The following is a 57,671-nucleotide window of genomic DNA, read 5'->3' as shown; positions in this document are numbered from 1 at the left end:
CAGCAGAGGCTTCTCGATCAGGTCGACCAGGGCACTGTGATACGGGTAGGCCAGATTGAGCCGGCGCATCGCCCACTTCTTCTTGCGGGCAAATTTGGCAAAGGCGTCCAGACTTTCGCTGTCACCGGAAATGGTCACGCTGCGAGGGCTGTTGTCGGCGGCCAGTTCGAGACGCGGCAATCCGCTTTCCGCGATTGCCGCAACCGCAAGATCCGCGGGCTGCAGAAGGGCCGCCATGGAACCGAGGTCGCGGACGACCTCCTGTTCACTGGAACGGGCCCGGATCACCCGGACGGCCTGCTCAAGATCGAGAGCGCCCGAACACCAGGCCGCGGCGACTTCACCGACCGAGTGGCCGGTGGTTCCGTCGGCGGTTATGCCGCGCGCGCGCAGCGATTCGACAATCCCGACCTGAATCGCAAACAGCAGGGGCTGCGCGATCTCGGAGCGCTCAAGATCCGCTTCCAGATCTTCCGCGAACATGGTCGTAACCAGCGACCAGCCACTAAGGGCCATGAACAGCTTGTCGACATTGTCGAAAGCTTTGCGGAAATCCGCGTCGGCCTGGTAGGCTTCCTGACCCATACCGGCCCATTGCGAGCCGTTGCCGGAGAAAACAAATCCGATCTTGGCTTCGGGCTTGATGATGCTGCCGGACACCAGATCCGGCAGATCTTCGCCTTCCTCGGAAAAGGTCCGCAGAGCCGCGAGCTTTTCTTCCCTGGACTTTCCAAGCACCACCAGGCGTTCCGAAAGCAGGTCCCTGGCATGGGCGCTGGTGGCAATCACGTCACCTGCGAGCTCGTCCGAAGCGCTGTCCAGCTGGTCGGCATAGCGGGCAGCCAGATCCTTCAAGGCACCTGTCGAGCGGGCACTGAGGACCAGCGGCGCTTCGCTGGACGTGGACGAACTTTCCTCGGCCACGGGGTCTGCGTCACCGATCACGGCATGCGCATTCGTGCCGCCGAAGCCGAAGGAGTTGACGCCGGCCAGACGACGGTTGCTGGTACGCTGCAGTTCGATGGCCCTGCCGGCCACCTTCAGGTTCAGGTCTTCGAATGGAATGTCGGGGTTCGGGGTCCGGAAATGCAGAGACTTCGGCAGAAGGTCTTCGCGCAGGGCCATGACCGACTTGATCAGACCGACGAGGCCCGATACCGGCTCCAGATGGCCGATATTCGTTTTCACCGAACCGATCGGCAAGGCGTCGCTGCGTTTCTGGCCAATCACCCGTCCAAGAGCATCCGCTTCGGCCGGGTCGCCGACGCGCGTACCGGTTCCGTGCGCCTCGACAAAAGCGAGCGCGGACGGGTCGATGTCGAGCCCTTCGTAGATTTCGCGCAGCAGATCGGCCTGCGCGTATGGGGACGGCAAGGACAGGCCGACGGTCCGGCCATCCGCGTTGATGCCGGTCGCCAGCAATTTGCCGTGGCTTTTTGCGCCTTTCGGCAATCCGGCCCGCGCGGCACGCAAGACCAGCACCGCGCCGCCTTCGGATCTGACGTAACCGTCGCCATTGGCGTCGAAGGCCTGACACAGGCCCGTCGGAGACAGCATGGTTGCACGGGAGAAACCGACAAAGGCAAACGGGCTCAGCAGCAGGCTGACTCCGCATACGATTGCGGTATCGATCTGGCCGCTTTCAATGGCCGACACGGCTTCATGGAGAGCAACGATGGATGACGAACAGGCGGTGTCGACGGTGAAGCTCGGGCCGCGCAGGTCGTAGATGTAGGAAATTCTATTTGAGACGATTGACAGGGTGTTGCCCGTCATGAACTGCATGTCCGCCATCGCCGGATCGACGAGAAAGCGATGGTGATAGTCCAGCGAAGACGCTCCGACATAAACGCCGGTCGTCGTTCCAGCCAGATCGCTCGGGCGGATATTGGCGTGTTCAAGGGCCTCCCAGACGAGCTGCAGCAAGAGACGCTGCTGAGGGTCCATCTGGACGGCCTCCCGCGGGGAAATGCCGAAAAAGGCCGGATCAAATCCCCAGACATCGTCAAGCTGACCTGCAGCCCATGTGTAGGTTTTGCCTGAGGTGCTTTGGGTGGGGTGACCAAATCTTGCCAGCGGCCAGCGATCTTCGGAAACGGAGGTGACCGCACATTCACCGTTTTTCAGAAGCGACCAAAATTCGGCAGAATCTTTGGCTCCCGGAAGGCGGGTGGAATAACCAAGAATATCGATATCGGAGGTAAGCGACGCCACAGACAAACCTGTTTTTATATGATGGGGACCGTCAAGTTATCGAGTGTTATCTGAGGAAAATCAAAACTTTGGAATGCTCATTGCAATATGCTCCCTCAAAATCCGACTCCACTCGGGATGGCTGGTCCCACTACTGCCAAACCGAGCTTATCTTATGGTCCCGGCTGTTTCCACCTGCGTGGTACACGCCGAGCCCGGCATTCTTTATCCTAAGCTGAATAGATGCGGAAGACGCAATGCGCAAAAACTGCAGATCTTCCTCACTCTATCGCGAATTGCTTAATAGGCGGATCAAATCGGCAATTGCAACGTCAAAAAGAAACGCCCCGCTGAGGGCGGGGCGTTTGGGCAGTGGGTTTTACACGTTGCTGTCGGGGAAGGATGCCTTCCTTTCCGTCATGAAGGCTTGCAGGGCTTCGTCGATCCCCGGATCGAGTTCCGGCCCGGTATAGGCTCTAAGCTGTTCCTTCCAACGGGTGTTTGCCCGCCGTGCGGCATCCAGTTCGCCATCCGCCAGCCATTGTTCATAGGAATTGTTGTCGGCGATCGACGAGCGGAAGAAGGCGCTCTCGAAGTTGCGCTGGGTGTGCGCCGCGCCGAGGAAGTGACCGCCGGGTCCGACTTCCTGGAGCGCGTCCATCGCCAACGACTCCTCAGAGATATCGATCCCCTTGGCAAGCACATGCATCATGCCGAGCTGATCGGCATCCATGACGAATTTCTCGTAGGAAGAACACAGGCCGCCTTCGAGCCAACCGGCGGCGTGCAGGCAGAAGTTCACGCCGGATTGGACCGTAGCAAGGATAGTCTGTGCAGATTCCTGTGCCGACTGGGCGTCCGGCACCTTGGAGGCAGTGAACGAACCGCCTGAACGGAACGGCAGATTGAGCCTGCGGGCAAGCTTGGCTGCGCCGTTGAGGAGCAGCGAGCCTTCCGGGCTGCCGAAGGTCGGTGCACCAGACTGCATGGATATGGAGCTCACGAAGGCACCGAACACGACAGGCGCCCCCGGGCGGATCAGCTGGGTGAGGGCGCAGCCGGCCAGCGCTTCGGCCAGCACCTGGGACAGGGTTCCGGCAACGGTCACCGGGCTCATGGCACCGGCGAGAATGAACGGTGAAACGATACAGGCCTGGTTGTGCCGCGCATAAACCTTGAGCGCTCCGAGCATGGTGGCGTCGAAGACCAGCGGCGAGTTGGCATTGATCAGCTGGATCATGACGCAGTTCTGATCGACGAATTCCTCGCCGAACGTGATCTGGGCCATTTTGACGGAATCTTCCGCTCGTTCCGGCGCGGTCACGGATCCCATGAACGGCTTGTCGGAGTATTTGATATGGGAATAGACCATATCGAAGTGGCGCTTGTTCACCGGCAGGTCGACCGGTTCGCAGACCGTGCCGCCAGAATGATGCAGCCACGGCGACATGTAGGCCAGCTTCACGAAATTGCGGAAATCCTCGATCGTGCCGTAGCGACGGCCCTGATCGAGATCGGTAACGAACGGAGGCCCGTAAACGGGTGCCAGCACGAGGTTGTTGCCGCCGATTTCCACATTGCGCGCCGGATTGCGGGCATGCTGGGTGAATTGGGCAGGGGCGGTCTTGACGAGCTCCTGCAACATGCCCTTTTCAAAACGGACGCGCTCGCCATCGACCTTTGCGCCAGCCTTTTTCCAGATCTCCAGGACTTCGGGGTCTTCTCGGAATTCCAGACCGATTTCGGCAAGAATGCGGTCTGTATTCGCCTCGATCTTCTCCGCGCCTTCGTCGCTGAGAATCTCGAAATTCGGTATATTGCGCGAAATATAGGGAACGGCCTGACCGGCGGGACCGGCTTGCCGGCGCTCGCGGCGGGCGTTTCTTCCTCGACGGCCAGATGGGGCGGCGTCTGACATTGTTTTTAGCTCCCAGAAAGATGCGATTTTGTTGCGCGTAGTCTTGATCAGGTGCCTCGACAACCCGGCTCCAGATCCGTCGCGCAATACCTTAAATGCGTCATGTCGCTTTGTTGCTCCATTTTGTCTCTGAAGTCCATTGACTTCGTTACCGGGACCGCCTTAGAGCCGCGATTGCGCCAGACGGGTTCGGCCGGCAGGAGCAAGCTGCGTGGCGGTCACGCCGGCAACGCCGGATTTCGGGACTGCGAAACAGCACATGGATTTTTTTGTGCGGTCTGATATTGCAATTCGACGCTGAGACTCGCGCTGTTCCGTGCAACACAATGAAAGACGAAAGACATGTCCAAGTTCGAAGACCTGCTGGCACAGAAAGGCGCGCTCCTCGCCGATGGCGCGACCGGCACCAACCTCTTTGACATGGGACTTGTGTCCGGTGACGCTCCCGAACTCTGGAACACCGATGAACCGGAGAAGATCAAGGCACTGCATCAGTCCTTCGTGGATGCCGGTTCCGACATCATCTTGACCAACACCTTCGGCTGCAACCGGCATCGCCTGAAACTTCACAACGCCGAGGGGCGGGTCAGGGAACTCAATATGGCAGGGGTGGCACTTGCCCGGGAAGTGGCTGCCACAGTCGACCGCGAGGTCTTGATCGGCGGTTCCATCGGACCGACCGGCGAGCTCTTCCAGCCGCTTGGCGCCCTCAGCTACGAAGATGGCGTCGCTGCCTTCAAGGAGCAGATGGCGGGGCTCGTCGAGGGCGGCGCGGATATCCTGTGGGTGGAAACCATGTCCGCTGTCGAGGAGATGAAGGCGGCGGCGGAAGCGGCTCAGGACTTTGACCTGCCTTTGGTCATTACAGCCAGCTTCGACACGGCCGGCAAGACCATGATGGGTCTTTCGCCGACAGGTCTTGGGGACCTGCAGTCGCAATTCGCCTGCACGCCTGTTGCCATCGGCTCGAATTGCGGCGTTGGCGCTTCGGACCTTCTGGCCGCAATCATCGACATCACCGAGGCCTATCCGGAGGCCATCGTGGTCGCCAAGGCCAATTGCGGCATCCCGCAGATCCGCGGCGATGAGGTCGTTTATACCGGCACGCCGGAACTGATGGCCAAGTACACCCACAAGGCGCTTGATGCCGGGGCACGTATCATTGGCGGCTGCTGTGGCACATCGCCGGTCCATCTGGCCGCCATGCGGGCCGCCCTGGACAACCACACGGCCGGCCTGCGGCCGACGCTCGACCAGGTGATTGCGGAAATCGGTCCTCTGGTGTCACCACCGAACAAGGCGGCCGATGCCGCACGTGCCGAAGACGGTGAGGGCGGCGGCCGCCGCCGTGGCCGCCGCCGCGGCTGACGCCAATTACTTAAAAGGGCTTGCGGTCATCGCGAGCCCTATTCAGCCAAGGCATCAATCAACAGGGCCCGGGGGCGATGGTGTCAAACGCCTTCTTCGTTTCCTTCAGCGTGGCCGAGACAATGCCCATCGGCTGGTAGGGCGGGTCGGTCTGCATGCCGGGATTGGCCATGTGGATCTTGTAGCAGCCGGTAAACACCTGCGTCGTACCGTCAGTCTTTGCCGCCGAGATTGCGACGGGAAGGGCCCAGAAAATCTGTCCGGCACCTGGATCCGGCGCCGTCGCGCCAAACTTGACCGTAACCGTGCCGGTGTCCGAATAGCCTTTTGCCCAGCTGTCGAAATCCGCGGGCGCGGCGCCATCCTGGAAATAACCATAGGCCTGCGCGTAATAGCGGTGGCTGATGGCAAAATAATAGCTCTCCACCAGTTTTTGCGGTGTGGAGCGGTCGTCCAGATAGGCCCAGTCTTCCGAAAATGCCGGCACCGGGGCCACGAGCACGAAAACCAGAGCCAGTTGGAGCAAGGGCTTTTGGGCGCGCATATTGGTCATGATGGCCTCCTGGTGCCAGGGCGCAGTTAAGCGAAAGACGCGCGTGATGGCTGGAAATCCACACATGCGCTCGAATTCACCTGCAAAGCAACTGGCTTGCATCAGCAAGCCGGAAGAGAGTCTGATGCAAATGCTGTGTGTCTATTTCTTCTCGACGGCATCCGGCGAAATGATTTCTACGGATTGCTCGACAATGAGTGGCCCGGCTACCTCCTTCAAGACAGAAATATGCGGTGACTTGAAATGAGCCTCAAGCGCTTCCCGGTCTCGCCAGCGCTCGACGAATACAAGCGTTTCCGGGGCGTTGATGTTTGCATGCAGATCATAGGACAGGCAGCCGTCTTCCTTCTGCGTTTCAACGATACAGGCTTTGCAAGCCTCAAGCAGGGCGTCTCGGTCTTTCTCGGTGGTTTTCAAAGTCGCAATTACGAAGATCATCCATTGGTTCCTGTGTCTTTGCCGGGAGCAATGTCTTCCGACAGTTTTGTAAGCTTCGCAATCCATTCCGCGAAACTTTCATGACGCAATCGAAAGTTTATTGTTTTTGAGACCGGGCATGTTAGGCAGGCGCGAAATCGGTCCCGGGACGGCGCGGGACCTTGGGCTGCAGGGGAGAGGGTCTTGCGGATTTTCGGTTTGGTTTTGATCGCGTTGGCTTGCCTGGCGCCGATTGTCTGGTTTGCCCCGCTGGCTGCCGCGCGCGACCCGATTGCACTTTTCAGCCAGTATCTCGGGGTCGCGGCGCTGATCGTGATGGGGATCAACCAGTTTCTGGCGACACGCGCACCGGGGCTTGAAACCATCTTCGGTCCACTGGACCGGATTTATGTGCTGCACAAATGGCTGGGCGTCATCGCGATGGTCTGCCTGGGTCTGCATGACATCATCGATGCGGAGATGAACGGATTGCGCGGGGGGGCACTTGCCGGGATCGCGGAAGACATCGGCGAAGTCAGTCTCTACGGCCTGCTGATCCTGGTGCTCGCCTCCGTCATCACCTTCATTCCCTATCACCTTTGGAAATGGAGCCATCGGCTGATCGGTATTTTCTTCTTCATGGGCGCGTTCCATTTCTTCTTCATCGAAAAGCCGTTTTCGAATTCGGATCCGCTTGGACTTTACGTCTCCGCCTTCTGTGTCCTCGGCATCGTCAGCTATCTCTGGATGTCGCTGCTGCGGCCGATGGCACCGCGCGGGCATGGCTACACGGTCGATACGGTCCGCCACCTCGGCGGCCTGACCGAGGTGGTGCTTAAGCCGAAGCGACGCGGCCTGCGCCACAAGCCCGGCCAATTCGCCTTTCTGGCGGTCAAGGGCAGCGGCCTGTCCGAAGAACATCCCTTCTCCCTGAGCGGCGCGCCGCGTGAGGACCGAGCCCTGCGCTTTTCGATCAAGGATCTCGGCGACTACACACACCGTCTGCGTCGTGAGCTGAAGGAAGGCATGGAAGCCACGGTTTCCGGTCCGTTCGGTCATTTTACCATGCCGTCCGGGCGGGACCCACAAGTGTGGATCGGCGCCGGCGTCGGCATCACGCCGTTTCTGGCGTTTGCCGAAAGTCTCAAGACGCGGGAAACCGGTCCGGTCAAACTCTATTATTGCGTGCGCGAGAGGGACGACATTCCCTACGCGGTCGATCTTGAGCGGATTGCCGAGGAAGTCGGCGACCTGGAACTGGTGATCGTCAACTCCAACGAAGGCGTTCGCCTGACACCCGAGCGCATCTCCGAAGATCTCGGCGGCTCCGTGCGCGATGCTCATGTGTTCTTCTGCGGTCCGGTCGCCATGCGCAAGGCTCTCAAAACCGGCCTCGTACTGAAAGGCTTGCGGGCCAGCCGGTTCCATTTCGAGCAGTTTGAAATGCGCACCGGCATCGGGCTCAACGCGCTGGCGGCATGGTTGTGGGATCAGGGCATCTACGCCATCGAAAAACGCCGGGCGGCGAAGACACAGCCGGCGGAGTAGGCGAACCCCGGCAAACACGCACTTGCATTCCTGACGGTTTGACCCTTACGTAAAAGCGAGGCGAAAAAATTGTCTTGTTTGAAGAGTGTAGGGGGAGTGGTCAATGCAGCCGGTGATGAAGGGCGACGAGATCATGGATCTGCTGGACGAGGTGTTCCCGCAGATCCACGCGGGCGGGCGGGTCTATGCGATTGACAGCGTCTTGCCTGGTGAGGCCGCGGTCCGTCTCAGCGCCAACGAGCTGCATCTACGGCCTGGTGGCACCGTCTCGGGTCCGTCGATGATGGCGCTCGCCGACCTGGCGGCCTATGTGGTGATCCTGGCCCATATCGGCCCGGAAGCGCTGGCGGTCACCACCAATCTCAACATCAATTTCCTGCGCAAGCCGGAGCCCGGCGACCTGATCGCCACCTGCCGCCTGCTGAAACTCGGCAAGCGGCTGGCCGTAGTCGATTGCGGGATTGCGGGGGAAGGGCAGGAAGACCTCGTCGCACATGCGACGGCGACCTACTCGGTGCCGCCGCGCTAGGTTCCCACAGGCCTTGGCACCTCAGGCGGTTTGCCGGGCCGCGTCCTGCTTGAACAGGCCTTCCAGGTCTTCCGAATACTCGACCACCTGACCGCGGCCGCGGCGCTTGGCGGCGTAGACGGCAAGGTCGGCCCGGTGCAGCGCAGTCTTTTCCGTGTCGCCGGCCTGGGTGAGATAGGCACCGACACTGAGGCTCGGCACGTAACTCTTGTCGCCATGGGTGCAAGGCGTCTTGGCGCCTTCCATCACCCGGCCATAGAGCTTGCGGAATTCCTCGCGGGTGATCCCAGGTGCGAGCACGACAAACTCATCGCCGCCGAAACGGCCGACAATGTCGGTGTTTCTGCGGGTGCTGTCGCGCAGAATTCCGGCAATGTGTTTCAGCAGAAGATCGCCGCAAGCATGGCCGTATTGGTCATTGACCTGTTTGAAATAGTCGACATCGACGAACAGCACGCCCAGCCCGGTGGCAGTGTCACCTCCCTCGAACAGGCCGTCGAGAATTTCGGACACCGAATTTCGGTTGAGAATGCCGGTCAGTTGATCGTAACGGGTCAGCTCCAGAAGCCTGCGGTCTTGTTTGCGCAATTGCCGGGTCCGGTACACATAGGCTGTGGCCGGAATGGACAGAACGATGGTGGTACCAAGAACAAGCAGCCAGCCGATCTGCTGGAAAGCTTCTTCCAGCGCCGATTCCAGGGGGCTGACATCGACATAAAGCTCGATCGTGCCGATCCGTTCACCCGAGGGCGTCACGGCCGGCACGTAAGCTTCGACAAAGGTGTCCGGCCCGCCGGCCTCTTCGGCTTCGTCGTCATGGATGACGATCAGCTTGGGCGTTCCCGTCTGAAACACATTCAGGGCGTTCAGGTTGACGACTTCGTTGTGATCGACATTCAGATCGCCGACCTTGAATGTCTGGTGGCCGTGGATGTCGAACAGTTCGAAGCGCACGATATCGATCATGGCGAAGGAATCGACGAGATTCAGGACATCGGCGTCCGCGACGGCATCTTCTTCGAACATCTGGGCCGCATTGGGCACATTCCTGAAAAATCGTTCGGACCAGGTCACCGCCTTGACTTCGGCGTTGTGGCGGATCGAATTCATGACCTGCCAGTCGAGAAGCCCATGGACAGCGCCCGCAACGCCGGCCAGCAGAAGTCCGCTCGCGACAACGGCGAGTACCAAAGGCTTATTCAGCCTGGACTTCAACTCGGACACAGCCATGCGTTCCCTTTTGGGCAATCTTCAAGACCCCATCAGTGCATCCTCGATCTTAAACTGACGTAAAGTCCACTGGAGGATTTGTCGCTAGTGCGGCAAAGTGCGCTCCGGCGTGGGTGAAGGATTGTTGAATTTTATGCGGTATCGGGATACCGTTTTTTTAACGCATTGAAAACAAACACTAATTTGGTAGATGGGCGGAAAAAATGTGATTGACGACACTTTGATGTAGGCGTATAAGCTGCCTCGAACGAATTTGAGGTCCGTTCGCTGTCTCCCTTGCTGGAGCCGCGCGGGCCTTTTCTTTAACCGCTCAGTACGGATCAAACTCATGAAGACCTTCTCTGCCAAGCCGGCTGAGGTCGAAAAAAAGTGGATCTTGATCGACGCAGAAGGAATGGTTGTCGGCCGTCTCGCCGCTTTCATCGCCAATCACCTGCGCGGCAAGCATCTGCCGACCTACACGCCTCACATCGACACCGGTGACAACGTCATCGTCGTCAATGCGGACAAAGTCGTGTTCACCGGCCGCAAGTACGACAACAAGAAGTACTACTGGCACACCGGCCATCCGGGCGGCATCAAGGAGCGCACCGCACGTGCCATCCTGGAAGGCCGTTTTCCGGAGCGCGTCCTGGAAAAAGCCGTGCAGCGTATGATGCCGGGCGGTCCGCTGTCCAACAAGCAGCTGAAAAACCTCAAGGTTTACGCTGGTCCGACCCACCCGCATGAAGCTCAGTCGCCGGAACTCGTCGACGTTAAGGGCCTCAATGCAAAGAATGACGGCAAGAGGGCTTAACAATGGCTGAGCTGCAATCCCTGGAAGAACTGGGCGGCGCGGTCGAAACCGCAGCCCCCGAAGCTCCGGTCCACGTCCAGAAGCTGGACGCACAGGGCCGCGCATACGCAACCGGCAAACGTAAAGACGCGATCGCCCGCGTCTGGATCAAGCCGGGCACCGGCAAGATCATCGTCAACAAGAAGGACTTCACCGAGTATTTCGCTCGCCCGGTTCTTCAGATGATCCTTCAGCAGCCGATCATGCTGACCGACCGTGCCGGCCAGTATGACGTTGTTGCCACTGTTACCGGTGGTGGTCTGTCCGGTCAGGCCGGCGCCGTGCGCCACGGCCTTTCCAAGGCCCTGACGCACTACGAGCCGGAATTGCGTGGCGTTCTGAAGAAAAACGGCTTCCTGACCCGCGACAGCCGCGTCGTCGAACGTAAGAAGTTCGGCCGCCGCAAGGCTCGCCGGTCCTTCCAGTTCTCCAAGCGTTAATCGCCGGACCAACTGGTACAAAGCTTATGGAAAACCCGCCGGAGCGATCCGGCGGGTTTTTTCGTCGTTGCCGCTTTGTCGAAGCCCTCATGCCGAGGTTTCAGGCAGCCCGGCCTTTTTCACGCCTTCTATGATCTTGTCGATCAGTTGGTCAGGCATGCCGCGCGCCTGAAAGGGTTCGCCGGGGTTCTCGGGGTAATCGGGTTTGAGGGTCAGGACCACGTCCAAGGTTGACCGTGCGAGATCCATCTTGTCTGCCTCGGCATAGGCTGCGGTGAGGGCGGCCTGAACCATGTAGTTCTTTGGCAAATTGACTTTCATTGCGTAGTCAATGGAGGCTTCATAATCGCCCTCCAGAAATGCGTGTAGCTGCCAGATGAAGTCCCACCAGCTCTGATGGTTGGGATTGAGCAGTTTGGCCCGGCTGACCCATTCCTTGCCTTGTTCCCATTCCCCTGAATAGGCCATCCAGGTCCCGAGATCGGCCAGAATGAATGCATCGTGCGGATTGAGATCGATTGCCTTTCTGGCATGATTGGCGAATACCGACCTGTCCTCTCCAAGTATCTGGCTCCTGATGGCGAGAGCGTAGTAGGCGTCCGGATTTCCGGGATCCAGCTCCAGAGACTTCTGCGCTGCTGACCAGGACCTCTCGGCCCAGTCGGCTTGTGTGTCTATCGAGTACTTTTTTGACTCAATGTATGAAAACGCCAACCGCGACCAGGCAAGTGCATAGTCAGGATCAATCCTGACAGCGCGTTTCAGACAGTCTCGGGCCCGGCGATGCCTGTCAGGATCAAAGTTTTCATAAAACCAGTAGGACAAAAGCACACATTCATAGGCAGACAGCGATTCGGGTGCCTTGTCCTCCAAGCCGTTGATAATGCGTGTGTCGAAAATCGGTGCATCGCTGGATCCGATTTGCGCAACAACTTTTTGCGCAATATCAAGCTGCACATCCAGAATGCTGGTTGCCGACAGATCTCTGGTGAACGGACCTGGTGCGTTTAATTCCCGGCAGGTATTTGCATCCATGAAGCGGGTCGTTACCCGCAAGTCCGGGTCCTGTAGCTGCACGGTGCCCGACAGGATGAAATCCGCATTCAGATTGGACGCGATGCTCCGACAACTTGTTTTGCTATCGAGGCTGCTGGTTGCCGTCGGGCCGAGCACGAACAGATTGGAAAATTCCGACAGAAGCGCACTGATGTCGCGGCTGAGGCCGGCAGCAAAATACCCGCCGGCATCACCGGATCCAATTTCGTCAAACGGCATGACAGCTATGCGTGGGCCGGTCGGCATTTCATATGCAGGTGCGGTCTGCTGGACATAGTAGAGGGCACCGACCCCAATAAGGACTAGGACCGCCGCGGCCTGGCCGGCGCGGCGCAGGGTGCGGCGTCTCTGAATTTGCCTTGCCGCATCCGGTGGCCAACAGAAGAGCTCAACCGGACGCGCGATGTTTTTCAGCCGGCGCTTGCCAAGCGATCGGAACTCGAGGTCGGGCACTCCCGTCAGCTGGTCAAACGCGACAGCTGAAATGCAAATTCCTTCAGGAGGGGCAGTTGGTTCGACCCTAGCGGCAATGTTCACTCCATCACCCAAGGTTTCCGTGTCCGTGACGAGAACGTCACCGAAGTGAATGCCGACACGAAAGCGCAGGGCAGCGTCTTCAGGTGTTTCCGATAATCGTTTTTGGAAGGACACGGCCGCAAGAACGGCTTCACGAACCGATGGAAAACGGGCAACGACGCTATCACCAGCAGTCCCGATGATAGTGCCATTGAAGGTTTCTATCTCCTGGTCGATGGTTTTGCGGGATTCCGTGAGCGCAGCAACGGTCGCAGCTTCATCGGCTTCCATCCTGCGGCTGTAGCCGACCGCATCCGCGACCATCAATGCTGCTAACATTCGGGTCATAGCTCCTCCTGAAAGCGAGTGTAGGGGCAGGGCAGACCAGGACGCAACGTAAGAGAACTGACAATGCCCTACACGGAAAGTGCTAAAAGGCACGCCTGTTTGCTTGGCCCATGAATCGACTTAGAAACAGGCTCACGTGGGCCACAAGAAGTTGTGGCAAGTCGATGCGCCTTCCATTCCAACTGGGCGCACGGCTCAGTTTTGACCCCAAATGTCGGGTGGTTTCATGGCTCAGGCCAAATTCGTCACGGGCAGCTTGTTCCGGCATGTCACGGTCATGTCGCTGACCTCTTCCGTCGGTCTGATGGCGATCTTTGCCGTCGATTTCGTCGACATGATCTTCATCTCCATGCTCGGCAAGGCGGAACTGGCGGCCGCGGTCGGCTATGCCGGCGCGATCCTGTTTTTCACCACGTCCTTCAACATCGGTGTGGCCATTGCCGCGGGTGCGCTCGTCGCGCGGGCGCTTGGCGCCAGCGACCGGGAAGGGGCACGGCAGCAGGCCTCCAACGCGCTCGCGGCCGGGGTGATCTTCAGCGGCGTGTTTGCGCTTGCCGTCTGGCTCTCGCTGAACCAGCTGGTCAGCCTGATCGGCGCGCGCGCGGACACACACGATCTGGCTGTCGAATATCTGCAGATCATCGTGCCGACCCTGCCACTGCTGCTGCTTGGCATGGCGGGAGGCGCGATCCTGAGAGCCCATGGCGATGCCAAACGGGCCATGATGGCGACAATCGCAGGCGGCATCGTCAATGCGGTGCTGGACCCGATCCTGATCTTCGGACTGGATATGGAACTGACCGGCGCGGCGCTTGCCAGCGCGGCCTCGCGCGTTGCGATCGCCTTTTTCTCGCTGGCGCCGATCTTCCGGTATCATGGCGGGCTCAGTCTGCCGCGGCCCCTTTCCCTCCTGAAGGAATTGCCGCCGATCACGGCGATTGCCTGCCCCGCGATCCTGACCCAGCTGGCAACGCCTGTCGGTCAGGCCTGGGTGACCCGGTCGATGGCTGAGTTCGGCGAGGAGGCGGTTGCCGGCATGGCGGTGGTCGCCCGCATGACACCGCTGGCCTTTGCGACGATCTTCGCCCTGTCCGGTGCCGTCGGACCAATCGTCGGCCAGAATTACGGCGCCGGTCATTATGACCGGGTGCGCGGCACGTTGCGCGAGGCGCTGCTGTTCACCGCGCTGGTCGTCGGCCTGGCTGCCCTCGTCCTGTTTGTCCTGAGAACCCCGATCGCCCGGCTGTTCGACGCGGATGGTCTGGCGCTGACGCTGATCTATCTGTTCTGCGGCCCGCTTGCGCTGGCCTTCTTCTTCAATGGCGCGCTGTTTGTCGCCAATGCCTTTTTCAACAATCTGGGCCGGCCGTTCTATTCCACCTGGATGAACTGGGGCCGGCACACGCTCGGCACGATCCCGTTTGTCTGGGCGGGTGGCGTGCTTTACGGCGCACCGGGCGTCCTGATCGGCCAGGCGGCCGGCGGGATCGTCTTCGGTCTTGGCGCGATCCTGTTGGTCCGGTTCGTGATCCGCGATGTCGAGCAGCATCACGAGGTCTCCAAAGGACCGGGCCTGTTCCAGCGCCAGGCCCGTCAGGTGGTCCTGTTCTTTTCCAGAAGGTGACCGGTCCTGGCTGTGTGCGCGGCAAGTTTTTGCAGCTGGCGCAATGCCTTGACGGCCGCAATATCCGTCATCGGCCGCGATGGTGCCGGGCCGAAATCGCCGGTGAAATAGGTCCAGGCGAACAGGACCGGATCGGCCGAGCGCAACCAGCTGGGCTTTTGCGTGACCCGCTTTTCCGCCAGAACCTGACCGCTGTCGATGTCCAGAAGATAGCCGTAAAGCGTGACGGAAGGGCGGATGAGCAGCGGTATCCAGGTGTCGTTCGTGTTGAGTGATGCAAGAAATCCGTAGCGCAAGTCGGTGATTGCCAGATGCAGGAGCTGGTCCCCGGGCTTCAGGTCCGCATCGGGCGCAAACAGTGGCAAACCGAGTGTCCGCGCAAAATAGCTCCGCAGCTGGTCTGGATCAGGTTCTACTTGAACGGGGGCGCCGAAATAATGACAAAAGGAACTGACGACGTTCCAGTCGAGATGCATCTGGACATCGCCGAGAAAAACGGTCGGCGGCTTTTTGCGGCCAAAGAGCCAATTCCAAAACGCCATTCCGTCTCCCGCAAAATGCCAGTTTTTTTGAGCCTGATGGTTCAAGGTTGAACAGTCGCCAATTCGACCGATTCAAACCTAGGTAGTTTCTACAGTAGTTCAATTCTTGAACGAGGATTTGCTACGAGAAGAGGGCGTGTTTTCTCTCATTTTTCCGCTGATGCGGATCAGCTGCTGAAATTTCTCACATTCCATGTGGCTGGGCGCCGGGCAGTCGGCGACGTGGCGGATCATGTCGCGCAGGGAGGCGAGGCGCTCGATCTGGCGGTCCAGTTCGCTCACCCTTTGGTGAAGCTTGTCCCGCGAGAGGGCCGGGCGGCCGTCCGGGCCGAACATGGATTTGATCTCCTCCAGCGAAAACCCGCCGGCCTTGCCGAGCGTGATCAGGGCCAGCTGGTCCAGGACTTCCGGCGCGAACAGCCGTTTCAGGCCGCGCCGGCCGAGCGAGGAGATCAGGCCTTTTTCCTCGTAATGGCGGATGGCCGAAGCAGCGACGCCGGTCTGTTTCGACACTTCTGAAATATCCAGCAATTTCATCTCTTGACCTCAAGTCGACTTGAATTTGTAGGCTGGCCTCAACGTGTCGGAAACGCAAGGAAAAATAAGATGACATCCCACGCAATCCCTTCAGAGCGTCCGCTCTGGCTGGAATCGGCAGCCATCGCGCTGCTGATGACCGCAACCCTCAAGATCATGGCCAATGCCACCATCAGTCCGGCATTGCCGGGACTGGCGGCAAGTTTCCCCGAGGACCCGAACGCGGCCTACCTGACCCGCTTTCTGGTGGCCGCACCGTCGCTGTCCGTGGTTCTGGTCGCCCCCTTCGCGGGCATGGCCGCCGACCGGTTCGGCCGTGTGCCACTGCTGCTGGCGGGCGTGCTGCTGTTTGCTATTAGCGGCAGCGCCGGGGCGTATTTGCCCGACCTGCAGGCCATTCTGGCAAGCCGGCTTCTGCTCGGTGTTGCTGTCGCCCTGACCATGACGGCCCAGGTTGCCCTGGTTGGTGACCTGTTTGCCGGCGCGCGCCGCAATGCTTTCATGGGGCTGCAGACGGCAGCCATCAATTTCAGCGGCTTTCTCTATATCGGCCTTGCGGGCTGGCTCGCCGGTCTTTCGCCGCGCCTGCCGTTTCTGGTCTATGCGCTGCCCGTGTTGCTGGTGCCGCTGCTGTTGCCGTTTCTGCATGGTCCGCGGCAGCAGGAGGCCGCCGGCGCTCGAAACGATCTTGGACCCGCCGACGCTTCACCGGCGGCCTGGCTTCTGCCGGCGTTCCTGGTCGCCGTGCCGACCATGGTGACCGTCATGATGTTTTTCCTGATGCCCAGCCAGCTCCCGTTCTATCTGGAAGCAAACGGTTTCGATGGGGCTTCCGGCACGGCGTTCGGCCTTGGCGCACTTACTCTGACCGGCGGTTGTGTCGCCATGGTCTTCAAACGGATCAGCGGGTCATTGGGACTTTCCGCCACGTTCGGACTTGGGTTCTTGCTGATGGGCGCCGGACTGGCGGTCCTGGCGATTGGAGCGCTCTGGATTTTTATTCTGGGTGGGGCCGCGCTGGTCGGGGCCGGTTATGCTCTGGTGCAACCGGCTTTTCTGACCCTGGCACTGCAAGTGGCTCCTGAGCATCGACGCGGCAGTGTCTCCGGAATGATCACGACAGCCATGTTTTTGGGGCAGGTGGTCTCGCCGCTGACGCTGACGCCGTTTATCCAGGCGCTTGGATTTGCTTCTGTCTTCCTTGGCGCGGCGCTTGTGTTTGCTCTGTTTGCGCTTGGCGCTTTGACGTCCCTGGTGCTACGGCCGCATCGGCCGGAGCACTCCGGTTAACACCTTCAGGCGGGACCGCCGCCTGGCAGTCCCGCTCCATTGCACCGGGAACGACCTCGACGTTTTTCACAGGGTCGTAAAACCTGTGGTTGTTAACGCTGTTTCTTTACGCACCCTATACGCCTTGCCACTAGAACCACAACCGCAAGTGGGGTTTCTGGAGGCTAAACATGTTTGGAAGACTGAAGTTAATTGCACTTGCCATTGTCGTGATCGGCGTAGGCGGTGCCGGTCTCATGATGGCACAGGCCTATGATCTGAATACGAATTACACGCTGGTCGATGCCAAGATCATGTCGGTGAAAACCGAGTGTTTCATTAAGGCCGGCAAGGAAAAGATCGTCACCAAGGACACCGACGAGCTGGCCTATATGGACTGCGACCTGGCACCGATCGTCGCGAAGCAGCACGGTTTCAAGGAAAGCGCTATCAAGAAACGCGTCAAGGTGAGCTACGACTACCGGTCACCGGTTGATGGTCGGGTCTATTCCGGCGATTTCATGCGCACCGGCGACGTCGATGGTGTCAGAGAGGGCAAGATGATCCAGGTGCATGCCCATAAGACCGATCCAGAGGCTTCCAGGACAACGGGGTTGAACCTGTTCCTTCAGGATACCGGCGCCTGAGGGCAGCCCGTTGTGCTGAGCGTTTTTGGAGAAACGGCCGGGAGCGTTGCCATCCTGGCCTTCAGACTTTCAGGGCCTGCCCCGCGGCGTAGGTTTGCACAACCGCCCGGTCGTCGCCGAGTGTCTGCAGCACGAAGAGTTCCTCCGAGAGCGTTTCGACGGTCTCCATGCGCAGCGCCATCGGAGGCGTCGCGCGGGCATCAAGGACCACGAGATCCGCGTCAGAGCCTGCGTCGAGCGTACCGATCCTGTCCGTCAGCGACAGGGCGTCCGCGTTGCCGCGCGTCGCCCAATAGAAGCCGGTCAGAGGATGCATGCGCTGGCGTTGCAGCTGCAGGATCTTGTAGCCCTCGTCCAGGGTCCGCAGCATGGAATAGCTGGTGCCACCGCCGACATCGGTGGCAATCGCCGTGCGAATCCCGGCGCCTTCCAGTCCGGCCTTGTCGAATAGCCCGCTTCCGAGAAAGAGGTTCGAGGTCGGGCAGAACACCGCGACGGAACCGGTCTCGCGCATGATCCGCATTTCAGGACCGGTCATGTGGATGCAATGGCCGAGCAGGGTCTTTGGACCCAGCAAACCGAAGCTTTCATAGACCCCCAGATAATGGGCGGCATCCGGATAAAGCTCACGGGTGAGGGCAATCTCGTTGTGGTTCTCGTTGATATGGGTTTGCAGGTGGCAGCCCGGGTGCTCCTTGAGAAGCGTGCCGGCGGCCTCGAGCTGCTGCGGTGTCGAGGTGATCGCAAAGCGGGGCGTGATCACGTAATGCGCCCGGCCCCGGCCATGCCATTTCGCCAGCAGGGCCTTGCTGTCGTCATAGGCGCTTTGCGGGGTGTCACAAAGCTCCGCCGGCGCGTTGCGGTCCATCATGGTCTTGCCGCCGAGCATCAGCATGCCGCGCCGTTCGGCTTCCTCGAAATAGGCATCGACCGAGGCCGGGTGGCTGGAACAATAGGCAACAGCGGTGGTGGTCCCCTGCGCAACCAGGGCATCGTAGAACTCCGTTGCGATCCGGGCGCTGTGGGCCTTGTCGGCGAAGCGCATTTCGGCGGGAAACGTGTAGTCATTGAGCCAGTCGAGCAGCTGATCGGCCCAGGAGGCGATCACCTGGGCCTGCGGAAAGTGAATGTGGGTGTCGATGAAACCGGGCAGGATCAGGTTCGGCCGGTGGTCGACAGTGCGGACGTTTTCCGGGGCTTGTACGCGAACCGCATCATAGGCACCTTGCGCCGCAATCTTGCCGTCGATCAGCAGTAGCGCGCCGTCTTCCAGATAGGAGTATGCAGCCGTGTCCTGCGGTCCGGCGGGCGCCGAATGGAAACTCAGCAATCTGCCGCGCAGGAGGGTAGGGACCTGATCTGTCACGGCATTCTTCCTTGTTCGTTAGAGCCGATGCTGGGAACTCTCTGAGTCATAATCCAGCCGTTCGACCCGAACAATGATCAAGCACCCGGTTCGGCGCGCACGCCGGCATTAGCGGTTGAAAATAGGCCCCGGACAACAGTTGTCTTGCGCTTGGCTGCTACCACTTGCGCGGTGACAACAGCTGCCGCTGCAGCTGATCGATGATGCCGGTGGGCTTGTTGTAAATCGCCCGGACCTCCGCTTCCTTGGCAGGCCGCGGCGTGGGACCGGTCGTTTGCGAAAAGGTATTGAGGGCGTCCTGGTTGATCTGCGCCTTGGCAAAAGCGGGAACCGACCGTGTCAGCGACAGTGTGTTGCTGTGATAAGGCGCCGGACCGGACACGCTGACAAAACCGGACCGTTCCCCCGCAACCTCCAGGAAGAGCTCGCCATTGACTTGCCCGTTCCGGGATTGCGCCGCAAATTCGAAGGTCCGGGTCGCGCCGGCAGAAATCGCCTGAACCTGCTCATAGGCGCGGCGGTTGTTGCGGTCGTAGAAGGACACCTTGACTTCGACCGGGATGGCGAGATCGTTGGTGACGGGAATGACGGCCATGTCGGTCTGCGTGCCGGCCAGGCGGAGCACAGCGATGTCGGAACTCGCAAGTTGCAGGTTGCTGCCGGCGGGGAAATGCCACGTGGTTTCGCCCGCTTCCGAGGGCTGTCCTGTTTGCAGCGGCTGATAGGGTGTCACCGTCATGATGGAGGCAATCACCCCGGCACCGACTGCGAAACCGGCGCGGCGGTTGCTGGGTTGAAAGACGAAGCACAACAGTACGCCCAGAAACACAACGACCAGGAAGATGTAGAGAGGCGGAACCGCCAGGTCGAGATGGCGGGCGGAGATGGTGGTCATCTTCAGGACCGCCGAGGCTTTTTCCTTTTGCACCAGATCGGCGATCGCGGCGATGGTTCCGCCGATGGCCGCGCAAGCATAGATGGTGAGCATGGTCACACCACCGCGCTGCGCGGCCGGTTTGGAATTTTGCTGGGTGTTGGTCGAGGGCGCAGCGTTTTGCGGCGCGGTTTCCTGCACTTCAGGCATGGTCAGCCCTCCGTTGATATTTGTTCCTAACGTAGCGTAAATCGAATGGAATCTCAATCAACAGGAGATGCGGTATCAGTTTCCCTTATAGATAGAGTTGCGTGGTTGTGGTCTCCACCCGATCAGGAGCCCGTCTTTGTTTCAATGGTCACATGGGCGATGCCGTGATGACTTTCCAGGCGCCGCCGCATCTCGTCCAGAACGGCTTCGGATTGGCCCTCAGGGGAAATGACGGCGTGCATGGTGGCGTTGACCTTGCCTTCGGCGAGCGACCAGAGATGGATATGATAGACATCCGACAGGCCGGGGACCTCGGAAAGAAGGTCAGTCTTGAGCTTGTCCCGGTCTATGTCCGAGGGTGCGCCTTCCAGGAGGATGTGCGCGGATTGCCGCATAACGGACACGGCGGAGCGGACAATCAGTAGCGCCACGAACACCGACAGGATCGGGTCGATCGGATACCAGCCGGTGAAATAGATGACGATCGCGGCCGCGATCGCGCCGACTGAGCCGAGCAGGTCGCCGAGCACATGCAGGATGGCGGAGCGGATGTTGAGCGACCCGTCCCCGCCGCGCTGCAGGATGAAAAAAGCACCGATATTCACCAGAAGACCAAGCACGGCGATGATAAACATCGGTCCGGCCAGGACGGTTTCCGGTTCGACAAAGCGCCCGACCGCTTCAACGCAGATCCAGGCCGTGACCACAAGCAGAAAGATCGCGTTGGCAAAGGCGATCAGAACAGGCAACCGGTCGCGGCCATAGGTCAGGCGGGCATCCGCCGGTTTCTTCGCCTGCTGAAAGGCCCACCATGCCAGCCCGAGCGACGCGGCATCGGTGACCATGTGCACCGCGTCCGCCATGAGGGCGAGCGATCCGGCCAGCCAGCCGCCGATCAGTTCCGCAAACATGAAACTTGCGATCAGGAGCCCGGCCCAGGCAACCGCGCGGGCGTTTCTGTCCGTCACTTCCGGTGTGTGATCGTGGTTGTGATCATGACCATGGTCGGATCCGGACCCGTGATCGTGAGATGCATGGTCATGCATGGAAACGCTCCTGTCGGCTTGATCATCACGGTCAGGGCTCCGGTTCGGAGCCTGTTCTCTTTAACAGATATGACCTGTCGACAGCTCTGGGTTCAAGGCCCTGCTCGTGTTTTCGGGCCAGGGCAGGTTTTGTTCTGGAAGACTGCGAGCGTGCACGCATCCCCAATTGCCAGAACAGGAATTTGTGAACAAGGTAGCGGTTGGAACGCCATCGATTTTCCCCCAGACATCAAAACCAAGGGTCCAGACTATGTCTTCCGAATTACCGCGCCAGACCGACAACGCGTTTTTGGGACAGGAGATCAAGGGCGGGTCGCATGAGCCGACCTATGCCGGCGCTCTGTCCTTCATGCGCCGCCGCTACAGCCGCGACCTGACCGGTGTCGATCTGGCCGTCTGGGGCATCCCCTTCGATGCGTCGGTCTCCAACCGGCCTGGCGCCCGGTTCGGGCCTCAAGGTGTGCGCCGGGCTTCGGCCATTTTCGACGGCGACCCGCAATATCCCTTCCAATTCGATCCGTTCGAAACCCTGGCCTGCGTCGATTATGGCGACTGCGTGTTCGATTACGGCCGCAATCCGGATATCCCCGGACATATCCAGACCCAGGCGGCGGGCATCCTGGCTACCGACACGCATCTCTTTTCTATCGGTGGCGATCACTTCGTCACCTATCCGCTGTTGAAGGCGCATGTGGCCAAGCATGGTCCGCTCGCCCTGGTGCAGTTCGACGCGCACCAGGACACCTGGTCGGACGAAGGCGACCGGATCGACCACGGCACCTTTACCGGGCGGGCGGTGCGCGAGGGGCTGATCGATCCGCAGCGGTCGATCCAGATCGGCATCCGGACCCACGCGCCGGAAACCTGCGGTCTGGAAATCATCTTCGGACACGAAATGGATGTGCTTGGCATTGACGGAGTGATCGAACGGATCAAGGCCCGCGTGGGGGCGGGGCCAGCCTACATGACCTTCGACATTGACTGTCTCGATCCGGCCTTTGCACCTGGAACAGGCACGCCGGTCTCCGGCGGGCTGTCCTCCCGGGAAGCGCTGTCGGTGCTGCGCGGACTTGGAACGATCGATTTCGTCGGTGGCGATGTCGTCGAGGTCGCGCCCGCCTATGACCACGCCGACATCACCTCGATTGCCGGGGCAAGTGTCGCGCTGACCTATATCGGGCTGCTGGCGGAAAAACGCCGCCAAGCCGTTTGAGGGATCAGGGCCGATGGGGAAGGGAACCAGGCTGCGCTTTGTGAAAACGCCAGGCAGCCTGCCGCTGCCGGACGGTGTCAGCCGGCAATACCAGGTCTTTGCCGGTTCGGCAGCGGGCGAGCCCGAACTGAGCTTCGATCTCGACAAGCCGCACATGCGCGGTACCACCTGGGTCCGCTCACCGGTGGTGAACGGTCTGGTTCTGTCCTGCCTTGAGAAGGTCGGCGGTGGCCGGTGGGCGCTTCAGACGGTGCAGGGCGACACCGTGGCCGAGATTGCCGGAAAGGGCGTTCTGACGCAAAGCTGGCACCTGTCGTTTCCGGGCTCCGGGCCGGTTCTTGAGCTGGCCGATCCCAAGAGTTTCGCCAAGCAGGTCGTGAGAACGATGCTGGACGGAGAAACCGAGGGCCTGGTTCTGACCTTGAACCAGGATCCCGTCGGTGGGCTCGCAAAACAACACCGTTCATCTGGGGGCGGCTTTCTGTCCGGAATGAAACGCTTCGTTCAGGGGCGCGACTGGGTGCTCGACCTGCAACGCCCGGCAATGGACGTGGCCAGTATATCCACCGGCCATCGCATTGCCCTCCTGGCCTTGTCGCTCTCGGCAATTGTCAGTCTTGAATTCAGTTCGCCGGATTGAACGTCCGCGCGCGCCCCGCCTGATGCGGATGGCTCAGGCGGATTGGCGTGTGGGCACGCGGCGGTTCGCGGCACGCGCATTGTTGTCGTTCACCGGTGCGGCTGCCCAGAAGCGGTAGAGCGGATACCGGTCGCGCATCACCTTGTAGAGGTGGATTAGTTTTCCGAAACAGGTAAATTGCGCGCTGTAGGCGACGGCAAGGCCAGTCGCGGAGAGCAATGGCAAGGTTGCGAAGGCGCCCCAAAGAGCAACAAGAACGCCGGCCCAGAACACAAGGTATAGCGTGGTCAGGCGAAAGCTCAGGTTCTGGGGCACCGGAACGAAAATCCGGTTCAACCAGATTTTTTCGCCAAAGCCCACGGATCGGGCCCATTCGAGCCTGGAAAAGGGCCGCTCAAAGAATTTCGGAACGAAAACCAAAAACACCAGAGCGCCAAGGCCCAAAACCGACGCCCCCGCGGCGCCAAGCCAGATCTTGGACCAAAGACAGGCGGTCAGCAGAGCCGGAGCCAGAATCTTGAACAGCACCGCCACCGCGGAAGCCGGTTTGCCGGTCCTCGCGGTTTTCAGCAGATTCGGCATCTGCATGCCTGCAGCAGCGTAGTTTCCGCTTGAGGCCTTGAGGGCTGGGTGGGGTAACGTGTTTTGCATCTATCGGAGCCAGGCTGTCGGGCAGAGGATGATCATACAGGGCGAGGCGGTTGTTTGGCAAATAGGTTTCTTTACACATTCAATTTGTGATCTGTCAAAAATTACAATCAAAAATAGCTGAAAGTGGAAGTCAATACTTCCTAAAATAACAATTTTTTGGAGAATTTCGAAGTTTAACGTCTCTTGGCAGAGTTTCCGTGTTTTGAATTCCAAATTCTTAATGTGTATTTTGGTTCACTAGCTGTTGAGTTCATTGTTTCTTAGCTTGAAATCAGCGAAAATCTCAATCTGCCTGATCGAGGTGGAAGCAAACTGGGCTGAAGAATGGTTTTAAAGAAAAGTCGGGAATTTGGCGGGGCCAACGGACACAACGAATTCGCGTTCCTGGCAGCGGAACTGGACCGGCTGAACCTTCTCGAAAAGCTCAGCGATAGCGTGCACCTCAGTCTTAGTGGAGATTGGCTGCACAAGCTCCTCAACGAGGTCTCCGATTACTTTTACGTCAAGGACCGCAAATCGCGGTTTGTGATGGCAAACAGGCAGGTGGCCCTCGATGTCGGCCTGGACGACGCTTCGCAGCTGATCGGCAAGACGGATCTGGAATTGCATCCGCGTGAGACGGCGGAAAAGTTCATGGCAATCGAACAGGAAATTATGTCCTCGAACATTCCGAGGATCGATTTCGAAGAACCGTCCATCCTGTCAAACGGCAAGCGCAAATGGTTTGCCTCTTCCAAGTTTCCGGTCAGCAACAGCGAGGGCGTGGTGGTCGGCCTTGTCGGCATGTCACGCGACATAACGGAACGCAAGCGCGCCAATCAGCTTCAGCAGGGCCAGAACAAGGTTTTGCAGCAGATCGCGACCGGCAAGCCGCTCCCTCAGGTCCTCGAAACACTTGTGCTCATGATCGAACAACAGTGCGACGGCATCTTCGGCTCTGTGATGCTGGTTGACGACAGCGGAATGCATCTAAAGTCGGGCGTGGCCCCGAACCTGCCGGTAGACTACGTTGCTCTCACTGATGGCATCGAGGTCAGCCCGAAGATGGGGTCCTGCGGCACAGCTGTCTATCGCCGAGAAAGCGTCGTCGTGGATGATATTCTCGTGGACCCGCTTTGGGAGGACGTGCGTGAGGCCGTCGAACCTTTCGGGCTTCGCTCCTGCTGGTCCGTGCCGTTCTTCGGCCGCGACAAAAAGGTGCTTGGCACCTTTGGCCTTTACTCGCGCACGGTGCGCAGCCCGACCGACTATGAACTGAAACTGGCGCTGGAGGCCGCGCGGCTGGCGGCAGTCGCCGTCGAACGCGACCAGGACGAGCGCAAGATCCGCTATCTGGCCAACCACGATGTTCTGACAGGTCTGCCCAACCGCCAGGAATTCAAATCCAAGCTTGAAGAGAAGGTCGCCGAAAGCCGGACAAGCGGCAATCACGTGGCTGTGGTTTTTGTCGATCTCGACAATTTCAAATTCGTCAATGACAGTTTCGGTCACGCCATTGGCGATCAGGTGCTGATGATCGCCGCCGAACGGATCATGACCGTGCATGATGGCGCCCATCAGGCGATCCGGTTTGGCGGCGATGAATTTGTGCTTATAGTTGAAGGCGAAACCGCCCAGAAGCCCGCTTTGCGGGACTTCATGGCCCGGCTCAAGGACGAAATCACCAAGACAATCCAGATCGGCGATCTCTCCTTCCATGTCACCTGCAGCATCGGCGCCGCCTGCTTCCCGGAAGATGCCGAGAATGCCGCGCAATTGCTCAGGAACGCAGACAAGGCCATGTTCGAGGCCAAGTCCTCGGGCCGGAACGGCTATCAGATCTACGAGCAGACCCGGCCGGAACGCTCGGTCAACAAGCTGACCCTTCTGGAGGAAATGCGTTCCGGTATCGAAAACGGCGATTTTTTCCTGGAATACCAGCCGCAATACAATCTGGTCAGTGGCCGGATCATCGGCGCGGAAGCGCTGGTGCGCTGGCAGCATCCGTCACTCGGCAGGTTGATGCCGGGCGAGTTCATCGGGTTGGCGGAGGAGAGCGGCCTGATCGTGCCGCTTGGCCGCTGGGTGATGAAGGAAGCCTGCCGCCAGAACAAGGCCTGGCAGGATGCCGGTCTGACCCCTATCACCATCGGGGTGAATGTCTCTGCGCGCCAGTTCAGCGATGTCGGCCTTGTCGCCGATGTGACGGCCGCGCTCGAGGAAAGCGGTATGCGCGCCACCTATCTGGAACTGGAGCTCACCGAAAGCCTCCTGATCCAGAATGCCGAGCAGGCGGTCGAGCTGATGGACGATTTCCGCCGCATTGGCCTGAAGCTGGCCATCGACGATTTCGGCATCGGCTATTCCAGCCTGGTGGCGCTGAAGAGCTTTCCGCTGACGCGGCTCAAGATCGACCGCAGCTTCATCCGCGATCTCGACTATGACGAGAACGACCGCAGCATCGCCCGGGCGATCGTGTCACTCGGCCGCGAGCTAGGCCTTTGTGTGGTGGCCGAGGGCGTGGAAACCGCGAAACAACAGGCGTTTCTTGCCAGCTGCCGCTGCGAAGTGGTGCAGGGCTTCCATTTTGGCCGGCCGATGAGCGCCAACAAATTCGGCAAGCTGCTCGGCATGACCCTGACGCCGCTGGACGCGCATTTCGGGTGAGGCCGATGCGCCTTGTCAGTGAATGACAGGCCCGACCCTAAACTTTCGTCATCACATAGGATCCCGGCGCGTCTTCCAGGATCTTCATCCGGTTGGCGCCCGGCTTGCGGGCCTTGGCCTTGGCGTTGTCGTTGGAGCGGATCCATTCGTCCCAGTAGGGCCACCAGGAGCCCGGATGTTCCTCGGCGTTCTTGAGCCAGTTTTCCAGAAGACCTCTGGGTTCCGGTCCGGTCCAGTACTGATACTTGTTCTTGGCCGGCGGATTGACCACGCCAGCAATGTGGCCGGAGCCGGCCAGAACGTAATTGACCGGGCCGCCGAAGCAGCCGGAGCCGAGAAAGACGGATTTCGGCGGGGCGATGTGGTCCTCGCGCGTTGCCAGGTTGAAGATCGGGATCGTTACCTTGGACAGGTCAAGCCGCTCGCCGGCGATCTCCATCTCGCCCTTGGACAGCTTGTTGTCGAGATAACAGTTGCGCAGATAGAAGGAATGGTTCGCCGCCGGCATGCGCGTGCTGTCGGAGTTCCAGTAGAGCAGGTCGAACGGGAAGGGCTCCTGGCCCTTCAGGTAGTTGTTGACCACATAGGACCAGATCAGGTCGTTGGAGCGCAGCATGTTGAAGGCCGACGACATTTTAGAGCCGTCCAGATAGCCTTGCTCTTCCATGCGCTTTTCCAGAGCCGAAATCTGTTCCTCGTCGACGAAAACCTTGAGGTCGCCGGCAAAGGTGAAATCCACCTGGGTGGTGAAGAAAGTCGCCGTCTTGATGCGCTCGTCGCCCATCTTGGCCATATAGGCGAGGGTAACCGCCAGCAGCGTTCCGCCGACGCAATAGCCGATGGCGTTGACCTCCGACTGGCGCGTTGCCTTCTTGATGATGTCGAGCGTCTCGAGGATGCCTTCCTTCATGTAGTGCTCGAAGCTCTTCTGGGCCTGGCGCTCGTCCGGATTGACCCACGAGATCACGAACACCGTGTGACCCTGGTCGACGGCCCATTTGATGAAGGATTTTTCCGGGTTGAGGTCTAGAATATAGAACTTGTTGATCCAGGGCGGCACGATCAGGAGCGGCCGTTTCAGCACTTCCTCCGTCGTCGGCGAATACTGGATCACCTGACAGACGTCGTTCTGGGCGATCACCTTGCCCGGCGTGTTGCCGAGATTTTCGCCGAGCTTGAATTTCGACGGATCCGTCTGGCGGATTTTCAACTCGCCCTTGCCGGTCTTCAGGTCCTCGACCAGGTGCTGCATGCCCTTGACGAGATTCTCGCCATTGCTCTCCATGGTCAGACGCAGGAGTTCCGGGTTGGTCAGCACGAAGTTGGACGGTGAAACCGCATTGGCAATCTGGGTGACGTAGAATTCCGCCTTGTGGCGGGTGTGCTCGTCGAGGCCCTGGGCATCGTGGACCATGTCCTCGGCCCATTTGCTGGTGATCAGGTAGAGCTGTTTTATGAAGTCGAAAAACTGGTTGTTTTCCCAGTCCGGATCGGCAAAGCGCTTGTCCCGTGCAGGGGTTTCAACGGCCGGTGTCGACGGTTCGCCCATCATCCGTTTCAGGGAGGAGTTCCAGAGGTCGATGTAGCCGCTCCACAAGCGCGATTGGGCTTCGATGGCGCGCTGGGGATCGGAGGCCCAATATTCGCCGACCTGCGCCAGGGTCTTGACGACACCCGTCAACTCGTCGGTCGAATCGTGTTTGATCTTGCCCTGTTCGCGCGGCTCGATATAGGCGGCCATCGCCTTGCCGGCCTGTTCGATCGTCTTGGCCAGATTCTGGGCAAAGGCTTCGGGATTGTTGATTATGTACTGCAACATGGGATGCTGGCGGTCATCAGCCATAGGCAGGTGTTCCCTCCGGTTCATTTCAGCTCCTTGCGGCCCTGGGAAGGCCTGAGAGCCCTTATCTGTTCAAACGCGTATCTTGTTATATTTTCGCTGATATTTTGAACTATCAGCTATTTATGACACAAGGTGCCGGTTCCGTCGATTGGATTTCAACGTACGGTAAGCTCACTGGCTAGAGCAAATTTGTGACAATGGGATGGAAGCCGTTTGGGCGGCAAAGGAGGCGTGGGTGACCAGAATGGATGTGGTGCGGTTCGGGGGGGTCGGGGCCGCCTGTTTGCTGCTCGTTGCCGGCTGTGCCGTTGGACCGGGGACACCGCTCATCGACGCGATGAAGACCAATCCGGGGCAGGGCAGCAGCAACGTGCCGCCGCCCAAGGGCTACGGACCGCCGATCGGCACCGTGAATTCCACCGGGTTGATCAATCCCCAGGAGCGTCAGGCAACAGAAGCCTATCTCAAGTCCCTGGCTTCGGAATAGCAGAGGCAACACCTCGGGCAGGGCCCGTGCGTGACGCCCGCCGGCGTTCGGGAATGGGGACATCCCGGCCATTTGCAAATATGCGAATATGTAGACTAAGCATTCTTTTACGACTGAGCGGCTAGGGTGTCGGTGATTTTTCCAAGGTTTTTCCTTTGATGCAGCTCGATACGCCGACACTCTTTACCTGTCTCATGATTGCCGAATTTGCCGGCAGCGTGATCCTTTTGCTGTTTTACCTGTTCTGGCCGTCGAAAAACGCCGACAGCAAGCGCAGCCTGGCGATGTGGTCGCTGGGCATGTTCCTGGCGGCCTGGGGCACCGTGCTGATTGCCCTGCGGGGCACCATTCCCGATGCGCTCAGCATCATCGCGGCGAATTTCCTGATCATTCTGGGAACGGGGATGCGGCGCAGCGGCTTTGCCGTTTTTCTGGGGCTGCGCGGTCATGTCTGGCTGTTTTCCATCGTGGCGACCGCCTGGCTGGTTCTGTGCATGGTTCCCGAATTCATGGGCAGCTTCCTGATGCGGACGAATTTCGTTCAGGGAACACTGATCGTCAGCGGGCTTTGGGTGGTCGCCATGGCGTTTTGGGAAAACCGCGAGCGCCTCTACTCCGTCAAGCTGCTGGGCATCGTGACGCTGATTGAATGCGCCGGTTTTGTCTGGTTCACCTTGAACCAGAACATCTTGCTGTTTCCGTCATTCCTGGCTGCTTTTCCGGAAGGGTTCACGGTCATTTTCCTGGTCACTCTGCTGTTCTCCATGATCATGACCATCGTGTTGCCGGCCTCAATGGTCATCGAAAGGTCGCTGCAGCGCTTTCGCGAGAAAGCGTCCCAGGATGACCTGACAGGCCTCGCAAACCGGTGTTCCTTTCTGGATGCCGCCGAGGATTGGCTTCAGGAAAACAGCCAGGCCGATACGAGCTACAGCCTGCTTCTCTTCGAGATGGAGGAGTTCAAAACGGTCAACGAAAAATACAGCCCGGCCATGGGCGACGCGCTGCTGCAGTTGTTCGCCCGTATTCTCAAGGACACCTTGAGCGAAGGCGCGGTCTCCGGCCGCCTTTCAGGCACGAAATTCGCGGTCTTCCTGCCGGAAACCGACAAGGAACTGACCCATTTGAGCGCTCAGCGCCTGTGCCGGCGGTTCGCCCTCGGCTGCCATGAGGCCTCCGGCGGCAAACTTGTGGTCACCATCAGCGTCGGCGCGGTTTCCGCGCGCGTGTCGACCGGTCTTTCCAGGGCCATGGTGACCGCGGAGCAGGCCCTGGACAAGGCAACGAAGCAGGGCAAGGCCCAGATCGTGACCCTGGACCTGGCGCCGAACGGGACCGTCAAGAAATCCGCTGGCCAATCGGCGTTTTCCCTTCAGCGCAAGAATGCCGCTTGAACAGGCGGCGATTCGAAGCTTTCCACCCAAAGTCCGATGCATATTTGTCTGACATCCGCGCCGAGGTGGAGGTGTGCCGGCCAGCCGTTCCGTGTTTGCGGAACAGCATTCCAAAATTGGAGACAAAATTAGGCGGCTAGACACGCAAAGACGGGTGAACATTTTTTTCCTTGCTGCTAAAAGAGCCCCGCTACGCCGCCATTGTGCCAGATGACCGGCGCCGGTGTTGATGTTAACTCGCAAGGAAACGCGCCATGGAGGAATTCCACAAGATCAAGCGGCTACCGCCATATGTCTTCGAACAGGTCAACCGCCTGAAAGCGAAGGCGCGAGCGGCGGGTGCGGACATCATTGATCTTGGCATGGGCAATCCGGACCTGCCGACACCGCAGCACATTGTCGACAAGCTGACCGAAGTGGTGCAGGACCCGCGCACGCATCGCTATTCCGCCTCCAAGGGCATACAAGGGTTGCGCAAGGCCCAGGCCGCCTATTACGGCCGCCGCTTCGGCGTCAAGCTCGATCCGGATACGGAAGTGATTGCCACCCTCGGCTCCAAGGAAGGCTTTGCCAACATGGCGCAGGCGATTTCCGCGCCCGGGGACGTGATCCTGAGCCCGAACCCGAGCTATCCGATCCACACGTTCGGCTTTCTGATGGCCGGCGCCTCGATCCGCAACATTCCGGCCGAGCCGGGGCCGGCTTTCTTCGATGCGCTGGAACGGGCCGTGATCCACTCCGTGCCGAAGCCGATCGCCATCATCCTGTGTTACCCGGCGAACCCGACCGCCTATTGCGCGGACCTGGATTTCTACAAGGATGTGGTCGCGTTCGCGCGCAAGCACAACATCTTCATCCTGTCGGACCTGGCCTATTCTGAGATCTATTTCGACGAAGCCGCACCGCCGCCCTCCGTGTTGCAGGTTCCGGGGGCCAAGGACGTTACGGTCGAGTTCACGTCCCTGTCCAAGACCTTCTCCATGCCCGGTTGGCGCATGGGCTTTGCGGTCGGCAACGAGCGGCTGATCGGCGCTCTTGCCCGGGTGAAATCCTATCTGGATTATGGTGCCTTCACGCCAATCCAGGTGGCGGCGGCAGCCGCTCTCAACGGACCGGAAGACTGCATTCGCGAAACCCGGGAAATCTACAAGAAGCGCCGCGACGTTGTCGTTGACAGCTTCGGACGGGCGGGGTGGGACATTCCGGCCCCCCAGGCCAGCATGTTCTGCTGGGCGCCGATCCCGGAGAAGTTCCGTGCCCTCGGCAGTCTGGAATATTCCAAGCTGCTTCTGGAACGGGCCGAGGTCGCGGTCGCGCCGGGCATCGGTTTCGGCGAGCACGGCGACGAATATGTTCGCATCGGTCTGGTGGAAAACGAGCAAAGGCTGCGCCAGGCGGCCAGAAATATCCGCCGCTTCCTTGAAACAGCGGAGCAAAAGCTGCACAACGTCATCCCGCTCGGAACCTCTGGCTGATTAGAACTGGACTTTTTTCTGCATGGCTGAAGCATTGAAAATAGGCGTTGCTGGTCTTGGCACCGTTGGAGCGGCCGTCGTGCAGCTCCTGTCGAAACATGGCGGTCAGATTGCCCGCAAGGCCGGCCGCGCCGTCACCGTGACCGCGGTCAGCGCCCGCGACCGGTCCCGTGACAGAGGGTTTGATGCCTCCGGTTTCGAATGGTTCACCGATCCGGTCGAGATGGCCGAGAAGGCCGATATCGACATCTTTGTCGAACTGATCGGCGGCGACAACGGTCCGGCCGAGGACAGCGTCCGTGCCGCGCTCAAGCGCGGCATCCATGTGGTGACCGCAAACAAGGCGCTGCTGGCCAGGCATGGCGTGGATCTCGCCGGTCTCGCCGAGGCCAACAAGGCCTGCCTGAACTACGAGGCCGCGGTGGCCGGCGGTATCCCGATCGTCAAGACCCTGCGCGAATCCATGGCCGGCAACGATGTCAGCCGCATCTACGGCATCCTGAACGGGACCTGCAATTACATCCTGACACGGATGGAGGCCGACGGCATCAGTTTCGAAGACTGCCTCGCCGACGCGCAGCGTCTCGGATATGCCGAGGCCGACCCGACCTTTGATATCGAGGGCAACGACACCGCGCACAAGCTTGCCATCCTGACCAGCCTGGCGTTCGGCACCAAGATTGCGAGCGACGACATTTATCTGGAGGGGATCACATCGATCACCACCGCCGATATTCAGGCTGCCGACGAACTCGGGTTCCGTATCAAGCTTTTGGGCGTGGCTCAGCGCACCGAAACCGGGATCGAACAGCGCGTCCACCCGACCATGGTGCCGAAATCGTCGGCGATTGCCCGCATCGACGGCGTGTTGAACGCCGTCGCGGTCGATGGCGATTTTGTCGGCGAGGTGATCCTGGTCGGACCGGGAGCCGGTGGCAACGCGACGGCGTCCTCCGTCGTTGCCGACATCGCCGATATCGCTCGGGGAGACGAGACGCCGGTTCTCGGCATGCCGGCGGAGGATCTTAAGGACTATCAGCGGGCGCGCATGCGCATGCATGAAGGCGGCTATTATATCCGCCTTGCGGTCAACGATCGGCCGGGTGCGTTTGGCGAGATTGCCCGCTGCATGGGAGAAGCCGGCATTTCGCTTGAATCGATCGTCCAGAAGCGCCATTCGACAGGCGATGTGCATGTGAAATACAACGCGGATGTGCCTCAGCCTGTCATCTTGATCACGTATGAGACCACCGAGGTCGCGATCAAGCAGGCGCTGGAGACCATCATGTCCAAGGGCGTCGTGGCCGAACAGCCGCAGATGATCCGGATTGAAAAACTGAATTGATGCGTGAGTGCCCGCCCAGGCGTCTTGCGGGGGGAGAGACTGGAGATGTTGATGTCCAATACTGAAAATCAGCCGTCGAGCGGCCTGGACCGCATTCTGACGCTGGAGCTGGCCCGCGTCAGCGAGCGCGCGGCGGTGTCCGCGGCGCGCCTGCGCGGTCATGGCGATGAAATGGCCGCCGATCAGGCGGCGGTGGACGCAATGCGCCGGGAACTCAACCGGTTGCCGATCGACGGCACGGTGGTGATCGGCGAGGGGGAGCGCGACGAAGCGCCGATGCTCTATATCGGCGAAAATGTCGGCACCAAGCAGGGCCCGAAAGTGGACATCGCCCTCGACCCCCTCGAAGGCACTACGATTTGTGCCAAAAACCTGCCGAATTCCCTGGCCGTGATCGCGCTGGCGCCGGCCGGTGACCTTTTGAATGCGCCGGACAGCTACATGGACAAGATCGCGATCGGTCCGGGCTATCCAGCCGGCCTGATCGATCTGGATGCACCGATTGCGGAAAACATCGCCGCCGTTGCCAAGGAAAAGGGCGTCAAGGTCGATGAAGTGACGGCCTGCGTGCTCGACCGTCCGCGTCACGCCCGCCTGATCGAGGACATCCGTGCGACCGGCGCGGCGATTCGCCTGATCGGCGATGGCGACGTGGCCGGTGTCATCCATACCACCGACCCGGAAGAAACCGGCATCGACATCTATGCCGGTATCGGCGGTGCGCCGGAAGGCGTTCTGGCGGCGGCGGCGTTGCGCTGCATCGGCGGCCAGATGCAGTCGCGCCTGGTGATCACCCGCGACGAGCAAGTCGAGCGCGCGCACCGCATGGGCATCGAGGACATCAAGAAGAAGTATACGCTTGAGGAAATGGCAGGACCGGATGTGCTGTTCGCAGCCACCGGCGTCACCGATGGCAATTTCCTGCAAGGGGTGCGCTTCGGCCGTCATCACATCACCACGCACACAGTGGTGATGCGTTCCTCCACCGGGACGGTGCGCTATATCAAGGCCCAGCACACGGATCTTGAAAAATTCCATCTGGACTGAGCCGGGACTGAATGCTGGGAAACACCGTGGAAGAAGACCGGCGGCTCGTTCTCGGGGTCGCCCGGTCGGCAAATGACAATGCCTGGCGCGAGCGCTTGTCGGCTGACGACACGCGTGCAGCCATGGCCATGTCCCAGACCCACGGCCTTCCTGACGTTCTCGCCCGGGTGATGGCGGCGCGAGGCGTCCAGCCCGATGACGCCGCAGCCTTCCTGGAACCGTCTCTCAAGGCGCTGATGCCGGATCCGTCCACGCTGGTGGACATGGATGAGGCAGTGGCCCGTGTTGCGGACGCGGTCGAAGCCGGCAAGAAGATCGCCATCTTCGGCGATTATGACGTCGACGGCGCGACGTCTTCGGCGATTTTCGCCAAATACCTTCAGTGGCTTGGCCTAGACCCGGTGATCCATATCCCGGACCGCATCATCGAAGGCTATGGCCCGAACGGCCCGGCCATCGAGGCCCTGCGCGAGGGCGGTGCGGAGCTGCTGGTGACGCTCGACTGCGGCAGCACATCTTTCGAAGCCTTTGAAACCGCAAAGCGGCTGGATCTGGATGTGGTGGTCATCGACCATCACCAGGTGGGCGAGGCGCTGCCGGAGGTCCGCGCGCTGGTCAATCCGAACCGGCAGGACGATCTTTCCGGTCAGGGCCATCTGGCTGCGGTCGGGGTGACCTTCCTGTTTCTGGTCGGTCTGAACCGGGAACTGCGCAAGCGCGGAGCTTTTCAGACCGGCCGCCAGCCGGACCTGATGGCGCTGCTCGACCTGGTCGCGCTCGGAACCGTTTGTGACGTGGTGCCGCTTCAGGGGCTCAACCGGGCCTATGTCAACCGAGGGCTCGCCGTGATGCATCAGCGGCGCAATTACGGCCTGACGGCGCTGGCCGACGCCGCGCGGGTGAGCGGCAAGCCGGCACCCTATCATCTCGGCTTTCTGGTCGGCCCCCGGATCAATGCGGGCGGTCGGATCGGCGATGCCGCGCTCGGCGCGCGCTTGCTGACCACCGAAGACCCGCATGAAGCCCGGGCGATCGCCGAGCGGCTCGATCAGCTCAACAGCGAACGCCAGGCGATGGAAGCGGTCATGCTGGAGCAAGCAGGCGTCGAGGCCACCCTTGCCATAGAGGCCAGGGACCCGGCGGTGCTCTTGACCGGCTCGGAAGACTGGCATCCGGGCATTGTCGGCCTGATCGCCTCCCGGCTGAAGGAAGCCCATCGTCGGCCGGCCTTTGCGATTGCCTTTGACGAGACCGGCAAGGGGACAGGCTCCGGGCGTTCCATTCCGGGTGTCGATCTCGGCAGGGCGGTGCGGCGGGCGGTCGAGGAGGGGCTTCTGGAAAAGGGCGGGGGGCACGCCATGGCGGCAGGCCTCACGGTTCAGAGGGACAAGGCAGGCGAGCTGGAAACGTTTTTCAACGATGTCCTGAAAGACGACGTCGAAGCTGCTTCCTCGCATCGTGAACTCAAGATCGACGCGGCGCTGACGGCGACGGGCGCAACCTTGGATCTTCTGGAGCTTCTCGAAAAAGCAGGGCCTTACGGGGCCGGCCATTCGGAGCCGGTGTTCGTGTTTCCCGCCCACCGCGTCTCCTTCGCGGACGTCGTCGGCAAGGGCCATGTCCGTGCGACGCTCGCTTCCGGGGACGGTACGGGCCTGAAAGGCATCTGTTTCAAGGCGGATGACAAGCCGCATGGCAAGATGCTGCTGGAGGGCAGGGGCCGGAACCTCCATGTCGCCGGAACCCTGTCGATCGACACCTGGCAGGGCACGCCCAAAGTCCAGCTGCGCATTCTCGATGTCGCGGATCCGCAGAAAACCAGGCTTTGATGCCCGCCTGGTAAAAGTTGTTAACCAAACGATAAGGGTCTTTCATCATCCTGCGAGTCCACGAAGGAATCGTGAGGATCCGACATGCGCGCTCAGAACGAGCTCTCGCCTTATTTCGCGGAAATTGATCGACGCACGGACAATGCCCTGAAGGGCATCCGTGAAGTCAGAAGATCAGCCAAACTCAAAGCCTTGCCCAAGGAGCCGACATCAGGCGTTGTCGGCACAGGACTGCTGATCGCTCTTGTGGCTTTTGTCGGATTGTTCCTCGACTGATCCGAATTTCTGCTTTTTGCGGCTTGTCCTGACCTTCGCGCTGCCGTTATCTCTGCCGTCTTGATTGTAACAAGACGCAGGGCATCATGGCTGGCTATCCGATCGCACTTTGGTCCTTCAATCTCGGGCGCGCACCCGATTCCGTCGAAGCGTTTGCGGCGCAGATCGAAGAGGGCATGCTTCGGGCGTCGGAGGCCGGCGCGAAACTCCTGATGCTGCCGGAATACCTGAACGAGTGCTGCCTTGCCTTCAAACCGGACGGGTTGCGGCCGGACCAGGAAATGGATTTTCTGGCGGATGTCGCCACGGACCTCGTTCCGAAACTGTCGCCTCTGCCTGAAAAATATGGTGTCTCGCTGCTCGCCGGGTCCATGCCGGTCAAGACCGCGGCAGGGATCACAAACACCGCTTTTCTCCTGACTTCGGACGGCCGGGAAATCCGGCAGGACAAATTGTGCCTGACCCCGTTCGAACAGGGCTCCGACGCCTGGCGGCTGATACCGGGAACCGAGCTGAAGCTGTTCGAGCTGGACGGACTGAAAATGGCGATCCTGATCTGTCTGGATGTCGAAATGCCGGCCCTCAGCAGCCTGCTGGCGAAAACGGATCTCGATCTTCTGCTGGTGCCATCCATGACCGAGATGCTTTCCGGATATCACCGCGTTTTCTGCTGTGCCAAGGCGCGGGCCGTGGAACTCATGTGCGCGGTGGCCGTATGCGGTGTGGTCGGCGCGTCCAAGGGCACCACCCAAAACGAATCGAATGTGTCCGGCGCCGCGCTTTACCTGCCATGCGAAGAGGAATTCGGGTTCACGGGCGTTGCCGCGGAGATTGCACCGACTGATGGCAAGAACCTGGAAGAACCGTTCCTGGTTGCCAATGTGCCCTTGAAGCAACTCCGTGACCTAAAGTCAGGAAAAGCAGAGGTTTGGCCCGGTGCCTGGTCGGCAGATCATGTCAGGGTTTTAGCTGGCTAAGCGAAATTCCGGAGAAAGTTAGGTCTGCAGCAATGTGCACGGTGTGCACATTTGACTTTACGGCACTGCGACAAACGTCTATACAGCGCTCATTCGACAACAGGTGGTTTGGAGATGAGTGTCGCAAAGGCAATGACAGCGCAGGACGGCTCGTGGCTGCACGGTTTAAGTGGTTTGTTCTTCAAGCCGCTCCGTTTGCAGATCGCGGCCCTGTGCTTTCGCCAGGGCGACCAGGAACCGGAGATCCTGCTTGTCTCCACGCGGGGCACCGGGCGTCTGATCCTGCCCAAGGGGTGGCCCGAAACGGACAAGCCGGCCAGCCAGACTGCAATTATCGAGGCCTATGAGGAAGCCGGAGTTGTCGGCAAGGCGGATCCGCGTCCGATTGGCAGTTTCCGGTCGTTTAAGGGATTGTCCGACGGGATCAGGATCAGGACCAAAGTGCTGGTCTTCAAGATCCGGCTTGAAAAGCAGTTGAAGGATTTTCCGGAAGCGGGGCAGAGAGAATGTCTCTGGCTGCCGCTGTCGAAAGCCATCGAGACGGCGGACGAGCCCGCCTTGAGACGGTTCCTGCGCAAACACCGACACGATCTCACGTAATCACTCTGTGACTATTGCGTTTGGACGACAGCGATGACGCATCGCTGTCGTCTAAATATGCAACTGTGGGTTTTGCGACCTGAAGATGTTTAGCCCGATGTGGGCCTTGTAAAAAGAATGGAAGAACGGTGAGGCCGACTGCGTGCTGACGAACAGAGACCTTAAACCAAAGGCTCTGGACAAGGACCTCGACAGACTTGGATTTTTGAGCGACGCCGCCGAAGCGATGGGGCGACGGCTGACGGGGCTCGGCCTCGCCGTCATCTTTCTGGGGCTGTGCGCCGCCGTTGCAGCAACCCAGATCGTGTCGACCGATGTTTCGGACATGCTGATCCTGGTATCCGCCAGCGCGATCGGCGGTTACATGGCGCTCAACATCGGGGCGAATGACGTCGCCAACAATGTCAGTCCCGCCGTCGGCGCGCGTGTGATCACTCTTGGGGGCGCGCTCATCCTCGCGGCGATCTGCGAAAGTGCCGGCGCGCTGCTGGCGGGTGGCAGCGTCGTGACGACTGTTTCCAGCCAGATCCTGAGCCCGGCAGACGTTCCGCACAACTTTGTCTTCATGCAGGCCATGCTGACGGCGATGGCCGCTGCCGCGCTCTGGATCAACTTCGCAACGCTGATCGGCGCGCCGGTGTCAACGACACATTCAATCATTGGCGGCGTGGTCGGGGCCGGGATCGCGGCAAGCAGTTTCGGTGCGATCAACTGGACAACGGTCTCCGTTATCGCTGCGTCCTGGGTGTTTTCGCCCGTGCTGGGCGGGCTGATCGGCGCCTGTCTCATGGCGTTTATCAACGCCCGTGTCGTTTATACGGCCAACAGGATTGCTGCGGCCCGTTTTTGGTTGCCGATCCTGCTCGGTCTGATGGGGGCGACTTTCACGGCGTTCATTCTCCTGAAGACCTCCAGTCGTTTCTTCACGCTTCCTGACGGACTGTCGCCCGGTCTTTCAGTCCTGGTCGGACTGTTGATCTGGTCGCTCTACCGGCGGCTGGTCATGGCGCAGACCGTCATGACGGAAGACAGCGCGCGCGCCCTCAGAAACCTGTTTGCCGTTCCTCTCATGGTGACCGCAGGGCTGTTGTCCTTTGCCCATGGCGCCAATGACGTGGCGAATGCGATTGGGCCTCTTGCCGCGATCGTTCTCAGTCTTTCGACCGACTTTCCGGATCTGGTGTTCTGGTATCTGGGAGCCCTTAATCCGGTTGTTCCGCTTTGGGTGAGCGCCGTCGGTGCCTTCGGGATCTCTGCAGGTCTTTTGCTGTTCGGCCGCCGGTTGATCACGGTTGTCGGCAAGAAGATCACCAAGCTGAATCCGGTACGGGCGTTTTGCATCACGCTGGCAACGGCATCCACGGTTCTGGGAGCGTCCGCGCTCGGCTTGCCGGTATCGTCGACGCATATCGCAGTTGGCGCCTTGTTCGGTGTCGGTTTTTACCGGGAATGGTACCGCAACAGATATTACGCGGAAAACGGCGTCATGAAGCCGCGCAAGATGCTCAAGAACCGGGAAGAACGCCGACGCAGGCTGCTCGTCCGCCGCTCCAACCTGCTCACGATCGTCGCGGCCTGGGCCGTGACGGTGCCGGCTGCGGCCCTCCTTGCGGCGGGACTGTTTCATCTGTTGAGCCTGGTGATGTCGGTCAGCTGACGTGCCCTGGCGAGGTCCGTTGACAGGTTCCGATGTTCCCGAAGAGAGCTGCCGCTGACGCCAGCGTAAGTGTTTTTGACTAAAATGAGCACTCAGTGCATTTGTTTGACGGCGTATTTCTGATACCCTTCAGGTTGAAGACCAACGCATTCGTAAGGACATCATGGCTTTTTCGTATTCAGGTCCCGACTACCGTCCCTCCTTCCTGCAAAGCGTGTTCGCGATGTTTCGCCGGCCGGCACGGTTGCAGATCGCGGCGCTTTGTCACCGGATGCGTGATGGTCGGGCGGAGGTTCTGCTGGTCACGTCCAAGTCGACCCGTCGCTGGATCCTGCCGAAGGGATGGCCGATCCTGTCGCACCGGGCTCACCGAACCGCGGCGATTGAAGCGTTCGAGGAAGCCGGTGTGGTCGGCAGAGTTCACAAGAATCCCTTTGCCAGCTTTTCTTCCTACAAGGGCGGTGAGGCCGGATTGAAGATCCGGACGGAAATTCTTGTGTTTCTTGTCGATGTAGACAGCGTTGCCGAGGAATTTCCGGATTCGGCGGAACGGGACAGTCGCTGGGTTTCCATCGAGGAAGCTATCAAAATTACCAATGATTCTGGTCTGGCAGACGTGTTCCGCAAACTCGAACACTTGTACGGCTAAGAAAAATCGTCCAATTCACGCAGTTCCGGTTGACCTTTTGGAGCGATTGTTTATGGCAATCGCCAACCGAGACCGTCCGGCATTCCCGATGGGATGCCGGTAAGCCGCGAACTGGACTGTCATGCCGAATTTGAAAAAGCCGACGCTCGACAAGGATCTCGACAAGTTCAGCTACATGGAGGAGGCGGCCGGGTCTCTCGGGCGCGGCCTGATTGCACCCGGTATCGCGCTGGTCTTCATAGTGTTGTGCGCACTCGGTGCCAGAGCCTCGATGTCCGGTGCTCCTGGTGCGGTTGTGATCGTCGCCGCAGCGGCCATCGGTGCCTATATGGCGCTGAACATCGGCGCCAACGACGTTGCCAACAATGTCGGTCCGGCCGTCGGGTCGCGCGCCATGACCTTGGTGACGGCCCTGATCATTGCGGCGGTGTTCGAGAGCGCAGGCGCTCTGATTGCCGGCGGCGATGTTGTCGGAACGATTTCGAAGGGCATCATCAGCCCGCAATCGATCTCCAGCGCCTCCGTTTTCATGGCCGCGATGATGGCGGCCTTGGTGTCGTCCGCGCTCTGGATCAATCTGGCAACCTGGATCGGCGCGCCGGTATCGACGACGCACTCGATCGTCGGTGGCGTCATGGGCGCGGGCATTGCCGCGGCCGGTTTCAGCGCGGTCAACTGGGTGACCATGGGCAGCATCGCTGCCAGCTGGGTGATATCGCCCTTTCTCGGCGGGCTGATCGCAGCCGGTTTTCTTGCCTTCATCAAGTCCTTCATCATCTACCAGGACGACAAGATCGCCGCCGCGCGAAGATGGGTGCCGGTCCTGATCGGCGTCATGGCCGGCGCGTTCGCCAGCTATCTGGCGCTGAAAGGTCTCAAGAAGATCGTCAAGATCGATTTGCCGATGTCGCTGCTTCTGGGCTTTCTGGTCGGCCTGGCCGTATGGTTCTTTGTCCGTCCCTTCATTCGCCGGCAGTCCGAGGGACTTGAAAACCGGAACCAGTCTCTTCGCATTCTTTTTTCCGTTCCGCTGGTCTGTTCCGCTGCGCTGTTGTCCTTTGCCCACGGCGCCAACGATGTGGCCAATGCGGTCGGTCCGCTAGCAGCCATCGTCCACACGGCCGAGCTTGGCGAAGTGGCGACCAAGGTGAGCATCCCGCTCTGGGTCATGGCCGTTGGCGCTTTTGGCATCTCGTTCGGATTGCTGCTGTTCGGTCCGAAGCTGATCAACATGGTCGGTCAGCAGATCACCAAGCTGAACCCGATGCGCGCTTACTGCGTGTCGCTCTCCGCAGCGATCACCGTCATCATCGCCTCCGGTCTGGGTCTTCCGGTCAGTTCGACGCATATCGCGGTCGGTGCCGTGTTCGGGGTCGGATTCTTCCGGGAGTGGTATACCGAGCGCTCCAAACGTCGTCTGGACTATGTCAACAAGCATCAGGCGGCAGGTGGACCCCAGGTTCGCCCGGTTCGCAACCGGGAAGAGCAGGCGCGCCGGCATCTGGTGCGCCGGGCGCATTTCATGACCATCATAGCAGCGTGGATCGTGACGGTGCCGGCAGCCGCCGTGCTGTCCGGCGCGCTCTATTTTGTCATGATCAAGCTGATCGGCTAACCGGTACCGATCAATCCTGGCGGGCGGCCAGATGTCCTGCCGGTTCCAGGGTCAGATGTGCCCAGACCGGCAGGTGGTCTGAAGCGACCCGGGCTGTTTTGGACTTGTGCACGCCGGCCTTTTCAACAGTGAATTCCGGGCTGGTGATGATCCGATCGAGACTGCCGACGGGCAGGGGGCTCGGAAAGCTCTTGCCCGGCGTTGTCACTTCGTAATGCTGCTCGAACAGCTTGATGCTGCCGGCAGTGTCGCGCCACTCGTTGAGATCGCCGATCAGCACGGTCGGCAAATAGTCCAGATGTTCGTGCAGCTGGTGCATCAGTGACGTGATCTGCTTCTTGCGGAAATGGCCGACAAGGCTGAGATGCATCGCGGCGACCCGGATCTTTTCCCCGCCGACATCCAGGTCCGCGGCCACTGCGCCGCGCGGTTCCAGCGTGGGCAGGTCGATCCGCCGGTGATCGACAATGCCGATCGAGTTGCGCACAAGGATGGCATTGCCGTGCCAGCCAAGGCTCCGGTCCCGGGTTGCGAAGGGCACGGGGCGATAATCGGTTTCCGCCAGGATGCTTTCGGGATCCAGCGTGCTTTCACGGGGGCCGAAGCGCTTGTCGGCCTCCTGCAGCGCCAGAATATCGCAGTCCAGCTCGCGTATGACCTTGAGAGTCCGCTCCGGACGGCGGCGGGCATCGACGCCGATCGCTTTTTGGATGTTGTAGGAACCGATCTTGAGCATGTCAGTCTATTGGCGGGCGAACGGGGCGGAATGCAAGCGGAACAGCGCTTTGACACGGAAATTGCGGCCAATTTAGGCAGCCTTGATCTGGTCCATGCGTTCGGTTGCGCGTTTCAGGGCGTCAAAGCACTTCTTGTCGAGCGCCGGTCCGACGTCTTCTTCCATGATCCCGAGGGCCTTGGGCAAAGACATCGGGCCGCGATAGGGCCGCTCAGCCGTCAGGGCGTCGAAAATATCCGCCGTCGTCACGATGCGCGTCTCCATCGAAATCCGGCTGGCCGTCAGGCCGTCCGGATAGCCCCTTCCGTCCAGCTTCTCATGATGCCCGCGGGCAATCGGCGACAGGTCCTTGAAGGTCTCGATCCGGGAGAGAATCTCGTCGGAATAGACCGGGTGCATGCGGATCTGCTGCCATTCCTGGTCATCGAGCTTGCCGGGCTTGTCGAGAACGGAATTGCTGACGCCGAGTTTGCCGATGTCATGCAGCAGGGCGGCGCGTCGCAGGAGTTGCCGGTCACGGGGGCTGTAACCCAGTTCTTCGGCGATCATGTCCGTATAAAGCGTCACCCGCTCGCTGTGGCCGGCCGTAAACGGGCTCTTGCTGTCGATCACGAGCGCAAAGCCGTGCGCGATGTCGTCGAGCTGGTCTTCACTGGCAAAACGCACATTCTGCGCCGGTTCGAGCCCGTAAACGATGGCGTCGATCCTGTCCGATCTCAAGGTGGTCCAGAAGGTCGGGTTGCGGGCGACGATTTCCGCCGCTTCCACCAGGGCTGGATCGAACCAGCCACCGGCGCGCTCGCGCAATTCCTTGAGGGCGCTCTCCGGACCGGAATTGATCTGGAAGACGTCCATAACCTGGGCCAGCAGAGCGATTTGCGAGAACACAGGGATACTTTTGCCCTGAAGGCCCATGGGGCGTCCCTGGCCGTCCCAGTGTTCGTCCAGGCTGAAAATGCCGTCGACCACCAAATCCGAGAAATGCATCTGCCGGGCGATATCCGCGCCGCGCTGGCATCTGGTCTCGATCATCTCGTTGGCGATGTCGCCGCCGTTTTGCAGGATGTTGACGATGGCGCGGACGCGCTCTGCGAAACCGTGTTTGAGACCTGTATGGCCCAGCACGAACCGCAGCGCGGCCGGCAGGCTGTCGCTGATGGTCTTGTAGTCGTGTTTGAAGGTCAGGTCGTCGGTGAGATAGAGCTCGCAGATTCTGGCCGCGTTGCTGGAGCAGCCGAGGTCCTTCAGGAGCAGCGTGTAGTAGAGATCGCTCAACTGAGCTTCGCTCAAGCCGATCTGGCGGCCGACGTGAATGCCGATCCAGCAACAGCGCACACAATGACCGCGGGGCTGGCCTTCCGTGATGTCCAATGCATGGCTGAGTGCGCCGAGCAGTTCCGCCAGTCGCAGCTGTTTCGAGACGAGATCGGACATGAACGGCAATCCTTGCAGAACCAGTTGGTTCGCAAGGATTGCAGGGCTTTGTTAAGATCGGGTGTTCCCGAAGGAGGCCATCAGGCGGCGGCCAGTTCCTGGCCTACCTGGACCAGCAGGCCGGAGACATAATCCATGAACGACACCCAGGATTCGACCACGAAGGTGTCCGGCCCCGTCCGCCACAGCATCACCGGTGCCTTGTGGAAGATCGTCCGGGTGACGGTGCCGACCGGAAAGGCCTCCAGCGACAGATCGATGAAGATGCCCGTGTTGAGCAGCCATTCGGCCTTGGCACCACTGACGATCACCGCCAGGGAGCGATGGGACACGTCGACGAGGGCATGCGGCGTGTCGCCAAGACCTTTCTCGATTGCCTCGAATACCGCGTTCAGCTCCTCTTCGGGAGCCAGAAGCGTCCACTCGTCCGGTCCCATCCAGAGCGCGGCCCGTTTCGGGGCTGTGCTGTTGGAAAGCGGCTGGACGGGCAGGGCGACACCAAAGGCTTTGCCGGCGGCCTTGAGGGACCCTTCACGGCCGCGATAGGACAGGCGCGTCACCGGCACCGCTTTCAGGATCGACACATCCGCTTGGGCGAGGAGCGGCGCTTCGCCCGCGTCCGGCGTGATCAGGTCGTTTGCCAGAAGATCAGACATTGAGCCGTGCTCCTTCCTTGTCATAGAACACCGGACCGGTCACTTCGACCGGGATGCTGCCATTGGGCATCGGCACATAGAGGGTCTTGCCTTCCAGGGCGTGACCGTTCTTGACGATGGCCAGCGCGATGTTGCGGTCAAGCGCCGGGCTGTAATAGGACGAGGTCACGTGGCCTTCGGCCGGCGTGCCGGTGGCCGGGTTCTCGGCGACCGTGATCTGCGCGCCTTCCTCCAGCTTCACCTTTGGATCCTTGGTCAGGAGACCGACGAACTGCTTGCGGTTTTCCGCCACCAGATCCGGCCGCTCCAGACCGCGTTTGCCGACGAAATCCAGCTTCTTCTTGCCGATGGCCCAGCTCATGCCCGCGTCCTGCGGGGTCACCGTGCCGTCCGTATCCTGGCCGACAATGATGTAGCCCTTTTCGGCACGCAGCACATGCATGGTCTCGGTACCGTAAACCGTACCGTTGTGCTTCTCGATTTCCTTGGCCAGTGTTTCCCACATCATCTTGCCATGGCGGCGCGGCACGTTGATTTCGAAGCCGAGTTCGCCGGTGAAGGAGATGCGGAACAGGCGGCAGGGAACGCCGCAGAAGGTTGCTTCCACGACACTCATATGCGGGAAGGCTTCCGCGGAAAGATCGACACCCTCGATGAAGGGGGCGATGACCTCACGCGCTTTCGGTCCCTGGACCGCGGCCACGGCGAATTGCTCGGTGGTCGAGGTGATCCAGACATCGAGATCCGGCCATTCGGTCTGCAGGTAGTCTTCCATGGTCGCGAACACGCTTGGCGCGCCGCCTGTTGTGGTGGTCACGTGGAAGCGGTCCTCGGCGAGACGGCCAATGACACCGTCATCAACGATGAAGCCGGCATCGTTCAGGAGCAGGCCGTAGCGGCAGCGTCCCGGCGCAAGTTTCTTCCACGGGTTGGTGTACATCCGCTCCAGGAATTCGGCCGCGTCCGGACCGACCACCTCGATCTTGCCGAGGGTGGAGGCATCGAACAGGCCGACGCTTTCGCGGGCCGTCTTGCATTCCCGGGCGACGGCGGCGTGCATGTCTTCGCCGTCTTTCGGGAAATACCAGGTACGCTTCCACTGGCCGACATCTTCATAGACGCCACCGTTTGCCACGACCCAGTCATGGGACGGGGTGTTGCGGACCGGGTCGAAGAAATCCCCGCGCGAGACACCGGCGAACAGGCCGAAGGTTGTCGGCGTGAACGGCAGGCGGAAGGTAGTCAGGCCGACATCCGTCACCGGACGTTCCAGCGCCCCGGAGGCGATCTGCAGCGCGTTCATGTTGGACAGGCGTCCCTGGTCGGTCGCCATGCCGGTCGTGGTGTAGCGCTTGATGTGTTCGATGGACTGCATGCCTTCGCGCACGGCCAGCTTGACGTCCTTCGCGGTGACGTCGTTCTGGTAGTCGACAAAGGCCTTCACGCGGGCGGCGTTGCGGTCATGCGGAAGGGCGCCGAGGGTCCCGCCCGCACCGGCTTCGCCGCCGGTCGCGACCGAATAGGTGATCTTGGCGGACTTGCCGGTGGCCGCCTTGGCGGCTTCCTCGCCGGCCGCGTAGCCGTCCTCCAAGGTGGCCTGCAGGCCGTAGAGGCCTTTGGAAGCGCCCGTGGAACGTTCGTTCTGGACGGATTTGCCGGGCACATAGGCGCCCTTGTCCGCATCCCACACAACCTTGCCGCGGGATTGGGAATAAAGGCTGACCGTCGGGGTCCAGCCACCGGACATCAGGATCGCGTCGCAGGCGACCTGGCCACCCGAGGCGACCTTGCCGGAGGTCATCAGCTTGCCGAGCAACGCGCCCTTGACCCGCTTGCGGCCGAGGGTGCCGGTGACGACACAGCCGGCTTCCACGCGGATGCCGCGAGCTTCCGCGATCGAGATCAGGTTTGCCGGCGGGGTTTCGCGCATGTCTGCGATGGCGACCACTTCGACACCATGGTCCTTCAGATCGAAGGCGGCCTGCCAGGCCGTGTCGCACGCCGTCGTGACCAGAACCTTGTGACCGACCTTGACGCCGTAGCGGTTGAGATAGGTCCGGCCGGATTCGGCCATGAGAATGCCCGGGCGGTCGTTTTCCGGGAACACCATCGGCCGTTCGATGGCGCCAGCTGCAATCACGACTTCCTTGGCACGGACCTGCCACAGCCGTTCGCGTGGCAGTTTCGGGTCCGGGTTGGAGAGGTGCTCGGTCACGCGCTCGGCCAGGGCGACAAAATTATGCGCGAAATAGCCGAAAGCGGTGGTGCGCGGCAGCAGGGTGACGTTGTCCATCGTCATCAGCTTGGCGATGGTTTCCGCGACCCAGTCACACGGATCCTTGCCGTCGATGCTGGCGCTGGTCTCGCTCAGAAGAGAGCCGCCGAATTCGGCCTGTTCGTCACACAGGATGACCTTTGCGCCGGTTTCCGCTGCCGCAAGAGCGGCCGCCAGACCAGACGGGCCGGAGCCTGCGACCAGGACGTCGCAATGGACATAGATGTTGCCATAGACATCGTGGTCCGGGTTTTTCGGCGGTTTGCCGAGACCGGCCGCGGCGCGGATGATGGGCTCATAGACCCGGTCCCAGAAGGACTTCGGCCACATGAAGGTCTTGTAGTAGAAGCCGGCCGGGAACAGCGGCGACATCAGGTCGTTGACAGCGCCGATGTCGAAACCGAGCGACGGGAAGCGGTTCTGCGAGATCGCTTCCAGGCCCTGGTAGAGCTCAACCTGGGTGGCGCGCAGGTTCGGCGTCTGGTCGCCGTTGCGGTAGACGCCGACCAATGCATTGGGCTCTTCCGAACCGGCGGAGATGATGCCGCGCGGACGGTGGTACTTGAACGACCGGCCGACAAGGTGAACGCCGTTGGCGAGCAGGGCGGAGGCAAGCGTGTCGCCCTTGTGGCCCTGCATTTCCTCACCGTCGAAGGTAAAGGTCAGCTGTTCGGCGCGGTCGATCCGGCCGCCTTTTTCTGTACGGAATGGCTGGCTCATTTGCCGGCCTCCTTGGCAATCGCTTCAAGGTCCGGCATGGTTTCGCCGGCCTTGTAGAATTTCAGGAACCTGTCGCTGACGGTGTCGCGGACAGCGTTGAAGAAACGGCCGCAGCCATGGATGTGGCGCCAGCGTTCGGCATAGACACCCTTGGTGTTGGTGCGCATGTAGAGGTAGTTGACCCAGTCCTCGTCGGAGACCTGCGTCGGATCGGCCGGGCGGGCGATATGGGCTTCGCCGCGGCAGGCGAATTCCGTTTCGGCGCGCTCGACATCGCAATAAGGGCAGTAAACCAGCAGCATCTGATGAAATCTCCCTTAGTGCGCAACGGCGGCGGCTGCCGCTTCGTCGATGAGGCGGCCGGTGCGGAACCGGTCGATGGTGAAGGGTGCGTTGATCTTGTGCGGCTCGTCCTTGGCAATCGTGTGCGCAAAGACATGACCGGAACCTGGCGTGGCCTTGAAGCCGCCGGTGCCCCAGCCGCAGTTGACGTAGAGGCCCTGGACCGGGGTCTTGGAGAGGATCGGCGAGCGGTCCGGGGTCACGTCGACAATGCCGCCCCAGTTGCGCAGCATGCGCATGCGGCGGAAATGCGGGAACAATTCGCAGATCGCGTCAATCGTGTGGTTGGAGATGTGGATGCCACCTGCCTGCGAATAGGAGATGAACTGGTCGGTGCCAGCGCCGATCACCAGTTCGCCCTTGTCCGACTGGGAGATATAGGCGTGGATAGTGTTCGACATGACCACGCATGGGAACGCCGGCTTGACCGGTTCGGAGACCAGCGCCTGCAGCGGGAAGGATTCCAGCGGCATGCGCACGCCGGCCATGTCCATGATGGTCGAGGTGTGGCCCGCGGCAACGACGCCGACCTTCTTGGCCTTGATGAAACCCTTGGCGGTCTCGACGCCCTCGACGGCACCGTTCTGGCCACGGCGGATGCCGGTGACCGCGCAATTCTGGATGATGTCGACACCAAGGGCGTCGGCGCCGCGGGCGTAACCCCAGGCAACCGCGTCATGGCGGGCCGTACCGCCGACGCGCTGCAGGGCCGCGCCCATCACCGGATAGCGGATGTTTTTCTCGATGTTGAGAGGCGGACAGTATTCCTTGGCCTGCTCGGGCGTCAGCCATTCATTCTGGACACCAGCCAGCCGGTTGGCGTGAATGTGCCGCTGGGCAACCTGAACGTCATGAACCGTGTGCGCCAGCATCATCACGCCGCGCGCGGAATACATCACGTTGTAGTTCAGTTCCTGGGACAGACCCTGCCAGAGACCAATGGCGTGATTGTAGAGCCCGGCGCTTTCCTCCCAGAGATAGTTTGAGCGCACGATGGTCGTGTTGCGGCCGGTGTTGCCGCCGCCGAGCCAGCCCTTTTCGATCACCGCGACGCTATGGACGCCATGTTCCTTGGCAAGGTAATAGGCGGTTGCCAGTCCGTGCCCGCCGGCGCCGACGATGACAACGTCATATTCGGCCTTGGGTTCGGGGGCACGCCACTGGCGGCCCCAGTTCTGGTGCGCGGAAAAGGCGTTTTTGGCCAGTTCCAGGAAGGAATATCGCTTCATCAAGCGGCTCCGCACGTTGCCGACCGGTTGTCCGGATGTACCGGAATGCCCCCGTCTGGATTGTTTCGCATAAAGGACTGGGCCAGCACCACTGCCGGCAAGGCCGCATCCATTGCGGGGCATATTCGCGATTGGGTCAAGAGAAGCGTATCAGGTTTCGGTCGCATGCTTGTCTGAATGCGACATAGGTGTCGGAACCTGGCAAGCAAGGCGCGTTTCCCAGCGGAATACCGGCGAAAACCGGCTGTTTGCCGCCAGAACACGCCTGCCATAGTCAAAGCATTTTGCTGTTGGATTGCGCAATCCCGACAATGGATGCCGCATCGGTTCTTGCATTTGAGAGCCCAGGCGTTAACTCTCGCGGGAACAGTCCAGTCAGGGAGAACAATCCATGGAAGTGCGTGCAGCCGTGGCCGTAGGGGCCGGAAAACCGCTCGAAGTCACCACTGTCAACCTGGAAGGGCCGCGCGCCTTCGAGGTTCTCGTCGAGATCAAGGCCACCGGCATCTGCCATACGGATGAATTCACCCTGTCCGGTGCCGATCCGGAAGGTCTCTTCCCGGCGATCCTCGGTCATGAGGGTGCCGGTGTCGTTGTCGAAGTCGGGCCCGGCGTCACCACGCTGAAGCCGGGCGATCATGTCATTCCGCTCTATACGCCGGAATGCCGGACCTGCGAATACTGCCTCAACCCGAAAACCAACCTGTGCCAGTCGATCCGCTCGACCCAGGGACAGGGCCTGATGCCGGACGGCTCCTCGCGCTTCTCCACGCTCGATGGCGATCCGATTCTCCATTACATGGGCACGTCGACTTTCGCCAATTACACCGTCGTTCCGGAAATCGCCCTGGCGAAGATCCGTTCCGATGCCCCTTTCGACAAGGTCTGCTACATCGGTTGCGGCGTCACCACCGGGGTCGGCGCGGTGATCAACACCGCCAAGGTCGAGATCGGTTCCCGTGCCATTGTCTTCGGTCTCGGAGGGATCGGCCTCAACGTCATCCAGGGCTTGCGTCTTGCCGGTGCCGACCAGATCGTCGGTGTAGACCTCAACCCGGCGAAGAAGGAAATGGCCGAGCGCTTCGGCATGACCGATTTCGTCAATCCGAGCGAAGTCGAAGAGGATCTGGTGCCCTATCTGGTCAACCTGACCAAGGGGGGCGCCGACTACACCTTCGATGCCACCGGCAATGTCAATGTCATGCGCACCGCGCTGGAATCGGCACACAAGGGTTGGGGCGAAAGCATTATCATTGGCGTGGCGCCGGCAGGGGCCGAGATTTCCACCCGTCCGTTCCAGCTGGTCACCGGCCGGTCCTGGCGCGGGACGGCCTTCGGCGGTGCGCGTGGCCGGACCGACGTTCCGAAGATTGTCGACTGGTACATGGACGGCAAGATCGAGATCGACCCGATGATCACGCATACCATGCCGCTGGAAGACATCAATAAGGGCTTCGACCTGATGCATGCGGGCGAGTCGATCCGCTCGGTCGTGCTTTACTGATCGTTTGGTCGTCGTCACAAAGCACGTTTGAAACCGTCGTCATTGCAGGACTTGATCCTGCAATCCATGCCGTTTCGCCCGGTGCAATTGGCCGGGCTGGCTGTTTGGTGAATGAAACGGCATGGATCCCATGGTCAAGCCTTGGGATGACTAAGAAAGAGTAGAGGCGTTTTGATGAAAACCATTTCCGAGAACAGGTGCTTCGGCGGTATGCAGGGCGTTTACAGCCATGAGTCGGAAGCTTGTGGCTGCGAGATGACCTTCGCGGTCTACATGCCGCCGCAGGCGCAGGACGGACCGGTGCCGTGCCTGTGGTATCTGTCCGGACTGACCTGCACCCACGAAAATGCCATGATCAAGGCGGGCTTGCAGGCCCATGCCGCTGAATTCGGCCTGGCGCTGGTGTTTCCCGACACCAGCCCGCGAGGTGAAGGCGTCGCCAACGACGAGGCCTATGACCTGGGGCAGGGCGCGGGATTTTATGTCAACGCCACCGAAACGCCCTGGGCGCCGCATTTTCAGATGGAAAGCTATGTCGCGAGCGAACTGCGCGACCTGGTCACCGAGAACTTCGCCATTTCCGTCCATCACGGCATCACCGGTCATTCCATGGGGGGACACGGTGCCCTGACGCTCGCCATGAAATACCCCGGGCACTACCAGTCGCTGTCTGCCTTTGCGCCGATTGCCAATCCGACCCAGTCCGACTGGGGCCGAAAGCAGCTTGGCGCCTATCTCGGCGGAGATGAAAGCGCCTGGACAGCCCATGACGCGACTCTGCTCTTAAAGGACAAGGGCTGGAGCGGCGACATTCTTGTCGACCAGGGCGCGGACGATCAGTTCTACGATCTGCTGAAACCCGGGGCTCTGGTGGCTGCACTCACCGAGACGAAGACGGCACACAGCTACCGTCTGCAGGAAGGCTATGACCATTCCTACTATTTCGTCTCGACCTTCGCCCGCGATCACATCGCCTGGCATGCGGCGAGGCTGAAGGGCTAACCGGCTGCTGCCGCATTGTCACGGGCAAGGGCTCTGGCATAGAAGCTTTTTTCAAACGACTGCGGCAGCCGCAATTCGCTCAGCATGTACCATTCTTCGATGTTTTGCAGCACGATCGGTTCAAAGACGTCGTTGAGTGCGCGGACCGTGTCCGCAACGTCGTAATTTGCATTTGTCCGCCGTTCGAGCGGCGGCAGGATCGTCATGCGGAACCGGGCTGGACCGGTCCGGGTCAGGTAAGTCGGCAGAAGCGTACCACCGCAGGCATTGGCGATCTTGATGGCGACCACGGCATTGCCCTTCGTGGGAGCCGGGCGTCCGAATAGCGGCAAATGCACCTGTTTGTCGCGCACTTCGTCGATGAAGATTGTCATCGAATATTGGCCACTGGTCATCAGACGGTGAAGACGATAAGCGCTGCGCTGGCCGGGAGGGAACAGAAACTGGTTCCGTTCCTTGCGGATGGCGTGGACAATTCGGTTCTTGAAACGGTTCGGCTCCGGCTGGAACGGGCCGATGCTCGGCCCGGAAAGGCCCTCATGGATTGCAACGAACAAGGCTTCCCAGGTGGCCAGATGCATGGACGTGAAGATGACCGGCCGACCGGAACTCCGGACAGCTTCGAGGTGCTCTAGCCCCTCAACTTCTATGCGAGAACTCTTCCATAGCTTATTGACAATGCAGAATTCAGAGATGGTTCGCGCTATATTCCGCCAAAACCTGTCCAGCGCATGTGCCTCCGCCTGCCTGCTTGTCCACCTGCCTGGTGTCAGGGCGGAGAAGTTTCTGCTGATGCGCTTCGGAAAGATCTTGTCGCGGTAGGACCAGCGCATCATCGGCACCAGCACATGCCCGAACCCGGACACGAGACCGCTGGGGCAGTGCTTCAGGACGTGATGGAAGACGGTGTTGAGAACGCCGTCCTTAGTGTGCCTCAACCAGTGCATCCTGGCATTGAGACGCCGAGCGGGATCACCGGCTGCCAGGTCACGGATCGGCGGAGCGTCGGGCTCCGGACCGAGCGTTTCGGCGAAGGCAATGTCTTCCAGCCGCAAATGCCTGGTCATGACCGCCTTGGATGAAGTGTCATGGGCAGGTTTTCACCAGGGCGCAGGGTCAGACGGGCGACAGGTTGAACGTCGACGCCTTCCTTGAGCTTCAACTCGAACTGCTGGGCCAGAATGGCGAGACTCAGAATGGCTTCTGTCATGCCGAATTGCAGGCCGGCACAAATACGCGGCCCGATACTGAACGGGACATAACCGTATTTGTTGGGCTTCTTGGACTTGGGATCGAGGAAACGGCCCGGGTCGAAGACATCGGGTTTCGACCACAGCACCGGGTTGCGGTGCATCAGCCACGGTACGACCATGACCAAAGACCCCTTGGGAATCGGCTTGTTGCCAATGGTCGTGTCGGCCATGGCCTCGCGGCCCAGAATCGGAACCGGTGGATAAAGCCGCAGAGTTTCCTCGATCACGGCCTTGGTGAAGGGCAGGTCGGCAACATCCTTGAAGGTTGGCGTGCGGCCATTCAGAACGGTGTCAAGTTCCTGCTGAAGCTTCAAACGGCTCTTGGTGCAGTTGGACAAGAGGAACCATGCCCAGGCGAGCGTGTTGGCCGTGGTTTCATGACCCGCCATGAAGATGACAGCCGCTTCGCTGATGATGGCGTTGCGGCTGAGGGGGGCGCCGTTTTCGTCACGCGCTTCCAGCAAGCCGCCGATCACCGACGCTTCGCCCTGTTCTTTCTGTGCCTGATAACTTTCGATGATCTGGTCGAGCACCGTCATGATGCGCTGCACAGGCTTCTTGATGGCACGTCCGCGAAACCGGGGGAGCCATTCGGGAAGCCCGAACAGCGACAGGAGATCGATTTGGTCGATGTGGCGTTGATAATCCGTGAAGCCCTGGACGACTTCGGCGGCGTGATTCTTGCCGAGATTTCGGCCGAAAATGGTCCTGCAGATGATTTCCGCCGTCAGATGCGCCATATCGGCAAGTGCGTCGATCTCGGCACCATCCCCCAGAGCCGCCCACTCGGCGCGTTTTTCCTCGATCGTATCGATCATGATCGGGGCGAAGCCCTTCACGCGCGATCCGTGAATGATCGGGGCGACCACCTTGCGTCGCTTGGCCCAGGTTTCGGTGTCGCTGATGAAAAGACCATCGCCGAGGAGCGGTTCCAGGGCGTGGCGCATTTGGGGTGTCTTGCGCTGAAGCACTTCATGATTGGTCTGAAAGGCCTCGCGCACAACGTCCGGGCGATTGCAGATCACCAGTTCCCGGTTGAAGATCTTCTTGCTTCTCAGGCGGCTTTGAAAATCGTCAATGCCCCAAATCGCGAGAAAATTCCGTTTGGCCAAGCCGATCAACGTCCAGACTGGCGGCATCTTCTCATGGCGGAACGGATAGGGCGGCACAAATTCGGTGGCCTGGCTGGCCTCCCGAGCCCCGTTCTTGGGCAATTCAGCAGTAACGGTCACTAAAATAATCCAGTTTCGCTGTCAGTTGCGTCCGCAATAACGCATCAGCAGGCTTTTAGTCACTTGGGTCGAACACGTAAAGCACCGATCGCCAGCGCCAGCCAGGCGGCAATGACAAGAGCGCCTCCGATTGGCGCTGCCATCGAAAACAGACGCTGCTCGACAAATGCGCGCAAGAGCAGGTCTCCGGAAAACAGGCACAATCCGAGCGAAAGCAACGCCACGGTTACTGGCAAAAGCAGGACACGCCGCGCCTGAGCAAGAAGTCCTAGCCCGAGAAAAAGCGGTGCATGGAACAACAGCATTTGGGCCGCGGTCCGAAGCAACGGCGACGCATTGGCGTGCGCGGACATGGCCAGAAAGACTGCGCCAAGCGCGCCTGCCAGTCCGGCCAAAACCAGGCAAAGCCTCAGGAGAGGGACGGTCGGGTCCGCCATGGACTGACGATTTCTAAAGGTCATGGATTTTGCGGTCCCGTTGGCCGGCCAAGAGGCCGGCCGGCAGGTTCAGGCATAGCCTAGGCGGCAAAGCCTCGTTTTTCCAGCAAGGCGTCGATTTTCGGGGCTCGTCCCCGGAACGCGACGTAGGCTTCTTCCGGATCCTGGCGCCCGCCTGCGGAGTAAATAAAGGTGAGCAGCTTTTCGGCGGTTTCGGGGTCGAAGATGTTGCCTTTTTCCTCGAAGGCACCAAACGCATCCGCGTCCATCACTTCCGACCACATGTAGCTGTAATAGCCGGCGGAATATCCGTCACCGGAAAAGACGTGCTGAAAATGCGGGATCCGGTGGCGCATTGTGATGGCGGCCGGCATGTCGATCTTGCCGAGTTCCTGCTTCTCGAAGTCCGCGACATTCAGCTCTGCTGGATCATCCAGGAGATGGAGTTCGAGGTCGATCAGTGCGGAGGCGGTGTATTCGACTGTCGCGAAACCCTGGTTGAAATTCGCCGCCGCCAGGAGTTTTTCCAGGAGTTGCGCGGGCATCGGTTCATTGGTCTTGTAATGCACCGCGAATTTCGAGAGCACGTCGGGCTGGGACAGCCAGTGCTCATAGAGCTGGGACGGCAATTCGACGAAATCGCGTGCAACACCCGTTCCCGAGATCATCGGATAGGTGACATCGGACAGAAGACCGTGCAGGCCGTGACCGAATTCGTGAAACAGGGTGCGTGCGTCGTCGAAGGTCAACAGGGTGGCTTCGCCCTGCGCGCCTTTCGAAAAATTCATCACGTTGACGATGATCGGCGTGACCTCGCCTTTCAGCTTGTGCTGAGAGCGGAAGCCGCTCATCCAGGCACCGGAGCGTTTTGAAGACCGAGCGAAATAGTCACCCAGGAACAGGCCTTTATGTGTGCCGTCCGGGTTCAGGACCTCAAAGACGCGGACATCCGGGTGGTAGACCGGCAGGCCTTTCAGTTCGCGGAAGGTGATACCGAACAGGCGCGTGGCCGTATCGAAGGCCGCCTGGATAATATTGTCGAGCTGGAGATAGGGTTTGAGCTCGGTTTCGTCGAGGTCGTGTTCCGCCTTGCGGACTTTTTCCGAATAATGCCGCCAGTCCCAGGCCTCTATGGAATGGTTTTCGCCGCTGCCCCGCGCCATCTCCGCAAGTTTTTCCTCTTCCTCGCGGGCCTGGGCAACGGCTGGTTGCCAGACTTTTGTCAGCAGGCCGCGCACATTGTCCGGGGTCTTGGCCATGGTGTCGTCGAGTTTGTATTCGGCGAAATTGCGGAAACCGAGCAGGCGGGCCTTTTCAGCGCGCAGCGCAAGCGTTTCCCGGATAATCTCCCGGTTGTCGGTGTCGCCACCTTTTTCGCCGCGCGATGTCCAGGCCCGGAAGGCCTCCTCGCGCAGGGCCCTGTTGGTCGAAAACTGCAGAAAGGGCTCAATCGACGACCGTGACAACGTGATCACATGTTTGCCGGCCAGACCGCGTTCCCTGGCGGCCTCTGCAGCGGATGCCAGCAAGAAGTCCGGAAGGCCTGCTCGGTCCTGCTCGGTTTCAAGGACCAGCTGAAAGTCGGACTCGTCTTTCAGCACGTTTTGAGAGAAACCAGTGCCGAGTGTCGCAAGGCGCTGCGAAATCTCCGCCATCCGAGCCTTGCCGGCGTCATCCAGGCCGGCGCCTGCCCGTTGGAACATCTTTTGATAACGTTCCAGAACCCGACTGTCCTCGGCGTTCAGTCCAAGATCTTCGCGCTGGTCCCACAGGGTGGCGATCCTGCCATAGAGACTGGCATTCAGCAGCATGTCGGAGCCATGTTTCGCCAGTTTAGGCGCTATATCACGTTCGATCTTCTGCAAGGCTTCGTTGGTATGTGCACCGGTCAGGTTGAAAAAGGTGCGGGCAACCCTGGTGAGGCTTTCTCCGGAACGCTCCAGCGCAACGACCGTGTTTTCGAAGGTCGGTGCCTCTTCCTGATCGGCGATCCGGTCGGTTTCCGCGCACGCCTCGGCCATGGCCACCTCGAACGCTTCCTCGAAATGCGACGGTTCGATTTCTGAAAACGGCGGCAGCTGGAACGGCGAGTCCCAATTGGCGAGCAGTGGATTGGAAGTCATGGATACCTCAAAGGAGTTAGAACGGTACGAAACTGATATGGCGTGGATAGTCGATTGATCCAAGAACATTTGCGCGACTGATCGAAGCAACTTCACGTCAGGCGGTGGCTGGCTGCTGCTGGGTGGCGCAATGGATACCTCCGCCGGTTTCGCCGATCGGGTCGATGTTCAGGCTGACGATTTCTCGATCCGGATAAAGGCGGGCAAGAGCTTCGACCGCTTCGGTGTCAGTGTCGCTGTCACCGAACTGGGCGCAGATAACCGCGCCGTTACAGACGTAGTAGTTCACGTAAGACGACACGAAATCTTCGGACCGGACGCGGGTGCGGGTGGGCGAGGCGATCTCAACGATCTCCAAAGGCTGGCCTGAAGCGTCGGTTGCCTGCTGCAGGATGGAAAGGGTCTTGCGGGCGGAAACGGAAAACGCGTCGTCGTCGTCAGGGTAGGGCACCTGGATGAGCACCGTTCCCGGACGGACAAAACGCGCCAGCGCGTCGATATGGTCGTCCGTGATGTCCAGGCCGCGGACGCCCGGCGCCCAGATCATCGTGTCGGCGCCATACGCCGCCAGCAGCCGTGCCTCGATTTCAGGCCGGCCGAGGTCATTCCGGTTCGGATTGACCCAGCAACTCTCCTGCGCCATCAGCGTTCCTGCGCCGTCCCATTCGGCGCCGCCCGGTTCACCTTTCAAACCGCTCGGATAGATCTTCAATCCCATCCGCTCCGCAACACGTTTGGCGACAAGTCCATCGTTGTCATGGACCTGTTTGTTGCCCCAACCGTTGAACTGGATCCCGGAGACAACAAGTCCGCCGTTTCCATCCACCGCAAACAGCGGTCCTGAGTCGCGGCACCACAGATCGTCCGTCGGCACATCCCAGATCTCGACCTTGCCGGAAAGCAGTCTGCGTGCCGCGGCGCGTTGGTTTTCGGCCATCAGCATGACGACAGGTTCAAACTCCGCGATGGTGTTGGCCACGTTGGCGATTGTTTTCTGGAGATCGGCAAGGAACCAGCGGTCCGGATGAACGGTCCGGTTGACGGGCCATTGCATGAAAGTGCGCTCATGCGGATCTTCCTCCGCCGGTACAAAATAGCCGTCGGGAAGGCCATGAGGGGCAGTGGCATTTGAGGGCATCGGCCATAGTCCTGTCGCGAGAGCAGCGAATACGGCCGCGTTGGCCGAAGTCTGTTTCAGGAATTGGCGCCGTGTCAGCATCTCTCGGTCACCACATAGATTTTTGGGCCCGCTGCGGCCATTCCACATCGTATGCCTCCCCGTCAAAGCCCGCCTTGATTTCCTGCATGATCTGGCCCG

The 57,671-nt window shown here is 60.3% G+C and carries 50 protein-coding genes (2 of these 50 only partly in view); 25 read left to right on the top strand and 25 right to left on the bottom strand.

What is annotated here, in order from left to right:
* A protein-coding gene (locus M0H32_RS08000) for a type I polyketide synthase (RefSeq protein WP_248153051.1) crosses the window boundary here: on the bottom strand, positions 1–2,214 show its start. It extends 5,400 nt beyond the left edge of the window; the window shows 2,214 of its 7,614 coding nt (coding positions 1–2,214); it begins with the start codon at positions 2,212–2,214; the stop codon falls past the left edge of the window.
* Between the two features lie 358 nt (positions 2,215–2,572).
* Complete coding sequence (locus M0H32_RS07995) at positions 2,573–4,111, bottom strand: trimethylamine methyltransferase family protein (RefSeq protein ID WP_248153050.1); 1,539 nt, start codon at positions 4,109–4,111, stop codon at positions 2,573–2,575.
* Positions 4,112–4,453: 342 nt separating this feature from the next.
* Between M0H32_RS07995 and bmt the strand changes: the two genes are divergently transcribed.
* On the top strand, positions 4,454–5,479 hold the full coding sequence (gene bmt, locus M0H32_RS07990) for a betaine--homocysteine S-methyltransferase (protein WP_248153049.1): 1,026 nt from the start codon (positions 4,454–4,456) through the stop codon (positions 5,477–5,479).
* A gap of 58 nt (positions 5,480–5,537) precedes the next feature.
* Here bmt and M0H32_RS07985 read toward each other — a convergent pair whose 3' ends face one another.
* Together M0H32_RS07985 and M0H32_RS07980 are read right to left on the bottom strand one after the other, a co-directional pair.
* Positions 5,538–6,032: a hypothetical protein gene (locus M0H32_RS07985; protein WP_248153048.1), complete on the bottom strand. Its 495-nt coding sequence runs from the start codon at positions 6,030–6,032 to the stop codon at positions 5,538–5,540.
* Between the two features lie 141 nt (positions 6,033–6,173).
* A complete protein-coding gene (locus M0H32_RS07980) occupies positions 6,174–6,470 on the bottom strand; it encodes a putative quinol monooxygenase (protein WP_248153047.1) in 297 nt (98 codons plus the stop codon).
* 183 nt (positions 6,471–6,653) lie between these two features.
* Here M0H32_RS07980 and M0H32_RS07975 point away from each other — a divergent pair, with 183 nt between their 5' ends.
* Together M0H32_RS07975 and M0H32_RS07970 are read left to right on the top strand one after the other, a co-directional pair.
* A complete protein-coding gene (locus M0H32_RS07975; RefSeq protein ID WP_248153046.1) occupies positions 6,654–7,997 on the top strand; it encodes a ferredoxin reductase family protein in 1,344 nt (447 codons plus the stop codon).
* A gap of 103 nt (positions 7,998–8,100) precedes the next feature.
* Positions 8,101–8,526: a PaaI family thioesterase gene (locus M0H32_RS07970; protein WP_248153045.1), complete on the top strand. Its 426-nt coding sequence runs from the start codon at positions 8,101–8,103 to the stop codon at positions 8,524–8,526.
* Between the two features lie 21 nt (positions 8,527–8,547).
* On the opposite strand, the gene M0H32_RS07965 is transcribed toward M0H32_RS07970, so the two are convergent.
* Positions 8,548–9,756: a GGDEF domain-containing protein gene (locus M0H32_RS07965; protein ID WP_248153044.1), complete on the bottom strand. Its 1,209-nt coding sequence runs from the start codon at positions 9,754–9,756 to the stop codon at positions 8,548–8,550.
* 328 nt (positions 9,757–10,084) lie between these two features.
* Here M0H32_RS07965 and rplM point away from each other — a divergent pair, with 328 nt between their 5' ends.
* Both rplM and rpsI read left to right on the top strand, forming a co-directional pair.
* Positions 10,085–10,552, top strand: coding sequence for a 50S ribosomal protein L13 (gene rplM / locus M0H32_RS07960; protein ID WP_094070471.1), 468 nt, complete (start codon positions 10,085–10,087; stop codon positions 10,550–10,552).
* 2 nt (positions 10,553–10,554) lie between these two features.
* On the top strand, positions 10,555–11,031 hold the full coding sequence (rpsI, locus tag M0H32_RS07955) for a 30S ribosomal protein S9 (protein WP_248153043.1): 477 nt from the start codon (positions 10,555–10,557) through the stop codon (positions 11,029–11,031).
* An 87-nt stretch (positions 11,032–11,118) separates the two neighbouring features.
* On the opposite strand, the gene M0H32_RS07950 is transcribed toward rpsI, so the two are convergent.
* The gene (locus M0H32_RS07950; protein WP_248153042.1) at positions 11,119–12,942 is read right to left on the bottom strand and encodes an adenylate/guanylate cyclase domain-containing protein; all 1,824 of its coding nucleotides are present in this window, start codon (positions 12,940–12,942) and stop codon (positions 11,119–11,121) included.
* Between the two features lie 235 nt (positions 12,943–13,177).
* Between M0H32_RS07950 and M0H32_RS07945 the strand changes: the two genes are divergently transcribed.
* Entirely contained in the window at positions 13,178–14,575 is a 1,398-nt protein-coding gene (locus M0H32_RS07945) for an MATE family efflux transporter (RefSeq protein ID WP_248153041.1), read from the top strand.
* Here M0H32_RS07945 and M0H32_RS07940 read toward each other — a convergent pair.
* Both M0H32_RS07940 and M0H32_RS07935 read right to left on the bottom strand, forming a co-directional pair.
* Positions 14,545–15,117, bottom strand: a complete 573-nt coding sequence (locus M0H32_RS07940) for a hypothetical protein (protein ID WP_248153040.1) — start codon at positions 15,115–15,117, stop codon at positions 14,545–14,547. The genes M0H32_RS07945 and M0H32_RS07940 overlap by 31 nt on opposite strands.
* 99 nt (positions 15,118–15,216) lie before the next feature.
* A complete protein-coding gene (locus M0H32_RS07935; protein WP_248153039.1) occupies positions 15,217–15,654 on the bottom strand; it encodes a helix-turn-helix domain-containing protein in 438 nt (145 codons plus the stop codon).
* Positions 15,655–15,723: 69 nt separating this feature from the next.
* Between M0H32_RS07935 and M0H32_RS07930 the strand changes: the two genes are divergently transcribed.
* Positions 15,724–16,944, top strand: coding sequence for an MFS transporter (locus tag M0H32_RS07930; protein WP_248153038.1), 1,221 nt, complete (start codon positions 15,724–15,726; stop codon positions 16,942–16,944).
* 170 nt (positions 16,945–17,114) lie between these two features.
* Complete coding sequence (locus M0H32_RS07925; RefSeq protein WP_248153037.1) at positions 17,115–17,570, top strand: hypothetical protein; 456 nt, start codon at positions 17,115–17,117, stop codon at positions 17,568–17,570.
* A 61-nt stretch (positions 17,571–17,631) separates the two neighbouring features.
* Here M0H32_RS07925 and guaD read toward each other — a convergent pair whose 3' ends face one another.
* The 3 genes from guaD to M0H32_RS07910 all read right to left on the bottom strand — a co-directional run bounded on the left by guaD (position 17,632) and on the right by M0H32_RS07910 (position 21,066).
* Positions 17,632–18,936, bottom strand: coding sequence for a guanine deaminase (guaD, locus tag M0H32_RS07920; RefSeq protein WP_248153036.1), 1,305 nt, complete (start codon positions 18,934–18,936; stop codon positions 17,632–17,634).
* 157 nt (positions 18,937–19,093) lie between these two features.
* Positions 19,094–20,020, bottom strand: a complete 927-nt coding sequence (locus M0H32_RS07915; RefSeq protein ID WP_248153035.1) for a hypothetical protein — start codon at positions 20,018–20,020, stop codon at positions 19,094–19,096.
* A gap of 122 nt (positions 20,021–20,142) precedes the next feature.
* Complete coding sequence (locus tag M0H32_RS07910) at positions 20,143–21,066, bottom strand: cation diffusion facilitator family transporter (RefSeq protein WP_248153034.1); 924 nt, start codon at positions 21,064–21,066, stop codon at positions 20,143–20,145.
* A 250-nt stretch (positions 21,067–21,316) separates the two neighbouring features.
* Here M0H32_RS07910 and speB point away from each other — a divergent pair, with 250 nt between their 5' ends.
* Complete coding sequence (gene speB / locus M0H32_RS07905) at positions 21,317–22,279, top strand: agmatinase (protein ID WP_248153033.1); 963 nt, start codon at positions 21,317–21,319, stop codon at positions 22,277–22,279.
* A gap of 13 nt (positions 22,280–22,292) precedes the next feature.
* Complete coding sequence (locus M0H32_RS07900) at positions 22,293–22,919, top strand: hypothetical protein (protein ID WP_248153032.1); 627 nt, start codon at positions 22,293–22,295, stop codon at positions 22,917–22,919.
* A 33-nt stretch (positions 22,920–22,952) separates the two neighbouring features.
* Here the strand turns inward: M0H32_RS07900 and M0H32_RS07895 are convergent, their stop codons facing one another.
* Positions 22,953–23,501, bottom strand: coding sequence for a DUF6653 family protein (locus M0H32_RS07895; protein ID WP_248153031.1), 549 nt, complete (start codon positions 23,499–23,501; stop codon positions 22,953–22,955).
* A gap of 393 nt (positions 23,502–23,894) precedes the next feature.
* Here M0H32_RS07895 and M0H32_RS07890 point away from each other — a divergent pair, with 393 nt between their 5' ends.
* A complete protein-coding gene (locus M0H32_RS07890) occupies positions 23,895–26,216 on the top strand; it encodes a sensor domain-containing protein (RefSeq protein ID WP_248153030.1) in 2,322 nt (773 codons plus the stop codon).
* Between the two features lie 37 nt (positions 26,217–26,253).
* Here M0H32_RS07890 and M0H32_RS07885 read toward each other — a convergent pair whose 3' ends face one another.
* Positions 26,254–28,059, bottom strand: coding sequence for a PHA/PHB synthase family protein (locus M0H32_RS07885; protein ID WP_248153029.1), 1,806 nt, complete (start codon positions 28,057–28,059; stop codon positions 26,254–26,256).
* A gap of 235 nt (positions 28,060–28,294) precedes the next feature.
* Here M0H32_RS07885 and M0H32_RS07880 point away from each other — a divergent pair, with 235 nt between their 5' ends.
* From M0H32_RS07880 to M0H32_RS07825, 12 genes are all read left to right on the top strand, one after another.
* Positions 28,295–28,546 (top strand): hypothetical protein, encoded by a 252-nt coding sequence (locus tag M0H32_RS07880; RefSeq protein ID WP_248153028.1) that lies wholly within the window; start codon positions 28,295–28,297, stop codon positions 28,544–28,546.
* 158 nt (positions 28,547–28,704) lie between these two features.
* Entirely contained in the window at positions 28,705–29,940 is a 1,236-nt protein-coding gene (locus tag M0H32_RS07875; RefSeq protein ID WP_248153027.1) for a GGDEF domain-containing protein, read from the top strand.
* A 254-nt stretch (positions 29,941–30,194) separates the two neighbouring features.
* Positions 30,195–31,415 carry an LL-diaminopimelate aminotransferase gene (locus tag M0H32_RS07870; RefSeq protein WP_248153026.1) on the top strand — a complete coding sequence of 407 codons (1,221 nt, stop codon included), beginning with the start codon at positions 30,195–30,197 and terminating at the stop codon, positions 31,413–31,415.
* A 22-nt stretch (positions 31,416–31,437) separates the two neighbouring features.
* Positions 31,438–32,760 (top strand): homoserine dehydrogenase, encoded by a 1,323-nt coding sequence (locus M0H32_RS07865; protein WP_248153022.1) that lies wholly within the window; start codon positions 31,438–31,440, stop codon positions 32,758–32,760.
* A 51-nt stretch (positions 32,761–32,811) separates the two neighbouring features.
* A complete protein-coding gene (gene glpX / locus M0H32_RS07860) occupies positions 32,812–33,807 on the top strand; it encodes a class II fructose-bisphosphatase (protein WP_248153015.1) in 996 nt (331 codons plus the stop codon).
* 11 nt (positions 33,808–33,818) lie between these two features.
* The gene (gene recJ / locus M0H32_RS07855; RefSeq protein WP_248153005.1) at positions 33,819–35,636 is read left to right on the top strand and encodes a single-stranded-DNA-specific exonuclease RecJ; all 1,818 of its coding nucleotides are present in this window, start codon (positions 33,819–33,821) and stop codon (positions 35,634–35,636) included.
* An 84-nt stretch (positions 35,637–35,720) separates the two neighbouring features.
* Positions 35,721–35,912: a hypothetical protein gene (locus tag M0H32_RS07850; RefSeq protein WP_248152998.1), complete on the top strand. Its 192-nt coding sequence runs from the start codon at positions 35,721–35,723 to the stop codon at positions 35,910–35,912.
* An 86-nt stretch (positions 35,913–35,998) separates the two neighbouring features.
* Positions 35,999–36,889: a nitrilase-related carbon-nitrogen hydrolase gene (locus M0H32_RS07845; protein WP_248152996.1), complete on the top strand. Its 891-nt coding sequence runs from the start codon at positions 35,999–36,001 to the stop codon at positions 36,887–36,889.
* A gap of 114 nt (positions 36,890–37,003) precedes the next feature.
* Complete coding sequence (locus M0H32_RS07840; RefSeq protein WP_248152994.1) at positions 37,004–37,489, top strand: NUDIX hydrolase; 486 nt, start codon at positions 37,004–37,006, stop codon at positions 37,487–37,489.
* 142 nt (positions 37,490–37,631) lie between these two features.
* The gene (locus M0H32_RS07835) at positions 37,632–39,146 is read left to right on the top strand and encodes an inorganic phosphate transporter (RefSeq protein WP_248152992.1); all 1,515 of its coding nucleotides are present in this window, start codon (positions 37,632–37,634) and stop codon (positions 39,144–39,146) included.
* A 244-nt stretch (positions 39,147–39,390) separates the two neighbouring features.
* Positions 39,391–39,795, top strand: coding sequence for an NUDIX hydrolase (locus M0H32_RS07830; protein ID WP_248152990.1), 405 nt, complete (start codon positions 39,391–39,393; stop codon positions 39,793–39,795).
* 121 nt (positions 39,796–39,916) lie between these two features.
* The gene (locus M0H32_RS07825; protein ID WP_248152988.1) at positions 39,917–41,410 is read left to right on the top strand and encodes an inorganic phosphate transporter; all 1,494 of its coding nucleotides are present in this window, start codon (positions 39,917–39,919) and stop codon (positions 41,408–41,410) included.
* 10 nt (positions 41,411–41,420) lie between these two features.
* Here the strand turns inward: M0H32_RS07825 and M0H32_RS07820 are convergent, their stop codons facing one another.
* From M0H32_RS07820 to M0H32_RS07795, 6 genes are all read right to left on the bottom strand, one after another.
* Positions 41,421–42,146 carry an endonuclease/exonuclease/phosphatase family protein gene (locus tag M0H32_RS07820; protein ID WP_248152986.1) on the bottom strand — a complete coding sequence of 242 codons (726 nt, stop codon included), beginning with the start codon at positions 42,144–42,146 and terminating at the stop codon, positions 41,421–41,423.
* A 72-nt stretch (positions 42,147–42,218) separates the two neighbouring features.
* The gene (locus tag M0H32_RS07815; RefSeq protein ID WP_248152984.1) at positions 42,219–43,580 is read right to left on the bottom strand and encodes an HD-GYP domain-containing protein; all 1,362 of its coding nucleotides are present in this window, start codon (positions 43,578–43,580) and stop codon (positions 42,219–42,221) included.
* A gap of 80 nt (positions 43,581–43,660) precedes the next feature.
* Positions 43,661–44,236, bottom strand: coding sequence for a sarcosine oxidase subunit gamma (locus tag M0H32_RS07810; RefSeq protein ID WP_248152977.1), 576 nt, complete (start codon positions 44,234–44,236; stop codon positions 43,661–43,663).
* A complete protein-coding gene (locus M0H32_RS07805; protein ID WP_248152974.1) occupies positions 44,229–47,231 on the bottom strand; it encodes a sarcosine oxidase subunit alpha family protein in 3,003 nt (1,000 codons plus the stop codon). The genes M0H32_RS07810 and M0H32_RS07805 overlap by 8 nt, the downstream gene beginning before the upstream one ends.
* Positions 47,228–47,533, bottom strand: a complete 306-nt coding sequence (locus M0H32_RS07800) for a sarcosine oxidase subunit delta (RefSeq protein WP_248152970.1) — start codon at positions 47,531–47,533, stop codon at positions 47,228–47,230. The genes M0H32_RS07805 and M0H32_RS07800 overlap by 4 nt, the downstream gene beginning before the upstream one ends.
* A gap of 15 nt (positions 47,534–47,548) precedes the next feature.
* Positions 47,549–48,802 carry a sarcosine oxidase subunit beta family protein gene (locus M0H32_RS07795; RefSeq protein ID WP_248152968.1) on the bottom strand — a complete coding sequence of 418 codons (1,254 nt, stop codon included), beginning with the start codon at positions 48,800–48,802 and terminating at the stop codon, positions 47,549–47,551.
* Positions 48,803–49,193: 391 nt separating this feature from the next.
* On the opposite strand from M0H32_RS07795, the gene M0H32_RS07790 reads away from it, so the two are divergent.
* Positions 49,194–50,306 carry an S-(hydroxymethyl)glutathione dehydrogenase/class III alcohol dehydrogenase gene (locus M0H32_RS07790; protein WP_248152965.1) on the top strand — a complete coding sequence of 371 codons (1,113 nt, stop codon included), beginning with the start codon at positions 49,194–49,196 and terminating at the stop codon, positions 50,304–50,306.
* A gap of 174 nt (positions 50,307–50,480) precedes the next feature.
* The gene (gene fghA / locus M0H32_RS07785; protein WP_248152962.1) at positions 50,481–51,308 is read left to right on the top strand and encodes an S-formylglutathione hydrolase; all 828 of its coding nucleotides are present in this window, start codon (positions 50,481–50,483) and stop codon (positions 51,306–51,308) included.
* Here fghA and M0H32_RS07780 read toward each other — a convergent pair.
* From M0H32_RS07780 to M0H32_RS07755, 6 genes are all read right to left on the bottom strand, one after another.
* On the bottom strand, positions 51,305–52,375 hold the full coding sequence (locus M0H32_RS07780; RefSeq protein ID WP_248152954.1) for a lysophospholipid acyltransferase family protein: 1,071 nt from the start codon (positions 52,373–52,375) through the stop codon (positions 51,305–51,307). The genes fghA and M0H32_RS07780 overlap by 4 nt on opposite strands.
* On the bottom strand, positions 52,372–53,793 hold the full coding sequence (locus tag M0H32_RS07775) for a cytochrome P450 (RefSeq protein ID WP_248152953.1): 1,422 nt from the start codon (positions 53,791–53,793) through the stop codon (positions 52,372–52,374). The genes M0H32_RS07780 and M0H32_RS07775 overlap by 4 nt, the downstream gene beginning before the upstream one ends.
* 59 nt (positions 53,794–53,852) lie before the next feature.
* A complete protein-coding gene (locus M0H32_RS07770; RefSeq protein ID WP_248152952.1) occupies positions 53,853–54,254 on the bottom strand; it encodes a DUF423 domain-containing protein in 402 nt (133 codons plus the stop codon).
* A 56-nt stretch (positions 54,255–54,310) separates the two neighbouring features.
* Positions 54,311–56,353: a M3 family metallopeptidase gene (locus M0H32_RS07765; RefSeq protein ID WP_248152951.1), complete on the bottom strand. Its 2,043-nt coding sequence runs from the start codon at positions 56,351–56,353 to the stop codon at positions 54,311–54,313.
* A gap of 97 nt (positions 56,354–56,450) precedes the next feature.
* Positions 56,451–57,572, bottom strand: a complete 1,122-nt coding sequence (locus M0H32_RS07760) for an agmatine deiminase family protein (protein WP_248152949.1) — start codon at positions 57,570–57,572, stop codon at positions 56,451–56,453.
* A gap of 7 nt (positions 57,573–57,579) precedes the next feature.
* A protein-coding gene (locus M0H32_RS07755) for a pyridoxamine 5'-phosphate oxidase family protein (RefSeq protein ID WP_248152948.1) crosses the window boundary here: on the bottom strand, positions 57,580–57,671 show its end. It continues 517 nt past the right edge of the window; only the last 92 of its 609 coding nucleotides appear in the window; its start codon lies off the right edge, out of view; the stop codon is at positions 57,580–57,582.

It is taken from the genome of Roseibium sediminicola (assembly GCF_023156505.1).
Lineage (GTDB): Bacteria > Pseudomonadota > Alphaproteobacteria > Rhizobiales > Stappiaceae > Roseibium > Roseibium sediminicola.
The sequence above is the reverse complement of the archived record's forward strand: the minus strand, read 5'-3'. Positions and strand labels throughout refer to the sequence as shown.

Bases quoted from the DNA above. Each gene is read 5' to 3' on its own strand.
- M0H32_RS07995 (WP_248153050.1), bottom strand. From the start codon at position 4,111: ATGTCAGACGCCGCCCCATCTGGCCGTCGAGGAAGAAACGCCCGCCGC.
- bmt (WP_248153049.1), top strand. From the start codon at position 4,454: ATGTCCAAGTTCGAAGACCTGCTGGCACAGAAAGGCGCGCTCCTCGCC.
- M0H32_RS07985 (WP_248153048.1), bottom strand. From the start codon at position 6,032: ATGACCAATATGCGCGCCCAAAAGCCCTTGCTCCAACTGGCTCTGGTT.
- M0H32_RS07980 (WP_248153047.1), bottom strand. From the start codon at position 6,470: ATGATCTTCGTAATTGCGACTTTGAAAACCACCGAGAAAGACCGAGAC.
- M0H32_RS07970 (WP_248153045.1), top strand. From the start codon at position 8,101: ATGCAGCCGGTGATGAAGGGCGACGAGATCATGGATCTGCTGGACGAG.
- M0H32_RS07965 (WP_248153044.1), bottom strand. From the start codon at position 9,756: ATGGCTGTGTCCGAGTTGAAGTCCAGGCTGAATAAGCCTTTGGTACTC.
- rplM (WP_094070471.1), top strand. From the start codon at position 10,085: ATGAAGACCTTCTCTGCCAAGCCGGCTGAGGTCGAAAAAAAGTGGATC.
- rpsI (WP_248153043.1), top strand. From the start codon at position 10,555: ATGGCTGAGCTGCAATCCCTGGAAGAACTGGGCGGCGCGGTCGAAACC.
- M0H32_RS07950 (WP_248153042.1), bottom strand. From the start codon at position 12,942: ATGTTAGCAGCATTGATGGTCGCGGATGCGGTCGGCTACAGCCGCAGG.
- M0H32_RS07945 (WP_248153041.1), top strand. From the start codon at position 13,178: ATGGCTCAGGCCAAATTCGTCACGGGCAGCTTGTTCCGGCATGTCACG.
- M0H32_RS07940 (WP_248153040.1), bottom strand. From the start codon at position 15,117: ATGGCGTTTTGGAATTGGCTCTTTGGCCGCAAAAAGCCGCCGACCGTT.
- M0H32_RS07935 (WP_248153039.1), bottom strand. From the start codon at position 15,654: ATGAAATTGCTGGATATTTCAGAAGTGTCGAAACAGACCGGCGTCGCT.
- M0H32_RS07930 (WP_248153038.1), top strand. From the start codon at position 15,724: ATGACATCCCACGCAATCCCTTCAGAGCGTCCGCTCTGGCTGGAATCG.
- M0H32_RS07925 (WP_248153037.1), top strand. From the start codon at position 17,115: ATGTTTGGAAGACTGAAGTTAATTGCACTTGCCATTGTCGTGATCGGC.
- M0H32_RS07915 (WP_248153035.1), bottom strand. From the start codon at position 20,020: ATGCCTGAAGTGCAGGAAACCGCGCCGCAAAACGCTGCGCCCTCGACC.
- M0H32_RS07910 (WP_248153034.1), bottom strand. From the start codon at position 21,066: ATGCATGACCATGCATCTCACGATCACGGGTCCGGATCCGACCATGGT.
- speB (WP_248153033.1), top strand. From the start codon at position 21,317: ATGTCTTCCGAATTACCGCGCCAGACCGACAACGCGTTTTTGGGACAG.
- M0H32_RS07900 (WP_248153032.1), top strand. From the start codon at position 22,293: ATGGGGAAGGGAACCAGGCTGCGCTTTGTGAAAACGCCAGGCAGCCTG.
- M0H32_RS07895 (WP_248153031.1), bottom strand. From the start codon at position 23,501: ATGCCGAATCTGCTGAAAACCGCGAGGACCGGCAAACCGGCTTCCGCG.
- M0H32_RS07890 (WP_248153030.1), top strand. From the start codon at position 23,895: ATGGTTTTAAAGAAAAGTCGGGAATTTGGCGGGGCCAACGGACACAAC.
- M0H32_RS07885 (WP_248153029.1), bottom strand. From the start codon at position 28,059: ATGGCTGATGACCGCCAGCATCCCATGTTGCAGTACATAATCAACAAT.
- M0H32_RS07875 (WP_248153027.1), top strand. From the start codon at position 28,705: ATGCAGCTCGATACGCCGACACTCTTTACCTGTCTCATGATTGCCGAA.
- M0H32_RS07870 (WP_248153026.1), top strand. From the start codon at position 30,195: ATGGAGGAATTCCACAAGATCAAGCGGCTACCGCCATATGTCTTCGAA.
- M0H32_RS07865 (WP_248153022.1), top strand. From the start codon at position 31,438: ATGGCTGAAGCATTGAAAATAGGCGTTGCTGGTCTTGGCACCGTTGGA.
- glpX (WP_248153015.1), top strand. From the start codon at position 32,812: ATGTCCAATACTGAAAATCAGCCGTCGAGCGGCCTGGACCGCATTCTG.
- recJ (WP_248153005.1), top strand. From the start codon at position 33,819: ATGCTGGGAAACACCGTGGAAGAAGACCGGCGGCTCGTTCTCGGGGTC.
- M0H32_RS07850 (WP_248152998.1), top strand. From the start codon at position 35,721: ATGCGCGCTCAGAACGAGCTCTCGCCTTATTTCGCGGAAATTGATCGA.
- M0H32_RS07845 (WP_248152996.1), top strand. From the start codon at position 35,999: ATGGCTGGCTATCCGATCGCACTTTGGTCCTTCAATCTCGGGCGCGCA.
- M0H32_RS07840 (WP_248152994.1), top strand. From the start codon at position 37,004: ATGAGTGTCGCAAAGGCAATGACAGCGCAGGACGGCTCGTGGCTGCAC.
- M0H32_RS07825 (WP_248152988.1), top strand. From the start codon at position 39,917: ATGCCGAATTTGAAAAAGCCGACGCTCGACAAGGATCTCGACAAGTTC.
- M0H32_RS07820 (WP_248152986.1), bottom strand. From the start codon at position 42,146: ATGCTCAAGATCGGTTCCTACAACATCCAAAAAGCGATCGGCGTCGAT.
- M0H32_RS07815 (WP_248152984.1), bottom strand. From the start codon at position 43,580: ATGTCCGATCTCGTCTCGAAACAGCTGCGACTGGCGGAACTGCTCGGC.
- M0H32_RS07810 (WP_248152977.1), bottom strand. From the start codon at position 44,236: ATGTCTGATCTTCTGGCAAACGACCTGATCACGCCGGACGCGGGCGAA.
- M0H32_RS07805 (WP_248152974.1), bottom strand. From the start codon at position 47,231: ATGAGCCAGCCATTCCGTACAGAAAAAGGCGGCCGGATCGACCGCGCC.
- M0H32_RS07800 (WP_248152970.1), bottom strand. From the start codon at position 47,533: ATGCTGCTGGTTTACTGCCCTTATTGCGATGTCGAGCGCGCCGAAACG.
- M0H32_RS07795 (WP_248152968.1), bottom strand. From the start codon at position 48,802: ATGAAGCGATATTCCTTCCTGGAACTGGCCAAAAACGCCTTTTCCGCG.
- M0H32_RS07790 (WP_248152965.1), top strand. From the start codon at position 49,194: ATGGAAGTGCGTGCAGCCGTGGCCGTAGGGGCCGGAAAACCGCTCGAA.
- fghA (WP_248152962.1), top strand. From the start codon at position 50,481: ATGAAAACCATTTCCGAGAACAGGTGCTTCGGCGGTATGCAGGGCGTT.
- M0H32_RS07780 (WP_248152954.1), bottom strand. From the start codon at position 52,375: ATGACCAGGCATTTGCGGCTGGAAGACATTGCCTTCGCCGAAACGCTC.
- M0H32_RS07770 (WP_248152952.1), bottom strand. From the start codon at position 54,254: ATGACCTTTAGAAATCGTCAGTCCATGGCGGACCCGACCGTCCCTCTC.
- M0H32_RS07765 (WP_248152951.1), bottom strand. From the start codon at position 56,353: ATGACTTCCAATCCACTGCTCGCCAATTGGGACTCGCCGTTCCAGCTG.
- M0H32_RS07760 (WP_248152949.1), bottom strand. From the start codon at position 57,572: ATGCTGACACGGCGCCAATTCCTGAAACAGACTTCGGCCAACGCGGCC.